We start from the raw sequence: 57349 nt of genomic DNA, 5'->3' as shown, positions 1-57349 counted from the left end.
AGTGCCAAGCCGTCATCATTGAGCGGTGTCAGTTCCCGGACCTTTCCTTCTGTGTCAATTCCAAACTCAATGGCAGGGTTGACTTCCAGCTGAATAAAGGCGAGTGCCGGCTGCCTGAATGGCAGAAATAGTGCTGACAGAAGGATCAGCAGGACTGCTGCAAGCAACGCCGCAGCGGCTACAGAATTTCGTACTGAGGAAAGTAGAAGCCGGCTTTCCGGACTAACGGGCAAGACCTGACTTTCTAATCCGATTTCCTGTCCCTCCGACTCCCCTTTAACAAATCGGCCGTCGGGAGTAAGGATGACCACATGATCTTTGTTTTGTTCGACAATGATCCCCTTGATCTTGTTCATTCGGGCATCCATCCTTTTAAATACTCCTGGAGAATCGGCAGGTCGCTGTTGCGGAGAATTACCATTGCGAGAATATATTTGCGATGGCGTTCAATCGTTTTCCTTGAAACACCCACCACTTGCTCGATTTTCTTGATTGGGAGCCGTTTTTTGCGCAGTGTTTCACTTTTCATTTCTTCTGAACTGCAGATAATCACAGCTATGTCCATTGCTGTCTTTCTGGCATCCGCATGTTTCGGGGAAACGTCGGAGAGTTCGCTGAAAGACAGCCCGAAGCCTGCAAGCAGTTCAGAGTAAATTTGGATTTCCTCGCGACGCTTGTCCGCTTCCTGCTGTTCGGAAAAATGGATGTAGGAGGCTGCATCTGCCGCTGCTGCGGCTTCTTCCTCCCCTTTGGCAATGTGTGCCGCCAGGCCGGCCCTCGATTCTTTTCGCAGATGGTCAATCAGCTTGCGCCTGATGACAAGATGGGCAAATGTCATAAAAGACGCATCCCTGGAACTGTCGTACTTCATGACGGCTTCATGAAAACCGCCTAAGGCGATACTATATTCATCATCATGTTCATCGATATACCGGTTGCACGCCAGAAACGCCGCTTTCTTCATGAACGGAGAGTAGGCACGCAGCAATCCGTCCAGCTCTTCGTCCGAACCGTTCTGGGCAAGAAGCACCCGTGCTTCCACATCCCCGGCCCTGCGTTTTTTTCGGTTCATGAAACCGTTGAACGTCGTTATCAGCACGATTCTGACCTCTCCCGCCATGATTTCGATAAATTGATTGTATCGGCATTTCCGGGATTAGGAAAGCGGTTAAATCGCGCCTGCTAACATCTTTCGCCCATTCCTTCAGATTTTAGGGGGTCGGAGAAAGTTCTGTTCAATAAAAAAAGACTGCCGCAGGTGGACAGTCTTTTTGGTTCACGCTTGCTTTTGCCGGTCGTTTTTCAGTCCGATCAGAACTCCGACCACTGCGATCAGCAGCAGCACAGACCAGAAGATTGCTTTCCAGATCGTAGAGTGAGGGAAATGCGGATCGATAATCTGAAGTTCCTCGTGGCCGAGTGTCAGGACAACGAGCTTCACCCCGACCCACCCGACGATCATGAACGCAGCACTCTCAAGTGCAGGATAGCGGTCCAGCAGGCGGACAAACCAAGTTGCCGCAAACCGCATGATGATCAGTCCGATCACACCGCCAAAGAACATCACGGCAAACTGTCCGCCGTTGATTCCCCCGACATCGAAGTCACCCAGTTCAGGCAAAGTGACAGCAATCGCTACGGCTGCCAGCATCGAATCGATGGCGAATGCGATATCCGCCAGCTCAACTTTCAGGACGGTCATCCAGAAGCCCGACTGTTTTTTCGGTTCTTTCAGTCCGTCCTCTTCTTCTCCGTGTTTTTTCCTCATGTCATAAAGATTCTTGGCGGAAATGAAGAGCAGGTAGGCAGCACCAAGCGCCTGGATTTGCCAGATGTCCACCAGGATCGTAATCATGAACAGTGCTGCAAAGCGGAAGACAAAAGCTCCGAGGAGCCCGTAGAACAGGGCCTTCTTCCTTTGCTGGTGAGGCAGATGCTTAACCATGACTGCCATGACGACCGCGTTGTCTGCAGCAAGCAGCCCCTCAAGGATGACGAGGACAACAAGCACCCATGCATATTCGAGTAAAATAGCTTCCAAATTCAACCCCTCCTTTTTTTGGAAAACAAAAAAGACCTTTACCCCGAAAAAGGGCAAAGGTCTTGCTAAGCCCTCATCCGGTAATTCCCGGAATCAGGCTATCATAACCGATGGCATAGCCATGTAATGACGATTATGAAATAGGTTTCCCTATAGCTACTCCCCTTTGACACTAAGTCAAAGATCATTCAGTTTTCCCAGAAGATATTGTATCACACCATTCATTCGGATGTCTCTGTTTTTCTCAGTTTTCTCGTCTTGCTGTCAAAAAGACTATAGACGACCGGTACGATGTAGAGGGTCAGGGCTGTCGAACTGATGAGTCCTCCGATGACCGCGATTCCCATAGGCCGGTTGATCTCCGTGCCCTCCCCTAGTCCGAAGGCAAGAGGAAGAAGTCCAAGAATAGTTGTGAGTGCTGTCATCAGAATCGGCCTCAACCGGTCCTTGACCGATACGACTATTGCGTCAAAGGAAGGCATGCCTTCGGCTTTTCGCTGATTAATGTAGTCGACGAGCACAATTCCGTTATTCACAACAATTCCGACCAGAATCAGAATCCCGATAACTGATGACACGCTGATCGGCGTATTAGTGAGGAACAGGCCGAGGGAAACCCCGATGATCATCAGCGGCACAGTGAACATGATAACCAGCGGGTACTTGAATGATTCAAACTGGGCAGCCATGACGATATAGACGAGGACAACCGCGAGAATGACTGCCATGAGCATATCATCGATTGCATCTTCGAACAGCTCACGGTCGCCGCTGTAGGCAATGTCGGTTTCTTCCGGCAGTTCCGCTTTTTCCAGTGTGCTCTCCACGTCCCTTGTCACCTCACCCAGTGTGCGGGAGGATTCATAGTGAACGGTGAAGCGCACCGCATTTGCCTGGTCGACACGGCGGATGGCAGCCGGACCCTCTGCAACTTTAATCTCTGCCAAGCTCTCAAGCGTGACAAAAGAACCGGACGGGGCACGAAGTTTTAACTGTCCCAAAGCTTCAACACTGTCCAGATGGCCGCCGGTTTTGACTTGGACGGCATGTACGTCGCCTTCTTCACCGACAATTTGTGTCGCCGCCACGCCACGGGTCATGTCGTTGACCGTGGATGCGATCTGTGCCGGTGCAAAACCGTTTGCTGATGCGGCAACAGTGTCGACCTCGATCAGGATTTCTTCTACACCTTCTGTCAGATCATTGGTGACATCCGTCACTCCTTTGATTTTTGACAGACGGTCCACTGCCTGTGCCGCTGCTGATTCCAGGCGGGACTTGTCCGTATCCGTCATGGTAAAGGTCAGTGTATTTGGCGAAGAACCGGCCGCTGTCTGCAGGCTGAAGGTGATTTCCGTGTCTTCTTCTGCGATTTTCTGAATGTCCGGCTGGACGTCATCGACAAACTCGAATACCGAACGATTCCGGTCGGCAAGCGGTTTGAGTTTTACATAAAGTTCTCCTTTGTCCGCTTCACCGGTCCCTTGCGCGAGCCCCTGCTGGGTACCGCCGGTGAGGCTGACATAGACGTCCACGTCTTCTTCTTTTTTCAGGCGCTCCTCTATTTGCCGGATTACTTCTCCGGTCGCTTGTGCAGAAGCCCCATCCGGAAGGTTGACCGCTATGCTGACGAATCCTTCATCTGTTGCCGGGAGAAACTCGGTCCCGACCCTGTATAGCCCGAAAGCGCCTGCTGCAAGAAGTAGTGTTGTCAATCCGAGTACGGCTTTGCGATGACGGAGTGACCAGATAATGGAACGTTCGAAATTCCGATAGGATTTCGAGCGCCTGCGTCTCGTCTCCAAGTCCCGCTTCGGCTTTTTCAGCATACGTGAAGCCATCATCGGAATGACGGTCAGCGCAACAAACAATGAAGCCAGTAAGCTGAAGGAAATTGTCATCGCAAATTCTGTAAAGATCCGGCCGATCAGTCCTGAAATAAAGATGACCGGCAGAAATACGGCAATCGTTGTCAGAGTGGAGGCTGTAATCGCTCCGCCCACTTCTTTTGTGCCGTCAATAGCAGCCAATCCCCTCTTTTTACCCATCGCCAAATGCCTTTCGATATTCTCGATGACAACGATCGAGTTATCTACGAGCATTCCGATTCCGAGTGCGAGTGCTCCCAGCGTCAGGATATTCAGCGCGAAGTCTGCAAAATACATCAGGACAAACGTGACGATGACGGAATATGGAATCGCCACCCCGACGATGACCGGGCTCCGCACCGATTTCAGGAACAGGAATAAGACGAGCATGGCGAAAATCCCGCCCAAAATCAGGGATTGTCCAATATTGCCGATGGCCAGCTGGATGTAATCCCCCTGGTCAAAAAGGATATCGGCAGTGACTCCCCCGAATTCAGGTTGCCCGAGAAGACGGTCCAGAGACTCTTTGAATGACGTGGAGACATCCGCTGTGTTTGCCCCCGATTCCTGCAGGACAGACATGATGACAGACGGTTCATCATTGGTTCTGGTTTCCATTCCTCCGTCATCTGAGGCCAGGCTGACTTCACCGATATCCGAAACCTTAATTTCCGTGCCGTCCATGGGGTTGACCGTCAATACAAGTTCCCCGATTTCCCCTGGTGAGGTAAGCGTACTGATGATGCGCGTCGTCAGCCGTTTGCCGTCCTCGGTCTCAACCGCCTCTCCCGGCATGGAAACATTATTGGCCTGGATTGACTGCACGACATCCTGCTGTGCGAGACCGTATTCCTCAAGCTTTTCGGAATCAAGGACAATCTGTACGTCCTCGATAAGCGAGGACGAGACGGTGACGCTGGCGACCCCTTCTGTCCTTCTCAGTTCCGTTTCCAGCTTTTCAGCAATTTCACGGATATCTCCTGTTTCTCCGTCCGATCGGAGAGACAGCTGAATTACCGGAAACTGTGACGGATCGAACTTCATGAACTGCGGTTTTCCGGAATCGTCAGGAACTGGGGTCTGGTCGATCCGCTGAAGAACATCCATCTGGACATCATCAATCTCTGTTGACCAGTCAAACTGGAGGAAGATGAGGTTCACGCCCTCCTGTGATGTCGACTGGATCGAATCCAGGCCGGGCAGCGTGGACAGGTTGTTCTCGAGCGGCTTGGTGACTTTTTCGCTCACTTCTTCCGGGCCTGCCCCCGGATAACTCGTCACTACGACCGCGACAGGCGGATTCAGTTCGGGTATGAGCGTCAGCGGAATCTTTATAAACGAAACAATTCCCAAAATGAGCACCAGGAGCATGGTAACGATCGTAAAGACCGGGCGCCTGATGGAAAAACCGCTAATCTTCATCCTTTTTTCCCCTTTTCAAAAAGCTATGTCCATCATACCGGAACGCAGGGCCGCCCTCAATATCCGTCCCTCCCGTGGTCCTTCATTACCACTCAAAAACTTGAAAGACGGCAACCTGTCCGGCCTCTTGATAAGAGTACCGGCCAGCTGCCGTCTGTTTAACATGGTTCTATTTTAAGAAGGATCAAAGCAGGCTGTATAGCTTAATGTCCGGGTGTTTATCCTGGAACCAGCGCAGGGCAAAGTCGTTTTCGAAAAGGAAGACGAGATTGTCGTAGCGGTCCTTGACGAGCATGGCGCGCGGCCCGGTCATGGATTCCTTCACTTCTCCTTCATTTTCAATCCAGCGGGCGACTTTTTGGCCGATATGCTGGATGACCACTTCGGAATTGTATTCGCTCTTCATGCGGTGTTCGAACACTTCAAACTGCAGCTGGCCGACCGCTCCGAGGATCACTTCCTCGGTATGAAGTGTCTTGTAGTACTGAATGGCGCCTTCCTGGACAAGCTGCAAAATCCCTTTGTGGAAGTGCTTTGATTTCATTACGTTCTTTGGGGACACTTTGACGAACAGTTCGGGAGTGAACAGCGGAAGCGGTTCAAACGCGAAATTCGCCTTGCCGCCCGTGATCGTGTCGCCGATCTGATAGTTACCGGTGTCATAGAGCCCGATAATGTCACCTGCCACCGCCATGTTGACCGTTTCCCGGTCATCCGCAAGGAATTGTGTGGACTGGCTGACCTTAAAAGTCTTCGGAATTCTCGGGACGGTCACCTGCATGCCCCGGTCGAATTCTCCGGAAACGATCCGGACAAATGCGATCCGGTCGCGGTGTGCAGGGTTCATGTTCGCCTGGATCTTGAAGATGAAGCCGGTGAACTCATCGTCGTACGGGCTGACACTGCCGCCGTCAGCCGTGTTCCGGGGCTGTGGTGCAGGCGCAAACTGCAGATAGGTCTCCAGGAATGTCTGAACACCGAAATTTGTCAGTGCGGAACCGAAGAACACAGGCGTGAGCTCGCCACGCCGTACACGCTCTTCATCAAAATCGTTTCCTGCCTCGTCCAACAGCATGACGTCTTCCAGAGCCTGCTGGAAATAGGACGAATCCTGGATTGGGTGAGGGGCGGCCAAATCACCCTCTTCACCTACTTCAAGATACCGGCCTTCTCCCTCTGCCCGCGCAAGTTCAACCCGGCGGTTGTGGCGGTCATAAATTCCCATGAATTCCTTGCCCATGCCGATCGGCCAGTTCATCGCATAAGACTCGATGCCGAGCACTTCCTCAAGCTCTTCCATGAGCTCGAGCGGCTCACGGCCCTGGCGGTCAAGTTTGTTGATGAAAGTGAAGATCGGAATCCCCCTCATCCGGCATACCTTGAACAGCTTGATTGTCTGCGGCTCGATGCCCTTTGCCGAGTCGACCATCATGACAGCCGAATCGACGGCCATGAGTGTACGGTAGGTGTCTTCACTGAAGTCTTCGTGGCCCGGCGTATCCAAAATATTGACCCGCTTGCCGTCGAAGTCGAACTGGAGTACTGATGAGGTGACGGAAATGCCCCGCTGCTTCTCGATTTCCATCCAGTCGGATGTGGCGAACTTTCCGGATTTTTTCCCCTTAACCGTACCTGCATCCCGTATTGCTCCACCAAAAAACAGTAGCTTCTCGGTCATCGTCGTCTTCCCGGCATCCGGGTGGGAAATAATCGCGAATGTCCTGCGCGACGCGATTTCTTGTTTTAATTGGTCTTCCATTTTTCAATTCTCCTCGTCTTTTTCAGCTTTTCCCATCATAGGTACCGGAAAAGCGAATTTCAAGCGGAAACGGCCGGAAAGGCGAACCTTTCCGGCCGGAGTCTTCACGTCAATGTCCGGGTCAGTCCCGGGCGCCTGCCTTGCGCCCGAATTTCTTCTCCGCTTCATCCAGCGCTATTTCCGCGTCGCTGTGCGGGTATTTGGTGTTTTCGATGATCTGGAAATCTTCATGGCCCTTACCTGCAAACAGAATGATGTCGCCTTCTCCGGCGACCTCTACCGCGTGCCGGACCGCCTTCTCCCGGTCACCGATGCATGCATAATTTTCATGCGTCATGCCTGCGGCAAGTTCGGATGTGATGGACTCATATTCCTCATAACGCGGATCATCCGTTGTGAGAATCACATAATCCGCAACTGAAGCTTTTTCCGCCATGATCGGCCGTTTTAACCGGTCCCGGTTGCCGCCCGTGCCGACAAGGAAGATGAGTTTGTTTTTCTTATATGGAAGGACTGAAGCGATCGCTTTTTCGATGGCATCCGGTGTATGCGCGTAGTCGATATAAATCGTGAGAGGAAGATCCGTCTCCACCCTTTCCATGCGCCCCTTTACAGCCGGAAGCCCGCCAAGTCCGGCAATGATCTCATCGAGCCCGAGTCCATATGCATACAGGGCGGCCGCGGCTGCCAACGCATTGTATACATTGAACCCGCCGATCAGATTCATCGTGATCAGCCGCTCCCCTTCGGGCGTATCCATCAGAAAGACGGTGCGGCCGGCTTCCAGCCGGATATCGCGTGCCCGGAACATCGCCTCCGAGTCCACAGCGTAAGTGAGTACAGGGTGCGGAGTCATCTGCCGGTACCGGTCAGACCAGGGATCATCCGCATTCAGGACAGCAAACTTCGGCTTGGATGTATCCTGGCCGAGCTGCGCGAACAGCAGCCCTTTCGCATACCCGTAATGCTCCATCGTCCCGTGGTAGTCCAGATGGTCGTGGGTCAGATTGGTAAATACAGCTATGTCGAATTCCGTGCCGGACAGCCGCCCTTCGACGAGACCGTGCGAAGAGACTTCCATTGTCATCGCCTCGCAGCCTTCTGCCGATGCCTGCCGGATCATGCGTTGTGTGGTGAGAGCATCCGTCGTCGTGTTGGCCGACTCGTATAACACACCATTCAGGTTAAAACCGATTGTGCCGGAGGAAGCGGACTTCCGGCCGCTGCTCCGGAGAATGCCGTCGATAATGTTGGCGACACTGGTCTTGCCGTTGGTTCCGGTGATGCCGATCATTTTTACGGACTTTGACGGGTGCCCGAAAAAGGCGGACGCAAGCAGCCCTTCCGCGCGTGCCGTGTCATCCGTGATGACGACTGCCGCTTTGTCCGGGTCAGCTTCGACCGGCTTTTCTGCAACAATGAGCCTTGCGCCGGCAGCAAGTGCCTGGGGCACATAGTCATGTCCGTCCACGGTGTATCCGTTGATGCAGATAAAAGCGCCACCCGGCTGTACTGCCCTGGAATCGGTCGTGATGTCAGTGATCTCAACCGGGAGCGTCCCGATCACCTCGCTGAAAGGGAGATGCGCCAGCAATTCTGTTGTTTCCATGTTGTTTCCTCCTCAGTCTTCCGCAAGCGGCGAAAGAATGTAAGCCCTCAGCAGGCCGGCCGCCGCCTCAAGGGAATCCGTATGCGTCCTTTCCAGTGCATGAGACGATTCGATGCCGGGTCCGAAAAGCGCATGCCGGACGTCAAAGCCCGCGCGGATTGCCGCCGAAGCATCCGAGCCGTAATAAGGGTAGATATCTAGCTTGTGCGGAATGCCAGCCTTTTTGCAGAGATTCGCCAGGTGACGGGTCAGGCCGTAATGGTACGGTCCGCTGGAATCTTTCACGCAGATCGACACGGTGTACTCGTCGGAAGACTGCCCGTCTCCGATTGCGCCCATGTCGAATGCAATGTACTCAACGGTGTTTTCCGGAACCGAAGCATTGCCTCCGAAGCCGATTTCTTCATTATTGGAGAGGTAAAGGTGCAGGGTATGCGGAAGCTGTATGTCGCTCTCCTTCAGCCTGGCCGAAAGCTCCAGCAATAGAGCCGTGCTGGCCTTGTCGTCAAGGTGGCGGGACTTGACGTAGCCGCCGACCCTTTCGAAACGCGGATCGAACGAAACAAAGTCTCCCACCTCGATGCCGAGCGACCGTGTTTCTTCCGCACTGCCGGTCCGCTCATCCAGCCGGACCTCGATGTTGTCGCTGCTCCGCTCCGCTTTGCCGGAATCCCGATACACATGAACAGTCGTCTGGTGCATCAAAATGGTCCCGCGGATTTTCCTGCCCTCCGCCGTATGGACGGTGCAGTACTCCCCTTCGGCGGCATTCCAGTTGAATCCGCCAATTTTATCCAGCTTCAGTCGACCGGAAGGCTTCACTTCCTTGACAATCGCGCCGAGCGTATCGACGTGTGCCGTGATCAGCCGGCTACTGGTATCATCTTCTCCGCGGAATGTGGCGATGACGGCACCTTTGTTTGTACGGGTCAGTTCCGCTCCGCTTTCGGCCAGATAGGCTTCCGCCAGCTTCATGGCATCGTTCGTATAACCGGAAGGACTCGGGGTATTGACGAGTTCTTCCAGAATCTTGATTGAATATTCAAGGTCAAAAGGTATGTTCATGTGAATGTATCCCCCCGACTGGAAAAGTCCAGCTTTCATTATACGCCTACATGAGATGTGCGTCACGATTCGCCGGCATCATTTCAGAAATCGTTTGATCAGCTTGAGCCGGTTGCCGTATGGCGGGAAAGCTACCCTGACCGGGAAGGCCGTTCCCCGCTTTAGAATCCCTTTTTCATGAGTGAAGGCGTCGAACCCGTACTTGCCGTGATAGCTGCCGATTCCGGACGGTCCGGCACCGCCGAATGGCAGTGCCGTATTGCCGACATGCGAAAGGGCATCATTGATGCAGCCGCCGCCGAACGGCAGCTCTGCAAGAAAATGTTCCGTCGCGGCCCGGTTCTCGGAAAACAGGTAAGCGGCAAGCGGTTTTGGACGCTCGCGAATCGAGCGGATCACCGCTGTCAGGCTTGAATAACCGTAGACCGGCAAAATCGGGCCAAAAATTTCTTCTTCCATCACCCGGCTTCCGGCAGGCGGACTGTCGACCACGGTCGGCTCCATGTAACGGGTATCCCGGTTCATCCGGCCGCCTGATAGAATTCGGCTGCGCTCGTCATCGAGCATCTCCCGAAGCCTGTCGAACTGGCGCTCGTCCACGATTCTGGCATAATCGGGTGATTGATCAGGATTCGTGCCATAAAAGTCTTTTATCGCCTTTGTCAACTCTTCTATAAACGTATCTTTCACGGTGTGATGAACGAGACAATAATCCGGCGCGACACAAGTTTGGCCGGCATTTGTGAATTTTGCCCAGGCAATCCGTTCCGCCGCTGTCCGGAGGTTCGCAGTCTGGTCGACGATGGCTGGGCTTTTGCCGCCAAGCTCAAGGACGACGGGCACGAGCCGCTCGGCTGCAGCCTTCATGACGATCGACCCGACTTTTGCACTTCCAGTGAAAAACATAAAGTCAAACGGCGAATGGATCAGTGCAGACGTCTCCTTCTTTCCGCCTTCCACGACTGTCACGAATTCCGGGGGAAAGGTCTCCGCAATCATTTCGCGGATGACAGCGGACACGTTCGGCGTGGTCTCCGATGGCTTCAGGACGGCCGTGTTTCCCCCCGCAATCGCAGCAGCAAGCGGTTCGATGACAAGCTGAAACGGGTAGTTGAACGGACCGATGATCAGCACGGTTCCCCATGGTTCCCGGATGACAAAACTTTTACCGGGCCGGAAATGAATCGGAGTCTTCTTCGGCTCCGGCTTCATCCATTCCTCAAGGCTGGACGCCATTTCCCGGATACTCGATAAGACAAAACCGATTTCCGTCATATAGGATTCAAATTCACTTTTGCCAAGATCCTTCGACAACGCATCCGAGATATCTTTTTCCCGTTTTCGGATCGCACCGTGCAGATCCATCAGCCGGTCTTTTCTGAATCCGGCCGTTTTCGTGGTGCCGGTCCAATAAAATTTCCGTTGCCGGGCGACCATTCTTCCGGCCTGTGCCTCCGTAAATGCCATCGCCAACCACTCCTTTCATTCTTTCTTCATCTTATCGCCGGCAAGCATGGATATCAAAACATAAACCGGGTCATCCTATACCTCTCCATAGGGTTGTCACTTTGTTAAATTTTTTTGAAGCTCATAAACGGCTGCCGACTCGGGCAACCTTTGGATACGGGCAGGAAAATGGTTACCTGTCCATCATGCATCCCGGCCTGCAAGCGGCGAATATCGCACCTTACAGTTTCATAGCTCCTCTTTCCCGGTTAGATAGAAAAATAGGTCTTCCGGCTTGTTTTGTTCCTCACTCTGTTTCGGAATCCGATTATGCGGGGTATAGAAGGTCAAACAACGAAAAGATCAAGGAGGAAATGACATGATGAAACAAGAACAATGGTGGGATCACATGTTTACAGGAAATCTTGAGATGGGACTGAACCGGGAGCGGATCACCGAGCTTGAAGAAGAAAATTTCCTTTATTTCTCTGAAGCAGAAGAATCCGTCCCGCAGGAGCAATAACTTAGTGACCATGCGATATTTGCCGTCAGCCGGTAAACATGCAGAACATACATAAGGACCGTCCATCGTGCATTCATACACGGAGGGCGGTCCTTATCCGTTTAACTGCTTTGAAACGCCATATATAGTCTGAAAAGTTTTATTTCGTCGATTGCGTTGACTTTACCCTCCTCCCCTTGTATTATTGTAAATGTGCTTGAGAGAACAACAAGCAACCATCCCAGATTGATTCCGTAGCTCAGCTGGGAGAGCGCTACCTTGACAGGGTAGAGGTCGCTGGTTCGAGCCCAGTCGGAATCATCACACACCGTCCGGTCCCTTTTTGGGAGCCGGACGTTTTTTTGTCCTTTGAAATCCAGAAACCTCTTTCCTTTGAACCTTTAATTATCACTCCCCTTCCCTATGAATGATTTCATGGCCTCCTCCCCCTCTCTAAAGATGGCGAACCTGCGGAATTTCCGTATAATAGTCATAGATAACCAGTCGCAAAATATATAGACCAGTGAGGAATCCAGAATGAATGACCAACTGACCCGGGAAGAAATGCAGCAGACGATCGCCCAACTAAAAAAGCGAGTCGGGGAACTGGAAAGCCTGATTAGCCAGATCATGGTTCCGATCATTCCCTCTATTATGCCGGATACGATCCTCGTGCCCTTCGCCGGAGAACTGACTCCCGAATTTTCACAGGATGTTGTATCCAAAGTGCTGAATCACGTCGCCACAACCGGCACACAGATCGCAATTCTCGACTTTACTGCTCTTTCCATCGAAAAGCCGGAAAGCCTATCAGTTTTCGGAAGAGCGATTGAAGAACTGTCGGCTTCTCTCAGCCTGATGGGTATTGAAGTGATTACTGTCGGCTTCACTCCGCATTTAGCACGCGAAGTGACCTTGTCCGGACTGCCATTCGTAAATAAGCTAAAGTCGTTTACGACATTCCGCTCCGCATTGCAGCATCTAATGAAGGAACGGGGCATGGAACTGACCGGTGCAGCCAAATAAGCCAAAAAGAACCCCTGCAGTTTTTCTGCAGGGGTTCTTCCATCAGGATGCTGTGGAGACTGTTTCCTTTTCTCCTCTGTTCTTTGTAATAAACTGGATCGCCAGCATGACGACAAACAGGGCAAACCCAAATACATCCGTCATCCCCTCAGGAATGATGAGCAGGGCACCGGCCGCAAGTGTGACGATCCGCTCAATCCAGTTCAATCTCTTGTACCAGTAGCCGACAAGGCCAGCGCTTAGGGCATACATTCCCGTCAATGCCGTAAGCGTGACCCAGGCAATCTCGAGCACGGATGCATCGATCATGAGCATCGCCGGATTGTAGACGAACATATAAGGGATGATAAACGCTGCAATGGCCAGCTTGGATGCATTGATCCCGGTACGTACCGGATCGCCTCCCGAGATGCCGGATGCCGCAAATGCCGCGAGTGCAACCGGCGGAGTGATGTCCGCAATGATGCCAAAGTAGAATACGAACAAGTGCGCCGACAGCGCCACGACAATCGGTACCGCGGCGCCGGACGGCTCATCGATCATCAGCAGGGCAATGACGGCCGGAGCCGCAATGGTCGAAGTGATGACATAGTTCGCAGTGGTCGGAGACCCCATACCCAGGACGATCGCTGCGAGCATGGTGAAGAATAGCGTCAGGAAGAGATGGCCGCCCGAAGCGGAAATCAAGCCGTTTGCCAGGCTGAGTCCGAGCCCTGTCTTGACGACAACACCCACAATAATACCAGCACAGGCTGTGGCTGCCGCGACTGCGAGTGCAGACCGCGCTCCGTCCACAAGTGCATGGATCATATCTTTGAAGTTGATACGGGTCTTTTTGTCAAACGCACTGACGACAATCGTCAGGACAATTCCCCAGAGTGCTGCCTGCATGGTCGGTATGCCGACTAGCAGGAAGACGATGATTCCGAGAATCGGGAGAAGCAAGTAAATCTTTTTAAACACTTCTTTCCGATTGGGCATCTGGTCGTCCGACAAGCCTTCGAGACCGACACGCTTGGCTTCGAAATGAGTCATGATCCAGATTCCCGCAAAGTACAGCAATGCAGGAATTGCAGCAGCCTTGGCGATTTCCCAATAGGTGATTCCGCCGATAAATTCGACCATCAGGAACGCAGCCGCCCCCATGATCGGCGGCATCAGCTGACCGCCGGTTGAAGCTGCCGCCTCGACTCCGCCTGCGAACTCCTTGCGATAGCCTAATTTCTTCATCATCGGAATCGTGTAGGAACCGGAGGTGACGACGTTTGCAACAGAACTTCCGGAAATGGTTCCCTGCAGGGCACTTGAGAATACCGCAACCTTAGCAGGACCCCCGGTCAGCTTCCCAGCAATCGACACAGCGAGGTCGTTGAAGTATTGGCCGACCCCTGTTTTGACCAGAAAAGCACCAAACAAGAGGAAGACGAAGATGAATGTGGCCGAGACACCGATTGGAGTGCCGAGAACCCCATCAGTAGTAAAGAACATCAGTTGTGACAAGGCGGTCAGATCCTGCCCGCGGTGAGCAAGGAAACCGGGCCAGTAAGGTCCTGTGAATGCATAAATGAGAAACGCCGAAGCGATGATCGTAATGGGCAGGCCCACCGCACGGCGGGCAGCCTCCAGCGTCAGCAGGACGGCAATGATGGCAACCGCCATATCCAGATCCGTCATTCGGCCGACCCGAAGTACGAGCTCTTTATACATTACTGGCCAATACAGTCCGACCCCGATGGAAAGCAAGGCAAGAAGAACGTCATAGAAAGGCACTTTATCTTTTTTGGCCATTTTCCTCCTGAATGGGAATAGCAGAAAAATCAGCGACAGCGCGAATCCGAGGTGGACGGAGCGCTGGATATAAGCCGTGTACTGCCCGAATATGGCTGTGTATAGCTGGAACAGCGAGAATGCGAGCAACCCGATGAAAACAATTTTTTTCAGAATCCCCTGCACATCACGCGTATTTGATTCGGGATCATATTTCTTCAGCAGCTCAAGTTGCTCTTCTTCCGATAACTGATCATGGAGGTTATCCTTCTTGATTTGATTGTCCGCCATTCATTTTCACTCCCTTCATTAATTCGAACAGCGACAGTTTACTTAACCCGAAACGATAGGACGATCCCCGCTCGAGCTGTTTCTTTAGGTTATAGACGCGACCGTCATACCGGAATTCCAAATCCGTATCGATATCCGCAACAAAGAGAACAAATGAGTCCAGGACACGGTTTTCGAATTCCAATGTGTATCGGCCGTCTTCAGCGGTGAAGGTCTCTCCTTCCTCCGCATGGCCCGGCATGCCGATTGCCAGATCCTCGTATTCCATCTTAAGAAGACGGATTTTGCCATCTTTGGTGACCTCATATGTTTCAATCACATCCGACAGGTGGATTGAGTGGGTATACCGGATGACGAACCGGTCACCGTCCGACTGCCGTATGTAGTGAATGGCCGGCGTTTCTGAGCGGGCCTCCGCGAAGACGAATGCATCAATCACCGGCATATACATGACAGCTGCCAGGACGGCTGCAATCACTGCAACGCCGATCGCTTTGCGCACTACGATCCCTCCCTGAAAGGCGCACATCGCCAAAAGAACAAAGTGAAGCGATGAAGCACGGCTTCATCGCTTCACTGCATGTCACGGCGAAATCAGTTGCCGTTTACTTCATCAAAGTATTTCTGCGCACCGGCGTGTACAGGAATACCGATGCCTTCAAGGCCTTTTTCGGCTTTGATGAGCTCACCTTTGGCATGTGTAATCTTGTCTGTGTTTTCGTAGATCGCTTTTGTGATGTCGTACACGACATCATCAGGGATGTCATTTTGGATGACGAGCATCGCGCCAACGGACACAGTCGGTACGTCTTCCGTTAGACCGTAGGTGCCGGACGGAATCGTATCTTTCGCATAGTACGGATATTTCTCGATCAGTTCATCCGCTTTGGCATCTTCCACCGGTACGATGTAGACCTGCGTCGTGGCGTTCAGGCCTTCAACGGCGCCTGTCGGTGTACCGGAAGTGATGAATGCCGCGTCGATCTGGCCGGACTGGAGGCTTTCTGTCGATTCACCGAAATCAAGGTTCTGCTCATCGATGTCATCCATCGTGAGACCATGGATTTCAAGAAGCTGCTCCGCGTTCGCATAAGTACCGGAACCCGGTGCGCCAACAGAAATTTTCTTGCCTTTCAGATCGTCATAAGACTTGATGCCGGATTTTTCTGTCGTGACAAGCTGGATTGTTTCCGGGTAAAGCGCGCCGAGCGCAGAAACATTGTCGATTGCCTGTCCGTCAAACATCAGCTCACCTTTGTTTGCATAGTAGGCGATATCCGTCTGGACAAATGCGATTTCAGCTGTGTCATCAGCAAGGGCTGTCATGTTGGCTGCAGAAGCCTGGGAGCTTTCCGCAGTTGTTTTGATGCCCGTCTCATCCGAGATAAACTCTGCGAACGAGCCGCCGAGCGGGTAGTAAGTGCCCTGCGTGCCGCCTGTCAGGATACTGAGGAATTTAATATCGCTGCTGCCTTGATCTCCTCCGCTTTCGCCGCTGTCGCCACTGTCGGCATTGTCGCCGCCCCCACAAGCCGCCAGCATAAAGAGCGAAATGATTCCGAGGATTGTCAAGAATCGGAATTTCTTTTTCATGGTTGGTCCTCCCCTTCTCTATTTAGTTAGTCATACTAGTTTTCATTCTACTGAGACTATTTTCGCATGTCAACGCTTTCTTGGAAACGCTTCAACGATTACTTCGCACCGTCCACATTGCTTTCCGGTGCCGTCTCTTCCGGAGGCAAGGCTTTGAACGTTTTCCCTTTTTCCTCAAGATCCCGGGTGCGGTGGGCAATTCGTGATGAGGCGCACGCTGCCACGCTCGCAACTAGATCGTCCAGGAACGTATGGACACCGATCCCTTTTTTCGTATCGAGGTGGTTAATGACCCCAATCTTGTTTTTGTCCAAGTGGCCAAATGTGGTCACCGCAATGCTGCCGTACGTATAAACCGCGCCGAGTGCGATTGTTTCATCAACGCCGAAGAGACCTTCGTCCGAATCGACGATCGACTGAAGGGGCTCGGACAACTGCTTTTTCTCTGCAAGTACATCCAGTTCGATGCCGACAAGCAGCGCATGCTGCACTTCCCTCTTTTCCAGAACGCTTTCCACGGATTCGATACAGTGGGCAAGCTTCAGGCCATCATTGTATGGTGCCTGCATCTCATAGACGATTTTGGCTATGGCCTCGATACTGACCCCGCGGCGTGTAAGTGCATCTTTTGCAGCTTTCGTAACGACGGAGGACGGGACTTTCCTGTTATGGTCAAACATGACAATCTCCCCTTTCTTTGTTGGACGCATGCACACATTATACCTGTAAATATTCAGTATGCTACAATTTAATCTATACGTTCCGTAAGGAGGACACGGCTTGAAAAAAGGACGCATCAACGAATTGACATTACAAAGCGAAGCTCTCGGAGAAGAGATGGAACTGCTTGTCTATCTTCCGGAGAACTACTCCGATCTTTACAAACACTCGGTGCTGATTGCATCGGACGGAAAAGACTATTTCCAATACGGCAGGATGACGAGGCTTCTGGAAAAGCTCTATGAAGAGGATGCAATCGAGCGGCTAATCGTCGTCGGCGTCCCCTACAAGAGTGTCAGCGAACGGAGAAGGATGTATCATCCGGATGGTGACCGGAACCGCGACTACATCCGATTTATCTCCCACGAGCTCGTGCCGTACATCGACTCGGAGTTCCCGACCTTCCAGATGGGTGCCGGCAGAGGCCTGATCGGCGACTCCCTTGCGGCAACGGTATCACTGATGACAGCCTGCAAATACCCGAACAGTTTCGGAAAAGTTGTCTGCCACTCTCCGTATGTGGACGATCAGGTCATGGAGGCTGTCGAATCAGTATCCGACCCTGCAGCCTTCGACATCTATCAGGTTATCGGAACCGGTGAAACGGAAGTCCCGACTACCACCGGTGAGATTGACGATTTTCTGAATCCCAACCGAAAATTAAGGAATTTAATCGAGAAAAAAGGGTTTTCGTCATTCTATGAAGAATTTGAGGGCAAGCACACCTGGAAGTACTGGCAGCGCGATCTCGAACGCGCCCTCAGGTTTGCTTTCGGAAAGTGAAGATTAACCAATCGGCGAACTTTCTGATATCCTTAAGGGAGAATATACAAAGGAGGTCTTCGCATGAAGTACGGAATTGTTGCATTCCCTTCCAAAGAATTGCAGGACAGGGCCAACACATACCGCAAGCGCTATGATGCACACTACGCCCTGATCCCGCCCCATATGACTATCTTGGGCCCTTTCACGCTTGAGGGGAAGGAAATGAAGGAGGCGGCCGACGAATTACTGGAGGTTGCATCCAAGCAAAAACCATTCGAGCTGAATGTGGTGAAAGCCAGCACGTTTGCTCCGATCACAAATGCAATTTATCTCAAGATCGAGCCGAATGATGATATCCTTGGTCTCCGCGAGGCCCTCAGCCTCGATTTCATCAAAAACACCGAAGATCATCAGTACGTCCCTCACATCACGATTGCCCAGAAGATGTCCGACGGAGAACATGACGACATCATCGGCCAAGTGAAGATGGATAACTTCCAGCACCGGGAAACGATTGATCGTGTCCATCTCCTTTACCAGCTCGAGGACGGTTCGTGGACTGTCTACGAAACCTTTACACTGTCGGGAGATGAGTGATCGATGGTCAGCCTGAAGCTCGCTTCGACTGAAACAGAGCGTGAGGATGCTTTCGCCGTCCGCAAGGCGGTGTTTGTCGAGGAACAGGGCGTTCCGATTCATATCGAGCTGGATGATTTGGATCAGGATGCCGTACATTTTATCGCCTACGACGGAGAGCATCCGATCGCTGCCGGCAGAATCCGGGACATCGGTGACGGTGTCGGTAAAGTCGAGCGGGTCTGCGTCCTCCCTGAATACCGGGGCCGGCACCTTGGCCAGCAGATGATGGTAATGCTGGAGGAGCATGCACGAAACGCCGGACTCGGCAAAATCCGGCTGAACGCACAAAATCATGCCGTCGCGTTCTACGAGAAGATCGGCTACGCCGTGACATCTCCGGAATTTATGGACGCCGGCATTCCCCATCGCGTAATGGAAAAAACGATCTAAAGTAAAAATCCTCGTCAGACACAATTGTCTGGCGAGGATTTTTTCTTACATCTCAGCCGTTTTTATCGATCATCCGCTGGATATCCCCTACATTCAGGGAATTGCCGTTTTTCAGGATGGATTCTGCAATCTGGTCTTCCAACTGTTTGGATACGTCTTTTTTCGCCAGTTTCCCGACTTTGCGGATAATTTTCCTGACTTGACGCTCATCCTGGAAATTGGCATGCTGGATTGCATTTGCCAGTGCAAACAGTTCATCCATCGAGACGCCGGTCTTATTCTCGATTTTCTTGAAAAGCGACTCGTTCATCCCGTCTCCTCCTTAGCAGTTATAGCTTTTGCCGACGATGATCAGCAGGATGAACAGGATGACGATCAGCACGAACATCGAACCGCCATAGGACTTTCCGCCGCCGTAGCCACCGCCACCGTAGCCGCCGCAGCCCCAGCCACCGCCAAAGCCGCCGCCGTGGCCGCCGCCGTAATTGTAACCGAACATTGCACTCCCCCCTTTCCTGTTCCTTGTAGAGTATGGCTGCAGATCGGTTGGTGGCAGGGCGCTTGCCCGGCTGTTTTTGAATACTAAAAAAGCCCATTGCCATCGGTTTGGCAACGGGACTGTGAATTTATGGACGGCCTTTGGAACGGAACAGTAGCGAAGCGATGAAACCAAACAGGATCGCGGCGCTGATCCCCGAACTTGTCACTTCGAACATGCCGGTGATGACGCCCACAAGGCCATGCTTTTCCGCTTCCTGGAGGGCGCCGTGCGTAAGGGAGTTTCCGAAAGACGTAATCGGGATCGTCGCGCCTGCTCCAGCAAAATCAATTAATGGCTCATAAAGCCCAAATCCGTCGAGTACCGCGCCCGAGACGACAAGCAGGCACAGCGTATGGCCGGGGGAAAGCTTTGCAACATCAAACAGCAATTGTCCGACCACGCAGATCAGCCCGCCTATGACAAACGCAATCAAAAAAGAAGCCGTCATCTGCTTCCCCCCTCTTCCATCACCAGTTCAATAGCATGACAGGTGCACGGGATGCTCTCCCCCTGCTGGAAGGAAAGCGGAGATAGGAGAGCCCCCGTCGCCATAAGGAGCACACGCCTGTATTCCCCTTGCATCATTCGATTATACACGTCAGAAAAATAGACAGCCGCGGAACAGCCCGCTCCGCTTGCACCAGCGAAGAAATCCGGATTCCCTCCATAGAATTCTTTTCCGGCATCCCTCCAGCGCTCCTCTTCGACTGCATATCCGGATTCCGAGGCCATTTTCCTGAACAGTTCCGTTCCGATCGCACCGAGGTCGCCGGTGATGATGACATCGAAGTCCTCAGGCTCCGCGCCTGCCGCCTCCAGATGCCTCCTGAACGTATCAAACGCCGCCGGCGCCATGGCTGCGCCCATATTCAGCGGGTCGGTCAGGCCATAGTCGACGACTCGGCCAATCGTAGCCTGACGGATTGACGGATAACCCGCCTCATGCGGGGTTACAGCAGCAATGCCGGCGGCCGTTACAGTCCATTGTGCATTCTGCGGCTTCTGGAATCCGTACTCGATCGGATATCTGAACTGCCGCTCAATGGCACTGTGATGGCTGGCTGCTCCTGCCAGTGTGAGTGATGAGGCACCTGATTCCGAAAGCAAAGCGGCATAGGCTAGAGCGGATGTTGAGGTTGCACAAGCCGAAAATAGCCCGATATAAGGCAAGCCTGTAGAGGCTGCCGCAAAATTGGAAGGGGTCATCTCATTTACAAGATCCCCGCATACGAGATAATCTGCATCGCTGACCGTCTTTTCTGCTTTGTTCAGGGCAAGGTCGCACGCATCCTCGATCAGTTGCCTGTGGGCCTGCTCGTTGGTTTTCTGGCCGCATAGATCGGAGTCGTACAGGCGGTCAAATTGCTGACTGAACGGACTGTTCTTCTTTTCAGCCGGACCTGCGACCACTGCAACCGCACGGATAGTCGGCCTGCTTTCAAACCGGATGACACCTCTTGCTACCATCCGACCACCCCGAACTTCACGAGGATCGTTTTAATGAGGGCAACCACAAATGCGGAAAAGACGCCAAACACGATGACCGATCCGGCCAGCTTGAACATGTTGCCGCCGACCCCGAGCACGTATCCCTCCGTGCGGTGTTCGATTGCTGCCGAAATCATTGCGTTCCCGAATCCGGTCACCGGCACGGCGGACCCGGCTCCGCCAAACTGTGCGATCCGCTTGTATTTTCCAAAACCGGTCAGCAGCATGGCGATGAAAATCATCGTGGCTACTGTCGGATTGCCTGCAGTGCGCTCCGTGAAGTCAAAGAAATACATATAGAAGTACATGATTCCCTGTCCGATGGCACAGATGATTCCGCCTGTCACGAATGCCTTCACCAGATTCACGGCCAAAGGAGGTTTGGGCGTGATCTGCTGTTCAAGCTGCGAGTATGCCTGGCGGTCCATCAGGTCTCTTCCTTTGAGAGAGATTTGATCGTTTCCACTTTTTTATGCAACTTTTCTTCCTCCTCGAGCTCGTCCAGCTTATCTGTTTCCCAAAAAATCTTCAGATCAGCCGACAAGGTGACAGTCTCTTCCGGGAACGCCTTTTCCATTTCTTTGGTGAGTTCTTCTTCAATCTTGGTCTTGGAGAACCGGCTAAGCGGTTTAACCTGTACGCCGACCAAAAGATCTTCCTCCACGAAAACCGCGACGGCCGAGACGATTCTGCCGTCCTCTTCTTTGAGCACTTTCTCGACCTTTTGGTTTTCCTCGGGCTCTCCGCCCGAAACGCGGATCTCTCCGGCACCGGAACCGCAGCCCGCAAGCAGCAGGCAGGTCCCCGCTATTGCAAACACCTGTTTCAAGGCGCCACCTCCCATTTAATACTCAGTATGTCCGCCACTGCTGATGCCTATGCAATCTGTGCGTTCGCCCGGTCACCTGTCTGGGTGGTGCATATGGTAGACAGAGACCAACAGGGAGGAGGTGTTCAGAAATGAGCTGTTGCGGAAAGAAAGATTTTGATTCCTCTTCCTTCGATCACTGCCTGTGCGACGTAGTCAAAGCCGTAAAGCACATCCAGGACGCCGGTACGGATGATTACTGCGATGACTGCCCGACCAGCTGTTTCACAAAGCCGCTCGGCGGTCTTGGCAACCCGACTGCGTTCAATACCCGGGTCATCAACCTGCTGACGAAAGACGGCACGCCGTTCAAGGTGTTTAAACCTGATTGCACAAAGTCCGGCACTTCAACCTATTCCTTCACTTGCTTCCGGGTTGAGAAAATCATTGGCGACTGCTGTGTCATGCTTCGCGCGGTCTTCAAGGATCCAAGCGCACCCCCTAATACAAACCCATGGAAAGCGACCGGGCTTTGCGTCACAGTCGATATCCGCTGCTTCTGCGGAATCATCTGTGTCGATGATGTATTTGTTGACTTGTGCCCGTACGACTGACCGCCGCCGCCTCGAGTGTCCCGCCGTCCGGAATCGTCCGGGCGGTGTTTTTGTATTCAAGGGAAATTAGACCAAGAAAAAAGCCGGCGGATGCAAAGTCCGCCAGCTTCAGGTTGTTCAGTTATTTATGTTCCATACGGGAACGGCTTGCCTTTCCACCAGATGGCATCCAGTTCATCGACGGATATTTCCATTTCGATTTTCTCTTCGCTGGTGCCCTTGACAGCGAATCTGCTTTCTTCAAGATTCAGGATTTCACCATTGACCACTGTACCGTCTTTTAAACGGAATTGGATCGGGCGGTACACCTCGCGCTGGAACGGGCGCGACAAGAAGCGCAGCTGGGTGAGGAGCTTGGCTGTTTCTTCGGGGCGCTTCGGGAGTTCATAGACTGACGTACTTTCATCTTCCCCGCCGTCATGAGCTTCCTCCTCTGCCGTCTCCCGGCTATAGACCGGCTCTGTGACAAAGTAAACAGGCGGTGCATCCACGAACAGCAATGGCCCTCCGTCTCGTTCTGCCATGGGCTCACATCCTTTTTCCCCATCGTATGCCGGGTGGTACCCAACTGTCACAACCGGGAAATGAACATCGTGGCAAGCCCCAGATAAATCACGATGCTGATGATATCGTTCAGTGTCGTGATAAACGGGCCGGATGCGACGGCCGGGTCGATTTTCAGACGGTGCATCAAAAGCGGAATAAAGGATCCGGCCAGCGTCGCCACAAAGATGGAACAGACGATCGCCACGCCGACCAGGAGCCCGAGAACAAGCTCATGCTTCCAAAAATAAATCAGCCCGACGACAAAGATGCCGCAGACCGTCCCCGAGATGAGGCCGGTCCCCGCTTCCCTAATCAGCAGCTTCACTCTGCTTTCTTTCTCGATGTCACCTGTCGCGATCCCCCTTACAGCGACAGCAAGCGCCTGTGTCCCGCTGTTTCCGGCCATTCCTGCGATCAGCGGGATGAAAACCGCAAGAAGTGCGACCTGGTCGAGGGTCTGTTCAAACCGGCCCATCAGATTAGCGGTCACCATTCCGAGAAAAGTCAGCATGATCAGCCAGGGCAAGCGCTTTTTGGCCGCCGCAATCGGATCCCTGTCGATGGTGTCCATATCCGACACACCCGCGAGTTTGGAGTAGTCGTCGGACGCCTCTTCTTCGAGGACGTCGATAATGTCATCGACCGTGATGATCCCGATAAGATGCTGCTGAAAATCAACTACCGGCATCGCGAGGAAGTCATAGTCCTTCATCGTACGGGCGACTTCCTCCTGGTCATCGCTGACCAATACACTGACAACCCGTTCATTCATAATATCCGAGACAATCGCATTTTCATCCGCGATGATCATATCCCTCAGCGACACGACGCCCGCCAGACGGTTCTCATCATCGGTGACGAAAATGTAATAGATGGTTTCCGCGTCAGGAGCCGCGTTCCTCAGGATGGTCATCGCGGAGCGGACCGTCGAATTTTTGGGGATCGTGACATATTCCGTCGTCATGATCGCGCCTGCCGTGTACTCCTCGTAATGCAGAAGGTCCTTGATCTCACCGGCGTCCTCGTCGTCCATCAGGGTCAGGTAAGTCAGGACCTTGGACTTATCCAGCTCATTCAGCACGTCAACCGCATTGTCTGCGTACATGCCGGCGAACATGTCCGCCGCATATCGGGTATCCATTTCGCTCAGGTATTCGTCAAATTCGTCGTCCGCAATCTCGGATACTTCGAAAATCTCCGCCAGTTCCTTTGGCGATAGAAATTCGTACATTTTCCGGCGAAGTTCGGGCCCGGCTTTTTCATAGTATTTTGCCTGGTCATACGGGTGGCCTGCGAGGAATTCCTCCCTGAATGCCTCGGGATCCCCTTCCTCCAATAATCGGGTGACCAGATCCTCGTCAATATAAGTCTCTTCCTGCTCATTCAGTGCTTCCGGCATGCCGGGCCCTCCTTTCGATCAATCCTTCCGCAAATCTATATGTGCCGTGTTGGAGAACGGCAGTATGGGGTAGACTCAAATAAAGTCGTTTTCTGAACATCAGTGCGGAATGAGGTGTTTTCATGTTGAAGTTAGATATATTCGGTGACCTTCACGGTTGCTACGAAGAATTTCTGGAGCTGTTTGAAAAACTCGGCTACCGCATGGCAAACGGACGCTGCATCCATCCGGAAGGCCGGTTGCCCGCCTTTGTCGGCGATGCGACGGACCGCGGCCCAAAGTCAGTTGAGATGCTGAAATTCCTATTTGAACTGCAAGATGCCGGCCAACTGATTTATTCCCCGGGAAATCATTGCAACAAACTTTACCGGTACATGCTCGGCAACAACGTCCAGCAAAAGCACGGTCTGGAAACTACAGTAGCAGAACTCGGAGCCCTCTCAGGAAAGGAGCGGGAGCATATCCGCAAGCGTTATATCCGCTTTTACGAATCGCTCCCGCTCTATCAGATGCTGGATGACGGAAAACTGATCATCGCCCATGCCGGGATCCGGGAGGACCTGATCGGCAGGAAAGAGGGCAGCCGGCTGCGAACTTTTGTCTTGTACGGGGACATTACCGGCGAAACCCTGCCAGACGGCCGCCCGCTAAGGCGAGACTGGGCAAAACACTACAAAGGCAGACCGTTTATTGTATATGGTCATACTCCCGTCGCGGAATGCCGCTTTACGAACAATACGGTCAATATTGATACCGGTTGCGTGTTCGGCGGAAAATTGAGCGCCCTCCGCTATCCTGAAAAAACGGTGGTGAGCGTTCCTTCCAGGCAACCGTTTCAGCCGGAGAAATTCAGCGAATTTACCTGTTAAAGTCGGCAGCTGCCGCCATGTCGTCCGGCACGCCGCTGACGATTTTAATAGGTATGCCGCTGAGCGGATGACTAAATGACAGCCCGGCACAATGGAGCGCCTGGCGTCCGATCCGTTCCGTGCTGCCACCGTATAACGTATCTCCTTCTATCGGATGACCGATATGGGCAAGGTGTACGCGAATCTGGTGGGTCCTGCCCGAATGGAGAATTACCGATAGCAGAGAAAATTCCCCGCCACGGGGCCCGGCTGTTTCCAACACCCGGACTTCTGTGGTGGCCCGCTGGCCGTCGGGACGCACCATCCGCTCGATGATGCTGTCTTCTTTTCGTCCGATCGGCTCATCGATAAAGAAATGGCAGTTGCTGAAACTGCCGCGCACAATCGCTTCATACCGCTTGTGAACGCCGCCCGCCTTCATCTTTTCTGACATGAGATGATGGATGTGGCGGTTTTTTGCGATGCAGACGATTCCAGAAGTCTCACGGTCTAGCCGTGTGACGATATGCACCGTCGCCGGTGTCCCTTCTGTCCTAAACCTTCCCGCAACATAGTTGGCAAGCGTGCCGGACGGCGCATCTCTTGAAGGGATGGTCGCCTGCCCGGCCGGCTTGTCCAGAATAAGCAATGACTCGTCCTCATAAAGCACCGAAAGATTGCCTTTCTCCGGGAAAAGCCCTTCTGACGGCTTTTCCGGCGGAAAAATGACAGTGACCACATCCCCGGCCCGAAGCGTATGCCGAACCGTCTTTTCCTTGCCATTAACCAATATTTCCCCGCCCCTATATTTGACGGCAGTCAGGGTTCTGCGCGAAATGCCGCTCTCCGCCAGGAAGTCCCGTAATCCGACACCGTCAGCCTTCGCAATGTAGGAAAGCCTGAATCGGTTATCAGCGGACATCGCTGTCAATGAAGGAGTCATGGACCCGCTTCCAGAACGGAAACGGCCGGAAGCGCGCAAAACGGACCCGTTCGTCCGCAACCCGGTAGCTGATCGTCTTGACATCTTTGTGGAGGAGGTGCAGATGGTCGACCGTCACCATAAAATCGGGCCCTTTCACCGGCTTCAGAACACAGGTGTGATGGGCCGGCAGGACGAGCGGCGAGCCGACTGTCCGGAACACCCGGTTGTTGATGGATGCCATTTCTGTCAACTGCATGGCGGGCAAGGCAGGATGGATGATCGCCCCGCCGAGCGATTTGTTGTAGGCTGTGCTGCCTGATGGCGTCGAGACGCAAAGCCCGTCACCCCGGAAACGTTCGAACGGCATTCCATTCAATTCAACGTCCATGACGAGTGTGACATCCGGTGATTTGACAGTCGACTCGTTCATCGCCAGATAAACAGCATCGTTCATATCATTGCGGTACTGTATGGCCACTTCCAAAAGCGGATACTCAATTACATCAAAGTCGTGCTTGGCAATTGAAATCACCAGCTTTTCGATTTCCGGCGGTTGCCAGTCGGCATAAAAGCCGAGATGACCGGTGTGCACACCGACAAATGCTGTGTCCGACAGCCGGTCGCGGTATCGGTGGAAGGCATGAAGAAGCGTCCCGTCTCCTCCGATCGTCAGGACGATTTCCGGTTCCTTTTCATCGTATACAAGGCCGAAGTCAGTCAAATACTGTTTGGCCCGTGCTGCCAGATCATTGGAAAGATCATCGCCCCGCGATTGAATCGAATACCTCATCGATCGCTGCCTCCTTTACCGGATTCCCCCAAATCGTCCCTCGCATATCCCTTGTAGGTGCTGAAATAACGTTGGGCTTCCTGGATTTCATCCCGGATTTTTGACATCTCTTCATCAAGCGAAAATGCCGCCTCTGCCGCGCTCTGGAGGCGCACTTTAATCTCCTCTGGGAAATCACCCTTATACTTGTAGTTCAGTGAATGCTCGATTGTCGCCCAGAAATTCATCGCGAGCGTCCGGATCTGGATTTCGACGAGAATTTTAATCTCGCCGTGAATAGTCTGAACCGGATATTCGACGATCATATGATAAGACCTGTAACCGCTCGGTTTGTTTTTCGAGATGTAGTCGCGCTCTTCTGTTACAGTCATGTCTTTGCGTTGTCTGATGCTTTCGACGACCACTCCGATATCATCGACAAACTGGCACATAATCCGCATGCCCGCAATGTCAGGAATCTCAGTGGCCAGCAACTTGGATGGTTCAAAAGGAATGCCTTTTTCCAATGCTTTGTCATAAATGCTAGCCAGCGGCTTGACCCGTCCCGTCACAAACTCGATCGGCGCGTGTTCAATCTCTGTAGCAAATTGTGCACGCATGCCTTTTAACTTAATCTTTAATTCATCGACCGCCTGTTTGTACGGTTCGAGAAAACGTTCCCATTGTCCCATTGATCAATCCCCCGTTCAATCAGCGCAATTCAGGCGCTCAGGATCTGGCTGAATGCCTTCTCGACCGCCGTCGAGAAAGCCTCGCCGTAATTGTCATTGCCTTCGATATTAAAGACCAGCATCTCCAGCTCATCTGCGAAGTTCACGAGCTCGAGCTGATGTTGCCCGGACAGGAGAACAGGAGTTTCACCGCTTTGCAGTGCTGTCGCCATCCCCGGCCAGATTTCTTCAGGAAAATGTACATGGACAAACCGCTCCCCGTCATCCAGCAAGTAAACGAACGTTCCGGAATCGGTATCCGTGATCATTCTTCCTGCAGGCTGCATTCCGGAGAGGTCAGTCCCTTCCCGGAGCGTAAATTCGGTTATATTGCCGGAAGCTCCGGCGCTCTGAACGATTGGCTGATTGGTCACGATGTCTTCGTCCTTTCTATGCATACAATTCATCTCACTTCAGTCTATCACAGCAGGCATTCTCACGCAGTTCCTATCTGGGCAAGAACTCCCGCAGGCCTGATGGAAATCGATTTATTTGTAGAACCGGAATCCGGTTGATAGAATGAGTCTACAATTACAGGCAATGGAGTTAGCAAAGGAGCATGCATCATGACCCGGAAACCCATCATTCCTTATGAAGAGATCGGCCCGGAGCTGCTGTCCGATCTCGTCGACACGTTCTACGGGAAAGTCGCCCGGCATCCGATGCTCTATCCCATTTTCCCAGATGATCTGACTGAAACCGCCCGAAAGCAGAAACAGTTTCTCACCCAGTTCCTGGGTGGACCCAATTTATATACCGAAGAACACGGACACCCGATGCTGCGGGCGCGGCACATGCCGTTCCCGATCACCTATGACCGCGCGCAGGCCTGGCTTGAGTGTATGGCTGAAGCGATGGACGAGGTTGGCATGGAAGGGAAGATCCGTGAAGACTTCTATAACCGGCTGATCCTGACCGCAAACCATATGGTTAACAGGACCGGGCCGGGTGAGGAGGGGTCCGTTTGAACTTCCTGCCGAATGCTTCGGAGATCCTGGACACGGAGAACTCGGCCAAACCGCTTGAACTGTATGTCTTCATCGATCCGACTGATGCGGACTGCTACGGGCTGGTCCCGGTTCTCCGCCGCCTTCAGGTGGAGTACGAACAGTACTTTACCTACCGCATCATTATGAAGACGTGCCTCTCACCACAGAAGAGCCTTGGCCAGGGGCCCCATGATACCCGCATCCCCCACCCTGCCCTGCCTGCCGTCGCCGTCAAGGCGGCCGAGTTTCAGGGCAAGCGGGCCGGATTCAAGTACCTGTCCAGGCTTCTTGACTACCGTTTTCTGAAAGAACGCGATGTCACGACACCGGAAGTCCTTCTTGAGATTGCTGATTTGATTGGTATCGATACAGCTGAGTTCGCACAGGACTTCCGCTCGGTCAATGCCGCAAAGTCTTTCCAATGTGATCTGTACATCTCGCGGGAGATGGAAGTCCACCAGGCTCCGAGCTTCGTCTTCTTTAATAACAACTTTGAGGACGAGGGTCTGATGGTGGACGGCATCCATGACTATGAAATCTATGTAAAGGTCCTGGAGGAGCTGCTCGGGGACCAGATGAAGAAGTCGGTCCCCCCGTCTCTCGACGAACTGTTCCGGCGTTTCGACTCTCTGACAACCGGTGAGATTGCCGCCATCTATAAGGTAAGCACGAGGACTGCTGAGCGGGAGCTGAAAAAACGCCTGCTCCAGCGCCGGATCGAATGTCTGCCTGTACGGGGTGCAACCCTTTGGCGCAGAAAAATGGACTTATAATGAATTCAGCCGGGATCCTGTTGGGTCCCGGTTTTATTGTCCGGTCCGTATGTTTCTAAAAAGACAAAAAGACACCCGCTCCGGGGGAGGAGCGGGTGCTTTTTCGTATTACACGAAGGGGATGGGGGAAATGTTCACGTTCAAACAAAAGGGGTGTTTGTTTTCGTGAAATATTTCACGCTCTTAACTTATCACGAAATAATTGATTGCGCAAGATTTCACATGAGAGTTCACAAGGTTGTCATATTGCGAGCGTTTTCAATTTAAATATCGTTATTGCAGCAAAAATGTTCTGAAAGCTCAGTAACGGAGCCCTCTGTTATTTAATTACGAAAGTCGTGTGTAGCATTATTATTGTTTGGGGTCCTTTCTTCTATAATTTTCCGAGTTTCCTCTGCGGGCTCTTGCTTACCAAAACTGCGCTTCGGTCACAGGAAGAGCTTTATCGTCTAATGCTCGCGCTTTTGGCCACAGACGCCGTTCTTCGCTTTGGCGTCTGCTGGTCCGCGGGTGCTGCCGACGCCAAAGTGAAGTTTGGTGTCGACGCTCAAAGGCGCAGGCGTTGAGCGGCATTAGCTGCGCTCCACTGACTGCGTCCTGCGGGGACTTCGGATCACGCTATTCCCCCGGGACGGAAAAGCATACCCGAATACGTTTCGCACGAAGGAAATGGCAGCATTTCGGGGAGTTTCAGGACCTCCGCTTCAATTCGATACGGGGATTCTCCGGAAAACAAAAAACTGCAGACAAAGGAGTAATCCACTCACTTTGTCTACAGTCTGTGTCCACCTTGGGTGGACTTCTGATTCTTTCGTTTTGCGTATAAATACTCCTGACAAAGAGGGAGGTCCTCATTTGTCTGCAGTCTCATTAATTCTATCGGGATGTCCGGTCAGCCGAGCAGTTTTTCGAGTTCGGCAAGTTTTTCACCGAATGCCCTGCAGGCTTCTTCAATTGGTTGGCTGGAGGTCATGTCTACCCCGGCCTGTTTCAGGACTTCGATCGGGTAATCCGAGGAGCCCGCTTTCAGGAAGCGGTTGATGTAGCGTTCAACAGCCGGCTCCCCTTCTTCCAGGATTTTGTTGCTGAGGGCGACCGCGGCGCTATAGCCGGTGGCGTACTGGTAGACATAATAATTGTAGTAGAAGTGCGGAATGCGTGCCCATTCCAAGCCGATTTCTTCATCTATGACAATGTCATCGCCAAAGTATTTCTTGTTGAGCTCATAATACACTTCCGTCAGTTTGTCGGCAGTCAGCGCAACTCCCTGCTGGTCAAGCTGATGGATGGCATGTTCGAATTCCGCAAACATCGTCTGGCGGAATACCGTGCCGCGGAAGCCTTCCAGCCAATAATTCAGCAGGTAGATTCTCTTTTGCTCATCATCCAGTGTTTTCAGGAGATGGTCGTTCAGAAGGGCTTCGTTGCAGGTCGAAGCGACCTCCGCGACAAAGATTGTGTAGTCGCCGTACACAAACGGCTGGTTCTTGCGCGTGTAGTAGCTGTGTACGCTGTGGCCGAATTCATGTGCAAGTGTGAACAGGTTGTTGACATTGTCCTGCCAGTTCATCAGGATATAAGGATTTGTCCCGTATGATCCGGAGGAATAGGCCCCTGACCGCTTGCCTTTGTTTTCGCGGACGTCTACCCAGCGGTTTTCCAAGCCTTCCTTCAGTATGTCCGCATAATCTTCCCCGAGCGGCGCCAGCCCTTCGAGCATCATCTGTTTGGCATTCTCATATGGCACTTTCATGTCGGTATCCTTGACTAGCGGCGTATAGAGGTCCCACATATGCAACTGGTCCAGGCCAAGCACTTTCTTCCTAAGCGAAACATACTTGTGCAGCAGATGGAGGTTGTCGTTGACCGTCGAAACGAGATTGTCATAGACAGCTTCCGGGATATGATTGTTCGAAAGCGCCGCTTCCCGTGCGGAAGCATAGTTACGGATGCGTGCATTGACATTGTTCGACTTGATTTCTCCGGACAGTGTGGAAGCAAAGGTGTTTCGGAACTTCCCGTAGGTGCCGTACATTGCGCGGAATGCGGCTTCGCGGACGGAAGGGTCGCTGCTCTCAAGGAATGTCGTATAGCGGCCATGTGTGAGCTTGACCTCATTCCCTTGTTCATCTTTGATCTCGGGGAACTCAAGGTCGGCATTGTTCAGCATGCCGAACGTCTCGGAGGAAGCGTTCGCGACCTCTGAGAACTGCGCAAGTAACGCCTCCTGCTCTGCAGGAAGAATGTGAGGGCGCTGGCGGTTCACTTCCTCAAGAGCATGCCGGTATACCCTCAGGCCTTCTTCTTCTTCAATGAAGCGGTTCAATTCCTTTTCGTCAATTGAAAGCAATTCAGGAACGAAATAAGACAGGCTCGTGGAGACCCTGACATACAGCGCCTTTGCCCGGCTGTCCATCGCCTGGTACGTGCTGTTTGCCGTGTCCTGGTCGTAGCGCATATGTGAATAGCTGTACAGACGCTGCAGCCGCTCGGAAATTTCGTCACGGTATTGAAGCGCCGCAAGCAGCTCCCTGGACCCATTGCCGAGTGTCCCGCGAAATGTATCCGCTTTCTCGGAAAGCACTTCAATTGCCTTGTATTCTTCATCCCATAGCTCATCGGATGCAAAGATATCTTCAAGCCGCCATGTTTCTTCAACCGCGACTTGGTCCCTTGTCAGCACATCGTTTTTTGGTTCGGTCGTCATTAGATTGCCCCTTCCTTCGATAGCCAAAATAAACTCATGAACATTTTCTCAATATTCACTATGGCTTGCAAGGAATTCCTTCCAAAGATAACTAAGGGAGCTTTCGGGCAGTTCATGGCAGTCAAGGATGTCCCGGAGCTCCCTGACGCCTGTTGCTTCAAGAAATTGCAAGTAGGCCGACACAGCCGCAGCCCCGTCCCCTCTTTGGGACGGTACGTACTTCAGGAACTCACTGATCAAATCGGAATTTGCGGATTTCCCACTTTCTGCACCGAAGGCAAAAAAGACGAACTGCCCCTGCCACTCCGTGTCGTGCTCTTTGAAAGCATCCGCACCGGAAGTCGGAACACCGATCAGGGGAGACAGCTGATCGGCATGGATCCGGTTCTCATAACAGGCCCGAAGCAATGGATCGCGAATCCCTTTTCGGTTGGACAGAACCCGCCGCTTCAGATAGGACTTGCGTCTTGATGAATACATTCTCATATAGGACATGAAGGTGCTCTCATCGAGGGGAGAGGGGACAGCAAACGGAAATCCTTGCAATGTATATGGGATGGCGACCATCTTGCCCAAAAATGTATTGCCGCTGATGTGTATCGGATGGACAAAGTAATAGAAATGCCTTGTTACCGGATCATAGGTCATCAGGAAGTTGCCGTTTTTTGCGTCACGGCGGATGAACAGTTGTAAGAACTCGGGGATGGACAGGGTCCTGATTGGCTGTCCCGTCGAACTCCAGCTTTCAGGTGCAGAAGGAATCCAGTGAGGAATGATTCCTGCCTCCTCATATCCCTTCGTCCGGCTGCGGACAATGGCCGGGGAGATCCGGCTGCATTGAAATTCGATGGCATGCGCCCTGCCGTCATATTCGACAAGCAGGTCGGGACGCTGGCCAATTGGCGTGAGCGCAGTCTCCATGCCGGTCCTGAGCCCGAGCCCCGTGAACATCTCATAAAGCTGCTGTTTGCCCGCCAGATGGGCAGGCGTCTCCCCTTCTGAAAACATCCGCCTGCAATCGCTTCTCGCGGCATGGGCAAAATGAGGAATCCTGACATCCCCAATTTTCAGCCACATTTTACTGCGGCATTGCGGACAGCGGAAGTGGTGTGTGTTTTTCATCTGGTGGAGCGATTCCCTCGTCATGTCCTGGGTAATGATAAATTGCACCTCGTTTTCCAAGATGGCCGCCAACATATTCTGACTATTCCCCCTTTCTTTTCGCCATTGTAAGCCCGCACAGCTGATCCGGCAACTTCGCCAAGACCCGCCTGAACTGTCATTTTCCAATCTTGGCATTTAAAATCCGCCCAAAATCAAATTTTGCCTTCTTTAAATGCCCCAAAATAAAAAGATGCGGTTCTTAGTCCGCATCCTCGCATTTCCTATTTGCAATTTTTCGCCGAAAGAAAAAGCTGCACGGTAGTCCGTACAGCCCGGGAATCAGAAGTGTTCAGCGATTATGCCGAAGACATCTTCGGCGATAATTGTCTTTCCGTATTCCTCAATCCGGTGAATCGTAACATTCGTCCGCTGCAGATATTCCGTCAGCACGCTGACTACGTCGTCGAGGTCCTCCTCATCGCCAGCCAGGCCGTCAAAGCCTACGTGGAGGTAGTAGCTGTCCTCAAACAAGTGGAGCGAAGTCCTCAGTGCCTCTTCTTTCAGAATCTGCGAAAGCGGAATCAGGTCATCAAACTCACCGACAAGGAAAGTTGCGTCCTCCCAGTCGTCCTCTTCCTGCCGGAAACCCGGGACGTACTGGTCGAGGTTCTGGAGGTCGGCGTAAGAGGATTCATCCTCCTGGAACATCCGTCTTCCCTCCTGGCCGAATGGCGGCTCCAGCTGTTTCCCATCACGGGTCACCTGGGCACGGGTCACTGTCACTTCGAGTCCCTTATCCATTGCGTGGACCTGGATCCAAAGCGGCCCTTCAATGGTGAAGTCGGCTTCCTCGTCGACTTCTTCCATCATCTCCCAGAACAACTCTTCACTGCGGTCTCGATTATACCAGATCTCGTCACGTGTAAAGCCGCGCTCTTCGATATCAATATACGAAATGAAAAACTTTACAGTATTTTCATTGATGCGTTCGATTTCCATGTTTACACCTCTCCCTTCCGACGGTATTCTCCGTAAACCGGGTGTGACAATGCATTCCGCCGATGGCAAGTGTCCTGCTGTCAGTATATGCCGTCACCGTCAAATCTGGAAAGGCGTGTCCAGTCGGAACGGCTGCTTGTAGTATTAGCATTGTATGGGACAGGATGCAGGAAAGCAAGAGAAAAAAACGAAAAAGACTGACAGGTCATGCGGAACATCCCTGTCAGTCATGTTTGTCCTCAGTTGACCATCCGTTGCGCTTCGAGGAGCTGATATGCCCTTACCTTGCGCGGAAGGAATCGCCTGATCTCATCCTCGTTATAACCGACCTGCAGTCGTTTGTCGTCCAGGATGATCGGCCTTCTGAGAAGGCCCGGGTGTTCCTGGATCAGTTCGTAAAGCTCATGGAGAGGCAGGCTCTCCAAATCGACGTCGAGCTTCTGGAAGATTTTCGAACGGGTCGAGATGATCTCGTCCGTCCCGTCCTCCGTCATGCGAAGAATCTGCTTGATTTCATCGATTGTCAGGGATTCGGAAAAAATATTCCGTTCCGTATATGGGATTTCATGTTCTTCCAGCCATGCTTTCGCTTTCCGGCAAGAAGTACAGCTGGGAGATGTAAATAGGGTCACGCTCATCCACAAACACGTCCTTTCAAGAGTAGGAAGTTGGAGTCTCGTTGAATTTATCTGATTAAAATCATTCTAATTATTAATGTGATGTCTTTATTATACACCATTTTTGACCTTAGCGATACACCGTTTTGAAAAAAGTTTTCAATTAGCCACAAACCTTCACTTCTTCGCTACATTTGTTGAAGGAATCGAGCAGATGTTTGCTTCAGAGCTGTTATACCCATTCCGGAATAGGCACAAACACAGATGAACAATTCATTCTCAATTAATCTTCACTGACTGAAAATAAGAGACTCAGCGGGACCTGCCTTTCCATCCTATTTATTAGTACGTCCCGGCAAGAAATAAGTTCCGCTTTATTTGTACTATTTCCCATTTGGATGGAGGTTAAACGAAAAATGGCACACACCGGAAAAAAATTGGTGTGTGCCCTTGAGGCTCATGGCGTGTAGTCCACGCCTTCCGAATAGTTGTTCGTCGCGTTCCAAAGGAGGAACTCATCAATCCCTGCATCATTGAGGGCTTTGATCTGCGCCTCCACTTCCGCCTTTCCGTATCGCTTATAATTCCCGCTGCCCAGATAGCTGGCAGTGAAGTCCTGCAGCCAAGGGCGTGATACCGGCGGATTTTCGAGTGCTGCCAACTTTTCGTTCTCGACCTTCGCATACTCGGCTACCAGACGATATGGTTCAAGGTCCGGCTTAGAAATGCCGAAATATGAAGTCCAGTGGCTCGGATAGATCATCGAAGAGATCACATCCACGTTTTCCGAGATTTTCGAGAAGTTCTGGCCGATGCCCGGGGCCTCAGGCAAGGTGGCTGAGTAACCGAAGATGTCTACGGAGACTTCCACATCGTACGGCTTAAGCTGCTCTCTCGCATAGGCGACAAAATCCGTGACAGCCTGGACCCGCCTCTGAATCGGGTCCAACTCCGAATTCTCGTAATCTCCGAAGCTGTATTGCAGGCTATCCGCCCTTGTCTCAAATCCTTCCGGGAAGCGAACGTAGTCAAACTGAATCTCTTTGAACCCCATCTTGGCCGCTTCGATTGCAATCTCCACATTGTAGTCCCAGACTTCCTTCATGAACGGGCTCACAAACGCTTCTTTCCTGCCATTTTTCCAGACCTTGCCCCCGCTTGTGTAGGAGAGATCGGGACGCTTTTCGGCTAGTGCGGTGTCTTTGAATACGACAACCCTGGCTATCGGATAGATCTGCTTTTCCTCAAGCTTTTCCAGCATGGCTCTCGGATCTTTTATGTATGGTTGGCCGATTCCCATCTCCCGGAGAGGGGAGTCATCTGCCGGTTCATAGGTCAGATATCCATGGTCCTCTTTGATGTCGATGACCATGGCGTTCAGGTCCGATTGATCGATGAGATTCACGAGCCGTCCGAACTTTTCCCCTCCGGCTGAATGCCCGGTTACATAAAGTCCTCTTACTGCATCGGGATATTCAAAATGAAGTCCGGAATCAAACCTGTACAGCTTTGACGAAGCCACCATGTCGGCATCGATTTTCCCATATTCATAGGAGAGCCCTTTGAAATCTTCTGCGGGGCTCTCCGCTGCCACTGACGGAGCGGCTGCCATTGAAACCGCAAGAGCCAGTGCGCCTACCCATTTTAGTTTCATGCAAAAAACTCCCTTTTCTCTTTATGTGTCTCTTATTCTATCAGCTCTGTTATCCGGAAGGAAGGAATTTCAAGAACATTCGTGACAGGTCAGTTGCATCTTCTCCGGACCGAATATATAATAGTGGAAAATCGATGATCAGCTTTGATGGAGAAGAGTAAGCGGGGCCCCGCCGCACAGAGAGCCTGTGGATGGTGAGAACAGGACGGCCACCCCGCCGAATGGACTCCTGAGCCGGACCGGCGAATGGTTGTAGCCGGTCCCGTGCGCCCGCGTTAAGGGTTAGAGCGGCCTTCGGGCAATGCGGGTGGTACCGCGGCTGATTGAACATCATCCGTCCCTTTTTATCGGGATGGCATGGTGATTTTTTTATTTCAGGAGGTTTTTACGGATGAAACGGATTTTTTCAGGTGTGCAGCCGACGGGAACCGTCACACTCGGCAACTACATCGGCGCATTCCGCCAGTTCACGGAACTTCAGCATGAGTATGACTGCGTCTTCAGCATTGTCGACCAGCATGCGATCACAATGCCTCAGGATCCCGATGACCTTAGTGAGGCGATCCGCCGGCTTGCGGCAACCTATATCGCGGCAGGCATCGACCCCGAAAAGGCCACGCTGTTCATCCAGTCAGAGGTCCCGGCACATGCCCAGGCAGGATGGATCATGCAGTGCATTTCCTATATCGGGGAACTCGAGCGCATGACTCAGTTCAAAGACAAGTCAGAAGGGCGGGAGGCGGTCTCCTCTGCCCTTCTCACCTACCCACCTCTGATGGCGGCGGATATCCTGCTCTATGACTCGGACATCGTGCCGGTCGGCGACGACCAGAAGCAGCACGTGGAACTGACGCGCGATCTGGCTGAGCGCTTCAACAAGCGTTACGGGGATACGCTCACTGTTCCGGATATCCGGCTGCCGCAGCACGGGGCCCGCATCAAGTCCCTGCAAGACCCGCTCAAGAAGATGAGCAAATCCGACACCAACAAAAAAGCACTCATCTCCCTTCTCGATGAGCCGAAACAGATCGAGAAAAAGATCAAGAGCGCTGTAACCGATTCAGACGGCAAAGTCGCCTATGACGCGGAGAACAAACCAGGTGTGAGCAATCTGCTCAATATCGAAGCTTCACTTACAGGCCATTCTGTAGAAGAGCTTGTCCATAAATATGAAGGCAGCGGCTACGGTGCATTCAAGACCGGTGTCGCCGAAGCCGTCATCGGCCACCTCACACCGATCCAGGAGCGCTACAATGAGCTGATCGGCTCCCGGGAACTGGACCGGATTCTTGACGAAGGTGCTGAAAAAGCCAATGCAATCGCTTCGGCTACTCTTTCCCGGATGGAATCCGCGATGGGGCTGGGCCGAAAACGCAGAAAATAAGGACGATCAGCGACAGCACCATCAGCTTGAAATCCGGAGTGGACAGTATATAGCGGAACACGGTTTCCCACGAATGCCCCAATGCCCGGTAATTCAGGAACAGCACGAGGTGTGACATCGTAATGACGCAGAGTCCGTACGATACGAGGAACAGGAAGATACGGTTCATCGGATGCGTCCTTTCCTTTAGGGTTTGTACACCATATGAAAAAGCGGATCCCTTCTTTCGGAGGGATCCGCTTTTTGTGTGCATTCGAATGAGAATTAGCGTTGCGATTTCGGGTTAAGGGCGTCTTTCAGGCCTTCCCCGATAAAGTTTATTGAAAGAATTGTAAACGTAACCGCCAATGCCGGTGGCATCCACATCCATGGCTTGCCTTGGAGGACATCCGGTTCATTCGCAAACGCAAGCATATTTCCCCAACTTGGAGTTTCTTCCGGAACCCCGAAGCCAAGGTAACTCAGACCGGTCTCCGCCACAATCAGGCTCGCAAAGAGTAATGTCGCCTGAACGATGATGGTAGACAGGACGTTCGGTAGCAGATGTTTAATGATTATCTTTGCGGGTGACGTTCCGATCGAGATGGCTGCAAGGACGTATTCATTTTCCTTCTCCGCGAGCACCTTCGACCGGACAATCCGCGCGACCCCACCCCAGCTGAGCAGCCCAATGACAAGAATCAGCACCCAAAGGCCATCAACGATACCGAAAAGGATTGTGTTCAGGACAATGACGAAGACAAGGAATGGAAAGTTCAGGACAAAATCGGTAAAGCGCATGAGCAGACTGTCAACCGCCCCACCGAAAAATCCTGCAACTGATCCAACAACCGTCCCGAGAATGACGACTATTGCGGTAGCACTTGCTCCGACTAACAGGGAGATTCTCCCTCCATAGAGGAGTCTGGTCATGACATCTCGGCCGCTTTTATCTGTTCCCAACAGATGCTCGCCGTTAGGCGGGATACTCATTTTGCTAATATTGACTTTTGTAATATCCGGAATTGGCGACAGGTACGGAGCCAGGAATGGTGCCAGCAAAGTGAGGATGATCACCAGGATCAGGAACACGGAGCTGGCCATCGCCATTTTGTTTCTCAAAAACTTCCTCCTGGCAATTGCCCAAGGAGATAAGCTTTTTTCAGGACGCTTGACCGCCCCTGTTGCTGCATTGGTTGTCATGATGTTGCTTCCTCCTTAACCTAAGCGAATCCGTGGATCGACAATTCCGTAGAGAACATCAGCGATCAGGTTGCCGACCAGTACCATTGCAGACAGCATCATCGTGATGGCCATGACAGTCGGGTAATCGCGATTAGTTACGGAGTCAAGGAACAGAAGGCCGATCCCCGGGTAGGTGAAGATTTTTTCGGTGATGATCGCCCCGCTGACAAGTGCCGCGATATCAAATCCAAGAAATGTGATAAGTGGAATAATAGAGTTTCTCAAAATATGGACATTATAGATTTTTTTGATCGGCGTGCCCTTTGCCATCGCCGTACGGACAAAGTCCTTCCTGGAATTCTCAATTAGATCATTACGAAGAAACTGTGTATAGGAGGCAGTACTAAACATTCCGAGAACAAATGCTGGCAGCATGACATGATGAATTTTGCTCATCCAGTATTCGATTGTGCCCTTATCAATCTCGATATCAACCGATCCAGCAAACGGGAACCAATTCAATTGAAAGGCGAAGAAATAAATGGCAAAAACACCTGCAACAAACGAAGGGATTGCAATACCCGCGTAATTAAATCCGAAAATCAGATTATCCCCGAGCGTATACGGTTTTCTTCCCGAATACATCCCCATCGCAAATGCCAGAACATACGTGATCAATAATGAGGTCAATGACAAGAAGAGCGTATTCGGCAATTTCTCTCCAATTAGTTCGGATACCGGGATTTTGTAACGTGTCGACTTCCCGAAGTCTCCTTGCATAAAGTCTGTCACCCATCGAAAATACTGAATATGAACAGGATCATTGTAACCTAATTTTTCTCTCATCTCTGCAATATATTCAGGATTTGTGTTTAACGGATCAATCTCGCCGCTCAATGAATCTCCTGGCATAGCCTTCGCAAGGAAGAACACCACTATTGATACAAGGAATAGCATTGGAATCATGCCAAGTATTCGGCGCAACGCATATTTAAGCATACGGTACTCCCCTTCTTCTGTCTCTCTTCGTTGTTTCTCTCAAACACGGTAAGAGATATTTTAATTGTCTTAAATACGTCTTACCGTGTTTAAGAGCATAAAAATATCAGCGGCGGACGGGCATCCCGCCCGCCGCTGACAGGTCAATAAATCACTCGTTCAGGTACCATTCAGCCGGGCTGTTGTGTCCAGAGACATCCAACTCGAAACCGCCAACTTTGTCGGATTTCGCATAGATCTCATCAAGTTCTGCAATGAAGATCATCGGAACGTCCTCAGTGACTTTCTTCTGCCATTCAGCATAAATTTGTTTCCGCTTTTCTTTGTCATCGCCGACCTCTTCGACGCTCAGCGCCTTTTCAAGGAGGGCATCAGATTCTGGATTGTTGTAACGCGGGTAGTTCCAGATTTCATCAGCTTTCCAAAGACCTGATGGATCTGGATCAGTACCAGTGCCCCAGCCACCAAAGAATGTTTCAATGGAGGAATCGTCCTTTTCAACCATGTCATAGTACAGATTTACTTCGACCATTTCCAGCTTGGATTTGAGACCGACTTCTTCCCAGTATTGAGTGAGAGCTTTTGCACGTGACTCAAATGTTGGGTTGCCTGTTGCATAGTGAGAGAATTTAACTTCAAATTTCTCGCCATTCGGGTCTTCACGGAAGCCGTCGCCATCTTTATCAACGTAACCAGCTTCGTCCAGAAGTTCTTTAGCCTTTTCAGGATCATAGTCGTAGACTTCTACTTCACTGTCATCTGCTGCAATCCAATGTGCAGATGGAACCGGCTTATTTACAGGCTTGCCGTAGCCGAAGAAGAAGGCGTCAATCCATTCTTCACGGTTGATTGCGTGAGCCATTGCTTTTCGCAGATTCACATCTTGGTATTTTGGAACCTCTTCAACGATTTCACGCTTATCGGCGTCATATTTGCCAAGCTTGAAGCCAACATAATAGTAAGATAGTCCAGGTGCTGTAACAATTTCGACATTGTCCAATTTCTCTACTTCCGGACCAGATACCGGCTGGATGGCGATCATGTCGACATCACCGTTCTGCAGAGCTCCCACTGTCGCAGTGTTGTCAATGATCCGAACGATAATTTTATCCAGATTGACATCACCGTTCCAATAGTCTTCGTTTTTAACGAGTTCAACAGATTCACCAGGAACAATATTTTCAACCTTAAATGGTCCGAGGCCGACCGGCTTCGTACGAACAACATCTGATGCAGACATCTCTGCAACCGGGATGCCTTCAAATGCTTTTTCAGGCATCGGGTACGACCAGAGGTTAACCAGGTTGTTAACGCGTGGCTCATCAAAAGTGATTTCAATCGTGTAATCATCAATGACATTCAAACCGGAAATGCTATCCGCTTTCCCATCACGGTACTCAGGAGCGCCTTGTACAGTTTGAACGTTGGTGTATCGTGTGCCGTCATAGTCGGGATCAGCCAGTGTTTCAAGAGCAAATACCCAGTCATTTACAGTGAGCTCTTCACCGTTGTGCCATTTGACGCCTTCCTTGAACTTGAAGGTAAAGTGCTGGTTATCTTCAGTCTCCCAAGTAGCAATGTGCGGAATCGGCTCAAGGTTTTCGTCATACTCGATCAGGCTCTCATCGAACAGCTCAATGATTTCCGCATCTGTTGCAATTCCGTAGAATGCCCAGTTGTAAAGGCCTTCCGGAACAGCATCGAGTGCGTATGTGAGCGTTCCGCCCTGTTGGGGCTCGCCGGCTTGTTCTTCGGTTGCTTTTTCTCCGTCTTTGCTTTCGCCCGAATCAGAATCGGACGCATCGTCGCTGCCGCCGCCGCCACAAGCCGCAAGGAACGCGGAAAGGACGAGGATCATGGCGAACAGCCAGAGCATGGATTTGCGTTTCATGCTTCATTCCCCCCCATTTTCATGGATATTTTGTGATCAGTACAGTACACACGCAACGTGATGCCCCGGTCTCACCTCCTTTAATGGAGGCTTTTCCTGCGAACAGATTTCCTGTGCCATCGGGCAGCGCGTATGGAACGGGCAGCCCGTCGGCGGGTTCGCGGGACTCGGCACATCCCCCTGCAGCACAATCCGCTCTTTCCGCAACTTCGGATCTGGTTCAGGAATTGCGGAGATCAGCGCCTGCGTATAAGGGTGCAGCGGCTCACTGTAAAGATCTTTATTTGAAGCAACCTCGACGAGATTGCCCAAATACATGACTCCGATCGTATCGCTCATGTGCTTGACGACGCTGAGGTCGTGGGCGATGAACAGATACGTGAGGTCGAACTCTTCCTGAAGATCTTTTAGTAGGTTCAGGACTTGGGACTGGACGGAAACGTCCAGTGCGGAAACCGGCTCATCGGCAATGATGAGTTTCGGGTTGAGGGCCAGTGCCCGGGCGATGCCGATTCTCTGGCGCTGGCCGCCGGAGAATTCATGGGCATATTTGTAATAGGCTGCTTCCGGAAGGCCGACCCGGACCAGCAGGGACTTGACGAATTCTTCAAGCTCTTTTTTGTCACGACTCTCAAAGTTCTTGATCGGTTCAGATATGATGTCGCCGACCATCTGCATTGGATTGAGAGATGCGTATGGATCCTGGAAAACCATTTGGAAATCCTGGCGGGCTTTCCGGAGCTTGGATCCGCTGATTCTCGTGATATCTTCACCGTCGAAGATGATTTGGCCTCCCGTCGGCTTGATCAGGCGGAGAATTGTCCGTCCGGTCGTGGATTTCCCGCAGCCGGACTCTCCGACGAGGCCCATCGTTTCCCCCTTTTTTATGGTAAAGGAGATGTCGTCTACAGCTTTTACATTACCGACGACGCGCTTGAAAAAGCCGCCGTGGATCGGATAATATGTTTTAAGGTTTTTGACCTCAAGGAGGTTTTCGCGCTCTTGCCGCGGTTTCCCTTTTTCTGCAAATTCTTTTGTTGTCATCGTGCACCTACTCTTTCTTCTTTCGGCCAGCTTTCTTCATACAGCAGGCAGGCCACTTCATGCCCGCCTTTAGTATCCTCTAGACGAGGCGTGATCTGCATGCACTCCGGCATCACTTTCGGGCATCGGTTCGCAAACCTGCACCCTACTTCCGGCATGTCCTTGACAGACGGGACGAGACCTTCGATCGTAGCCAGGCGCTCCTTTTCCTCTTCCATTTTCGGGATGGCTTCCATAAGAAGCTGAGTGTAAGGATGCTGAGGGTTTTCGAACAGATCCTCAACAGTCGCCCTTTCCACGATTTTCCCCGCATACATGACGAGTACGACATCACAGATTTCCGCCACAACACCGAGGTCGTGAGTGATGAGCATGATTGACATGTCATTTACTTCCTGGATATTTTTTAGCAGATCCAAGATCTGTGCTTGGACAGTCACGTCCAATGCTGTTGTCGGTTCGTCCGCGATCAGCAGCTTCGGCTGGCAGGCAATCGCCATGGCGATCATCACACGTTGCCGCATACCACCGGAAAGCTGGTGCGGGTATTCATCGACAATACTTTCAGCACGCGGAATTCCTACATTTTTCAGTAATGTAACCGCTTTCGCGCGTGCTTCGTTCTTGGTAATACTTTGGTGATTCAGAAGCACCTCGGAAATTTGGTAGCCGATCGTGAATACCGGGTTGAGGGAAGTCATCGGTTCTTGGAAAATCATGGATATATCCTTCCCGCGGATGTTGTTCATCTTTTTTTCGTTGTATCCGACGATATCCGTGCCTTCAAACAGAATCTCCCCTCCACGGACTTTGCCGATTCCTTTAGGAAGCAGATGCATGATGGAAAGGGACATAACGCTTTTCCCGCATCCAGATTCCCCGACAATGCCGACAATCTGTTTGCGATCGACAGTAAAGGATACCCCTTCAACAGCGTTATAATATTTTTTATCAATCTTAAAGCCGGTTTGGAGATTGCGTACCTCAAGAAGAGGTGTCTGCGCAGGTGTTTTTGGTTTGGATGTCATGGGTACACCTCAAGTTTTCTATTTTTCTGTTATTTTTGCTCTTGCTAAATTTTATTACAAATAGATTACATCCGCAAGCTGTTTTTTGAATTTCCTGTAACCATTATACAATTCAAACAGTTCATTTTCTTGGAAAACTCAATAATAGCAAGGGTTTCGACTAATCGCTCAACATAGTTATACTCAGATAATTTTTGTGTTCACTCCTATTTTACTATTATATTCTCTTTCTATTTCTCGCAAAAAGCCCCAATCTCACTTTAAGAGATCGGGGCTTTACGACTAAATTATCATTCAGCTTTTTTGAAAAGAAGAGAAACGTTATGACCTCCGAAGCCGAGAGAGTTGCTCATGGCATATCGGATGACCTGCTTTCTCGCACCCTCCGTGACGTAATCAAGATCACATTCCGGATCGGCCGTCTTATAATTCGTAGTCGGCGGAAGGATTCCTTCGTGCAGGGCAAGTGCAGTGAACACCGCTTCTATCCCACCCGCTGCGCCGAGCAAGTGGCCTGTCATCGATTTCGTGGAGCTCATGGCCAAATTGTAGGCATGCTCTCCGAACACCGATTTGACAGCCTGAGTTTCAAATTGGTCATTGTAGGGCGTGCTTGTGCCGTGGGCATTGATGTAGCCGACCTCTTCGGGGCTGATGCCGGCTTTTGAGATGGCCTGGCTCATCGCCCGGGCCGCGCCTTCGCCTTCAGGTGCAGGCGCTGTGATATGGTGTGCGTCTCCTGTCGAGCCATACCCGATGACCTCCGCATAAATTTTTGCTCCCCGCGCCTTTGCACGTTCGTATTCCTCAAGAATCAGAATGCCTGCTCCCTCTCCAATGACAAAACCGTCGCGGTCCGCGTCAAACGGGCGGGATGCCGTCTCCGGATCCGGGTTTGTCGAAAGTGCGGTATTGGCACAGAATCCCGCTACAGCCATCGTTGTAATCGGCGCTTCCGCCCCTCCAGTGATCATCATGTCCGCATCACCGCGAAGAATCGCTTCGAATGCATCTCCGATCGAATTGGCACCGGATGCGCAGGCTGTCACGGTGCAGGAGTTGATGCCTTTCGCATTGGTGTAGATTGAAACCTGTCCGGCAGCCATGTCCGGGATCATCATCGGCACGAAGAACGGACTTACCCGGCGGTAGCCCCTCTCCTGGAACGTTTTGAACTGCTGTTCATGGGTCTCCATACCGCCGATTCCCGAGCCGATCCATACACCGGTCCGCAGCGCATCTTCTTCTTCAAGACGGCGCGGGAGCCCTGCATCCTCCATTGCCTCTAAGGCCGCTGCAAGCGCATAATGGGTGAAACGGTCCATCTTTCGCGCTTCCTTTTTCGGAACGTACTGTTCGATGTCAAAATCTTTCACTTCAGCTGCTACCTTGGCAGGGAACTGCTCCCTGTCCAGCCGTGTCATCAGGCCGATGCCCGATTTCCCTTCCTTGATACCCTCCCAGGTTGTCTTGGTGTCATTGCCGAGCGGGCTGACCGCTCCGACTCCTGTAACTACGACTCGCCGCTTGTTCATCTGTGTTTCCCTTCCTTCTGTGTGAATGGTTTAATATCTGTGATGTCCTGCCTTTCAGGACTGGATGTGTTTCTCAGCGGCCCCATCGGATGGCCAGCGCGCCCCAGGTGAGGCCACCGCCAAATCCGACAAGGACGATCACGTCATCGTCATTTATATTCCCTTCACTGACTTCATCGCAAAGGGCGATCGGGATGGAGGCGGAGGAGGTGTTGCCGTAATTGTGAATCCGTTTCGACATTTTCTCTGGCGGAAGACCGAGACGCTCGCGTGCCGCCTCCATGATCCGGATATTGGCCTGGTGCGGAATCAGGTAATCGGCATCTTCCTTCGAAAGACCTGCCTTATTCAAGACAGAGACAGCCGAGTCGCCCATCTGACGGACAGCGAACTTGAATACTTCCCTGCCGTTCATCTTGATATATTCGTCTTGGTAGAGGTGTTTTCCACCTGATCCATCTGCACCAAGTTCAAATGACAGGATTCCGCGGCCTTCGCCGACCTTACCGATGACAGCAGCGCCTGCACCATCGCCAAACAGGACGGCGGTGTTACGGTCTTCCCAATCGGTGATCTTCGAAAGCTTTTCCACGCCGACAACCAAAATATAATCATAGCAACCATTTTGGACAAACTGCTGCGCGGTCACGACACTGTACATAAATCCCGCGCATGCGGCGGACTGGTCCATCGCACCCGCATTTTTCGCACCCAGACGCTCCTGGATCTGTGTGGCAACGCTCGGAAATGGCCGGTCCGGAGTGACGGTCGCCACGATGATGAGTCCGAGCTGCTCAGCAGTGATTCCTGCATCATTCAGTGCAGCTTCTGCTGCGCGGAATGCAAGCTCCGATGTATCCTCACTGTCCGAAGCGATTCGCCGTTCCTCGATACCTGTTCTCGTGCGGATCCATTCGTCGGATGTATCCAGGCGTTTCTCCAGATCTCCATTTGTGACCACCTGTTCCGGGACATATTTCCCGATTCCGATCATCCCAACGCCCATATTGCAACCCCTTTTCTTATCATCTTCTATTAATACCTGGTCTTAATTTAACACACATGAACGTTCTTTGACAACTTGCCTGCCGCATCTCTTTTTGGAGAAATATGCGGAATGGCCGCTTTTGCAATGTGGGTCCACTATGTTATGATGAATTCGGATATTTCCGCTCAGAGGTGAAACCTAATGCAATTTATCTTTACGTTCATCTGGTCGTTTCTTCTCTTCACGACCCTGAATTATGTGGTCAGCTCCGTCAACGCCGTGCCTTTCGATTTTGGCCTCGGAGCCATCGTTTCCGTCGTAGCCGCGGTCATCCTCTTCATCATGTCGGCCATCCTGCCGGAAGAGCCGCTGCCGGACTACGAGTGAAACAAAAAACCGTTCCCTGTGATGGGGAACGGTTTTCTTTATTTTGTGGATGCTTCATGTCTGTTCGATGCTGATCTTTCCGTCTTTAAGCACTGCCCGGATCGTATCGCCTTCCCGGAATCCGCCCTGGATCAGACCGTGCGCAACTGCCGTCTCGACATGGCGCTGGATAAAACGCTTGAGCGGACGCGCGCCGAACTCGGCGTCTGTTCCTTCTTCAACGATCCATTCAGCAATTCCATCGCCATACTCGAGACGGATTCCCTGTGTGGCGACCCGCTCTGCGAGGTCGCTCATCATCTTCCGGGCGATTTTCAGGAAATCATCACTTTTCAGGGAGTTGAAGATGACAATATCATCCATCCGGTTGATCAGTTCCGGCTTAAAGTGTTTTTTCAGCTCCGCCATCACAACGTCTTCAATCGCATGGTCCTCAATCCCCTCCATTTGGAGAAGCAGGGAGGAACCGATATTCGACGTCATGATGATAATGGTGTTGGAGAAGTCGACGTTCCTTCCCTGACTGTCCGTTATCCGTCCGTCGTCAAGCGCCTGGAGGAGAATGTTTGAAACATCCGGATGAGCTTTCTCGATTTCGTCAAGAAGCACAACGGCATATGGGTTTCTCCTGACAGCTTCCGTCAGCTGGCCGCCTTCTTCGAATCCGACATATCCTGGAGGGGCACCGACAAGGCGCGAGACGGAGTGCTTCTCCATGTACTCTGACATATCGATCCGGATAAAGTGGTCCTCCGAATCAAACAGCGTTGCCGCAATCGTCTTGGCAAGCTCTGTTTTGCCGACACCGGTCGGGCCGAGGAACAGGAAAGAGCCGATTGGGCGATGCGGATCCTTGATGCCCGCCCTGGCACGCCAGATGGCTTCGGTTACAAGCCGGACCGCGTCTTCCTGCCCGATTACCCGCTTTTCGAGCGTTTCATGGAGCCTGAGCAGCTTTTCCCGCTCCCCTTCCACGAGTTTCGAGACCGGTATGCCCGTCCAGCGGGCTACGATATCGGCGATTTCCTCCTCTGTCACTTCCTCGCGGAGAAGGCGGTTCTCGGAAGCCGTGAGCGGGGCCTCCAGCTCTTGCAGTTCCTTCTCCGCCTGAGGGATGCGGCCATGGCGCAGTTCCGCCGCCCGGTTCAGGTCATAGCGGTTTTCCGCGTCTTCGAGTTCGCGGCGGTACCGGTCGAGCTCTTCCCGCTTCGCCTGGACCGCACGAATGACCTCTTTCTCTCTTTCCCATTGCTCTCGCATGTCCTCTGTCGAAGTCCTGAGTTCGTTCAACTCTGCACGGATATCTTCCAGGCGCGCCTGGCTCCGGTCATCCTTTTCCATCACCAGCGCCTGCTCTTCGATTTCCAGCTGCATAATTCGCCGGGTCACTTCGTCAAGCTCTTGCGGCATCGAATCGATTTCGGTCCGGATCATCGCACTCGCCTCGTCGACAAGGTCGATCGCCTTGTCAGGCAGGAACCGCTCCGTAATATAACGGTCGGAAAGCGAAGCCGCAGCCACCAGTGCCCGGTCATGGATTCTCACGCCATGATGAAGTTCAAAGCGCTCCTTCAGGCCCCGGAGAATCGAAATGGTATCTTCCACGTCCGGTTCCTGGACAAGCACCTGCTGGAAACGGCGCTCAAGTGCTGCATCCTTCTCGATGTAGAGCCGATACTCATCGAGCGTTGTCGCGCCGATCAGGTGGAGTTCACCGCGTGCCAGCATCGGTTTCAGCATGTTGCCGGCATCCATCGAGCCTTCCGTCCGGCCTGCACCGACAATCGTATGAAGCTCGTCGATAAACAGGATGATCTCCCCGTCGCTTTCCTTGACCTGCTTCAGAACTGCTTTCATCCGCTCCTCGAATTCACCGCGATATTTGGCGCCGGCAATCAGGGAACTCATATCCAGCTCATATAGCTGGCGGCCCTTGAGCCCTTCCGGTACGTCCTTTTTCACGATGCGCTGGGCAAGCCCCTCCACGATCGCCGTTTTCCCTACACCAGGCTCCCCGATAAGAACAGGGTTATTTTTTGTCTTCCGGGAAAGGATCCTGACCACATCACGAATTTCCTGGTCCCGTCCGATGATCGGGTCCATTTTCCCGGCCTTTACTTCATCGACGAGATTGCGTCCATATCTTTCAAGCGGACTGCGCTGATCTTCCTCTTGCATGTTCATTTGCATTTTTTGCTTCACCCCGCACCTTACATTGACTTTAATTGACTTTGACCTAATTTGACTATACTCATTATAATGTTTTCCCTTTTCGAGGTAAAGTGAAACGGCCGCCTGAACACAGAAAAAGCCGCACCGGCTATAACTGGCCAGTGCGGCGGATTGTTGCTGTTTATTGATTATCGAACGCCCAAAGCAATTTTCGCGTAGCGCGACATCATGTCTTTTGACCATGGCGGGCTCCAGACGATGTTGACCTCTGTTTCCTTGACCTCAGGAAGTTCGGCCAATTCACGCTTGATGTTATCGACGATCATCGGGCCCATCGGGCAACCCATTGATGTAAGTGTCATCGTCACATCCACCTTGCCGGCCTCATCCATATCCACGTCATAGACAAGTCCAAGGTTCACGATATCGATGCCTAGCTCGGGGTCGATCACGTTCTCCAGCGCGCCCATAAGGCTGTCTTTCATCTCCTGATCCATCATGATTCCCCTTCCGTTCTTTGCTGCCTCCATCATATCAGACCGCAGCATCATCATTCAAATGAGTTGCAAGCCAGTCCGCGCATTCCAACATGCCTGTCCTGGAGACGGCATGTCCGGCCTGGCGTTCAAAGCGGTATTTCAGTTTTTCCGGCTCATCCTGATAATCTTCCCGGATTGCTTCTACGAAATTCTTCGTCGGCTTGAATGGTACGGTTTCATCCTGTTCGCCGTGCCAGAAATAAACCGGCCTTCCGTCAAGTGCCCTGCGATCCTTGGTCATATCGAATGTTGCGAGCGTGTCGAGAAGCTTGCGCCGTTCTTCCGCTGTCAGCGGGATTTCAAAACCTCTCGACTCGTACTGGGCCATCTGTGCTTTGGCGAGATTGACGTAACCCGGTGTCCCCATCATGACCGCAGCACATTCAACCCATCCGTAGGCCTTCAGGCAGCCGAGCGTCTCGATGCCGCCCATCGATGTACCTGCAAGTCCGATTTTTCCGGCATCCGGGAATCGGCGAACAATCTCTTCCTTGAGTGTACCAACTTCTTCTATGGTCGTCAGGACGATTTCCCAGAACCGAAGGCTCAATTGGACCTCATCGAGCCCTTCCTCCCTTTCACCATGAAGATGAGCTTCTGGAAGGATGACACGGAGTCCCCGTTTGGCCATATTGTATGCGTAATGCAAATTGTGTTCTTTGGCACTTGTAAATCCGTGGAGGAAAATGGCGATCGGGGAGGATTCCCCGCCCGTTTCGGGGTATATATGCAAGAGCGGAATGCCCGCCCATCGCTCTTCTCTGATGTTCATGTGCAGCACTTCCTATTTTTTCTTTTCATCGTATCAGATAGAACGGGAAAACAAAAACGGAACGCGGCATCTGCTCTCACCAGAGGCTATTTTTGACTTGGCCTCCCCGTGGGGTCTAAACTCAGTCTTAAGGGGGTTATCGAACATGAAACAGCATCTGATCGTACTCGACCTGGACGGCACATTGCTGACCGATGAAAAGGTCATTACTGAAAAAACCGAGCAGACTCTTAAGGCTGCCAGAGAGGCCGGCCACCAGGTCATGATTGCAACGGGACGTCCTTACCGCGCCAGTGAGCCTTACTACAGGCAACTGGATCTGGAGGTTCCAATCGTCAACTTCAACGGGGCTTTTGTCCATCACCCGAAGGACCGGAGCTGGAAAACGTTCCATGAACCGATCAGCCTGCCTGTCGTAAGCGATGTTGTCGAAGCACTGCAGGATTTCAGTGTGCATAATGTCGTTGCAGAAGTGATGGATGACGTCTATATTCACCGCCATGACGAAAAACTTCTGAACATATTCACGATGGGAGATCCGTCGGTGACGATCGGCGACCTTCGCTCGTATTTGAACGACAATCCGACGAGTCTGCTGATCCACCCCGAATTGGAGGACCAGGAAAACATTCGCCGGCACCTGGCGGAAGTCCATGCGGAAGTCATCGACCACCGCCGATGGGGAGCACCATGGCATGTCATTGAAGTGATCCGGCACGGCCTCAATAAGGCAGTCGGAATTTCAAAAGTCTCCGAATGGCTGAATATTCCACAGGAGCGGATCATCGCTTTTGGAGATGAGGACAATGACTATGAAATGATCGAGTATGCCGGCACGGGCGTTGCAATGGGCAATGCCATCAATGGGCTAAAGTCCATTGCAGATGAAGTGACCGGAACGAACAATGAGGACGGCATCGCCACTGTCCTCGAGGAGCGCCTGAATCTGAAACTGGAAAGCAAGATTTAAGGAGGAAGAATGATGAAACTGTTCACAGACAGCGGATCCGATCTGCCGATGTCATTCTTTGAAGGGCATGATGTGACCCTCCTTCCGCTCCGCGTGGAAATCGGCGGAGACACATATGATGACATATCCGAAATTGATTCTTCCACCATATTCAGGAGAATCCGGAACGGAGAGCGCCCCAAAACATCCCAAGTATCACCGGAACTGTTCACGAAAAAGTGGGAAGAGCTTGCCAAGTCCGGTGAAGACGGCCTGTACATCGCTTTCTCCTCCGAACTTTCCGGTACATACAGCACAAGCGTCGTCATCCGGGACCAGGTGCTGGAAGACCATCCGGGACTTGATCTGGTCGTTATCGATACGAAAGGCGCTTCGCTCGGCCAGGGATTGCTCGTTCAGGCAGCCGTTCAGATGCGTAATGCCGGCAAGAGCCGTGATGAAATTGCGGAAGCCATCCGTATTTTAGCGGACCGGGTCGTCCACCTGTTCACCGTGGAAGACCTTGATTACCTGGCCAAGGGTGGCAGACTGTCCAAGGCAAGCGCGTTTATCGGCGGTTTACTGAACATCAAGCCGCTTCTGCATGTAGAAGATGGCAAACTCGTGCCAATCGAAAAATATCGGGGGCGCAAAAAGGTGTTCCAGCGCATGATTAGTCTCATGGAAGAACGCGGCGACAGCTTTTCCGGCCAGCATGTGGCCATCAGCCACGGTGATGACGAAGAAGCGGCGCTTGTCCTGAAAAGGATGATTGAGGAAACTATCGGGCCCGAGTCGGTCGGTATCTATCAGATTGGCTCCGCGATCGGTGCGCATGCCGGGCCGGGTACGATCGCCCTGTTTTTCTTCGGTCCCGATCCGGAATAAAATCCAGAAAGGATGATAGCATGAAAATCGTCGTCATCGGAGCGGTCGCCGGAGGGGCGACCGTTTCTTCTCAAATCCGCCGCTTTTTGCCGGATGCCCATATCACGCTGATCGGAAAAGATACGGAACTCGGATTTGCCACATGCGGGATGCCCTATGTGCTTGGCGGGTTGATCGACAGCCCGGATGACCTCGTCCATGCCACTCCGGAAGGTTTCGAAGAAAAAAAGTCCATTGATGTGCGCCTCCTTCACGAAGCCACAAAGATCGACCGGGCCGCTAAAAAAGTACACATCTGCAATATGGAAACTGGCAAAACGGAAATTCTGCCGTACGACAAGCTCATCCTTTCTCCCGGTGGGCGGGCTCGCAAACCATCCGTGCCGGGAAAACCCGGCATTCCGCTGTTTACGCTCCGCCACTTTGGCGATCTGGGGCAGTTCGGGACCTTCCTTGACGAACAGCAGCCGGCCTCCTGTGTGGTCATCGGCGGCGGGTTCATCGGTGTGGAACTCGCCGAAAACTTCCGTCACCGGGGCATCCAGACCGCCCTGATCGAGCATAATGACCATGTCATGCCGATCGGAGATGAGGACATGTCTGAACTGCTCGCAGAAGAAATGAAGCGTAATGGCGTCACTCTCCACCTTGGGCGAGAGCTTAAAATGATCGAGGGCAGGACTGTCACGCTCGATGACGGCACTGAAATGGAAGCGGACTTCATTGCGACCGCCGTCGGCCTTGAGCCGAATACCTTTCTTGCCAAGGAGGCCGGGCTTGAGATCGGGCCGACCGGGGGAATCGCAACTGATACGTTCATGAGGACGAGCGATCCGGACATCTACGCAATCGGAGACGCGGCGGAGGGCCGGGACTGGTTTACCGGCAAGCCGAAACGCGTTCCGCTTTCCTGGCCTGCACACCGTGCCGCTTTCATCGTTGCCAACCATCTGGCGGGCGGCGACACGGAAATGGACGGGCTGCTCGGCACATCAATCACAAAACTGTTTGACCTCACTGCAGGAATGACCGGCATGACTGAGAAGATGCTTAAAAAAGAAGGCTTGAATTATGAAACTGTTGTCCACAAAAGCCGGTCGAACGCCGGCTACTACCCCGACAGCGGCAAGCTAGTCCTGAAAGTCCACTATGATCCGGACACGCGTGCCATCTACGGCGCGCAGGCAGTCGGTGAAAAAGGGGCTGACAAACGAATCGATGTGATTGCAACTGCAATCCGCGGCGGCCTCACCGTCGATGACTTGTCCGCCATTGAAACAGCGTATGCCCCTCCTTACGGATCGCCTAAAGACCCCATCAATATGATCGGGTATCGGGCGATGAGATCAGGAAAATAATAAAAACGAGACCGCCTTCCAAATCGGATGGCGGTCTCGTTCATTAAATTATGCTTTTGGCTTCCCTGCTTTCCCGTCTTGGGCCCGCTGTTTCCCTTTTCTCCAGACCATGTAAATGAATCCGATGAACGTGGTGTAGACGAGGATTGCGGCAATGATATAAGGAATATTGAGGCCGGTGTCTTCTTCGACGATGAACAGGTCGGCGGTTTCCCTGTCAAGGACAAGCCGGTATTCACCGCTGTCCGCCTGGCTGACCAGGTTATTGTCGATCAGCGCCCGCAGCCTTTTCCCTTCCCCGATATCCTCTTCTGTCAGGTCGACACGCTGTGTTTCACTTGTGTTGTTGACTACGATGACCCATGTCTCTTCTTGATTGGATCGCTCATATGCAAGCAGGCCATCCTCGTTGTGCAAGAGCTTGAAATCGCCTGTGCGCAGCGCTTCGGATTGGTTCCGGATGCTGTTCACATCGGCAATGTATTCCTTCAGTTCCTCATCGGTCTTGAAGTTGTGGAGCGGGTGCGTTCCGGGGGCTTCCTTGCCCGTTACCGCAATTTCGGAGCCGTAAGTCATCACCGGCACGCCTGGCAGCGTAAAGAGTGCGGTTGCTGCAACCTTCCAACGCGTCGGGGGGAACATGTTCCTGTCCACCATTTCAGTCGTGAACCTGACGGTGTTCAGGTCGTCGAAAGCCAGCATGGTCGGAGGGTCCGTCAGTTCAAGTTTGTTGATACCGGAAGAATCAGGGTCCATTTCGGCGAATGCCGACCGGAGCGCTTCCATGACATCCTGATCATAACTCATATCGAACTCAGCTTCGGACGGTGCATCCGAGAATACCGTCAGCTCAGGGGATGCTTTTTTAAGCTCAGCGATCATCCTGTCAATAAACGCTGTGTCGGCATCGCCGAAGTTTGTCAGCCGGATGCCATCGACCCCTGTCTTATCTGCAAACGAAACGGCCGCGTCAATCAGCGCGTCCTGCACGTCTTGATTGCCGAGGTCCCAGTTAATTGATTCACCGTCTTCAGAAAGAACGGCCCATCCCTCCTGATCTGCCCACTCATGATCCGGACTGACATCGCCCAGCGGGAAGTCCGCAAAGACTGCCATATCGGCTTTGTGATAAGCCAAAATCATATCCATCAGCTCGTCGTCCGTCCCGAAGCGGTCTTCAATGGTGCTGTAGCTGAGAACGGCACTGCCGTCATAAGTGGCCGTCTCAAAAATAGGGCCAATCGAAACAGCCGTGAATCCCATGTCTTGGATATACTTCAACTTATCCTGGAGGCCGGCAAAGTCACCACCGTTAAACCCGGAGTTATCGGTCGGGTTGGCCCCTTGGTCATTTTTTGTCGACCCGTTGTAGAACCGGTCGACGAGGGTATCATAAATGCTTTCATCCAGGGCCGTCCGATCCTCCGCAGAGACTGCCGGCAGCGCGGCGGACCCGAACAATAAAGCCGCACCGATTGCGGCAACTGTTTTCTTGAACACGTTATCGTCACTCCTTGTTCCATCAACCGTTATTTTATCATTCCATACAAGACCCGGCGACCCGTTTGGAAAACCGGAAGATGAAAACCCGTTGAAATAGGGCAAAAATGTGAAATCGGCGATATTGGGTGGGGGCTGGCTGAAGATCATCAACGGTTTACTCGAGATGATCAACAGTCTACATGAATCCGAATTTCATCATGACAAATAGAAAAGCCGGAAACCGGTCCGAAGACCCGTTTCCGGCTTTTTGTCCGATCAGAAAAAGTCCATGCCGACTGGCAGGCTCAAACCGATGAACATCGTCGCCAGGAAGCTGATGAAGAACAGCACCCAGAAGACGGTGGTCGGCTTGTCATTGTTCTGGCGGACAAGCACCATCTCCATGAATCCGACTGTCAAAATGCCAAGCAGGAACTTGACCCCGTACATGGCCGCATCAGCGCTGGACCAAGCGAAGAACAGGAAAGCCCCGCTTACAATGACCAGGATGTAGAAGAGACGGAGAATCATATGAACGATCTTGCGTCCCTTGCTCCCTTTCGCCATGACCGTTGCCACCAGGAAAAGAATGACCGCAACGACCCAGGTGAAGATGTGCAGATGTGTCGTATCCGTAAAGACGCCCAACTATTCCACCTCATTTTCTATGATTGCCCTCTTATCCTACCATAAGCCGGCATCGGCAATCACGCGGGAGGGTCAGGCAAATGTATTCGACAGGGTCCCGATTCCCTCGATCGATACCTTTACCGTGTCGCCCGGCTTGATGAAAGACGGCGGATTCATCCCTTTGCCGACCCCAGAAGGCGTCCCGGTCAGGATGACGTCGCCAGGTTCGAGCGTGACGTAAAGGGAGACCTGTGCGATCAATTCATCAATCGGGAAGATCATATCTTTCGTGTTGCCGTTCTGGCGGACTTTCCCGTTGACTTTCGTCACGAGCGACAGGTTCTGAGGTTCCGGAATCTCATCTTTTGTGACAAGGTACGGTCCCATCGGACACGATTTGTCTAGGCTTTTCCCGAGAAAGAATTGCACGTGTGCTGCCTGTACGTCACGCGCGGTGATGTCATTGGCGATTGTGTATCCAAAAATGTGATCGTAGGCAAGCGCCTTCTGGATATTCCGCCCGCCCTTTCCGATGACAATCGCCAGTTCGCCTTCGTAGTCCAGGCTTTCCGTGATATTTTCATGGGCCGGCAATTCCTCTTCATCCGCCGCAATGGCCGTCGGTGCCTTTGTAAAGACGACCAGTTTTTCCGGCGGGCGGTCACCGCCCATCTCGGTGACGTGGTCAGCGTAGTTCTTTCCGATACAGATGACGTTTTTCGGCGTTCGGGGAATCGGCGCTGTCCATTCGATTTCGCCGAATCCGCGTTTATAGGATTCGGGATCGCCGGAGGCTTCCGCGCGCTCGACCAGCCGGCGGATCCCTTCAACGAACTCATGGCCTTCCGCGATGCCGTCGATGATATGCGTCGGGAAAGATTCCCCTTCACCCAGTTCTTCACGGATTGCCGCCAGGTCCCAAACGGCCTCCTCCTTTTTCACTTTGGGGCCGAAGCGCAGTTTCCCTTCAAACCGGAACGATAACAGTTTCATCTTGACGCCATCCTTTCTATTCTGGGTTGGTTGTACTTCATTAGTTACGACAGATCTCCGCGGAATCCTTTATATTTCGTCATTTCCCGTAAGTCAGCCTGCGCCAGATGTGTTCGAACGGCCCCAGCCTGAATTTCTGGAAATATAAGTCGGCGAGAATACACTGGATTGCGAAGATGGCCACAGCCAGCCAGGTCCCGAGTGACACCGGCAACTTGCCGTAATATCCGAGTCCATATGAATAGAAGATCAGGGTTGCGATAATCGACTGCGTGAGATACACGGTAAGCGACATCCGTCCCGCGGATGCGACCGGATGGAACACTTTCCGGACGAGCCCCGACTGCAGGAACAGAAGGATGAATCCGACATAACCGACTGTCAGGATCGGCCCGCCGAACGAATCCTGCAACATCTGTGAAGTGTAGCGCAGATCGGTGAAATACGGCAGCGACTTAAGTGCCAGCCCGGCAGCCGTGAACAAAATCGCCGGCAGAATCCACTTTTTCCATTTGTCAGAAGCTTTTTCGATCAAGCGGGATTTGCCTGCAGCTGCTCCGAACATGAAAAGCGGCAGAATCATGAACAGCGCCATCGGAATCGAAGCCATATTCATGAACATCCAGTCAGCGGCTCGCTGCGCAGTCACTTCCCCAAAGGTTCCGCCGCCGTATGCTTCAATGGACCTGTTGACGTTGGTAATGTCGACATAGGCTCCCATGATTCCTTCC

At 52.2% G+C, this 57349-nt stretch carries 58 protein-coding genes, 1 tRNA gene and 1 other annotated feature (2 of these 60 cut by a window edge); of the genes, 15 read left to right on the top strand and 44 right to left on the bottom strand.

The features are described from left to right. The 8 genes from KHA84_RS04595 to KHA84_RS04560 form a co-directional block, all read right to left on the bottom strand. Positions 1-356 carry the 5' portion of an anti-sigma-I factor RsgI family protein gene (locus tag KHA84_RS04595; RefSeq protein WP_213422347.1) on the bottom strand. 892 nt of this gene lie to the left of the window's left edge, so only the first 356 of its 1248 coding nucleotides appear in the window; the start codon lies at positions 354-356; its stop codon lies beyond the left edge, outside the window. Beyond that, a complete protein-coding gene (gene sigI, locus KHA84_RS04590) occupies positions 353-1099 on the bottom strand; it encodes an RNA polymerase sigma-I factor (protein ID WP_213422346.1) in 747 nt (248 codons plus the stop codon). The genes KHA84_RS04595 and sigI overlap by 4 nt, the downstream gene beginning before the upstream one ends. A gap of 177 nt (positions 1100-1276) precedes the next feature. Further along, complete coding sequence (locus tag KHA84_RS04585) at positions 1277-2041, bottom strand: TerC family protein (protein WP_213422345.1); 765 nt, start codon at positions 2039-2041, stop codon at positions 1277-1279. Between the two features lie 221 nt (positions 2042-2262). Next, entirely contained in the window at positions 2263-5331 is a 3069-nt protein-coding gene (locus KHA84_RS04580) for an efflux RND transporter permease subunit (RefSeq protein ID WP_213422344.1), read from the bottom strand. Between the two features lie 184 nt (positions 5332-5515). Then, on the bottom strand, positions 5516-7090 hold the full coding sequence (locus KHA84_RS04575; protein WP_213422343.1) for a peptide chain release factor 3: 1575 nt from the start codon (positions 7088-7090) through the stop codon (positions 5516-5518). A 121-nt stretch (positions 7091-7211) separates the two neighbouring features. Further along, positions 7212-8699: a UDP-N-acetylmuramoyl-L-alanyl-D-glutamate--2,6-diaminopimelate ligase gene (locus KHA84_RS04570; RefSeq protein WP_213422342.1), complete on the bottom strand. Its 1488-nt coding sequence runs from the start codon at positions 8697-8699 to the stop codon at positions 7212-7214. 12 nt (positions 8700-8711) lie between these two features. Then, positions 8712-9764, bottom strand: coding sequence for a M42 family metallopeptidase (locus tag KHA84_RS04565; RefSeq protein ID WP_213422341.1), 1053 nt, complete (start codon positions 9762-9764; stop codon positions 8712-8714). Positions 9765-9842: 78 nt separating this feature from the next. Beyond that, positions 9843-11231 carry an aldehyde dehydrogenase gene (locus KHA84_RS04560; RefSeq protein WP_213422340.1) on the bottom strand — a complete coding sequence of 463 codons (1389 nt, stop codon included), beginning with the start codon at positions 11229-11231 and terminating at the stop codon, positions 9843-9845. A gap of 358 nt (positions 11232-11589) precedes the next feature. On the opposite strand from KHA84_RS04560, the gene KHA84_RS04555 reads away from it, so the two are divergent. From KHA84_RS04555 to KHA84_RS04545, 3 genes are all read left to right on the top strand, one after another. Continuing rightward, positions 11590-11733: a hypothetical protein gene (locus KHA84_RS04555; protein WP_176765069.1), complete on the top strand. Its 144-nt coding sequence runs from the start codon at positions 11590-11592 to the stop codon at positions 11731-11733. Positions 11734-11960: 227 nt separating this feature from the next. Next, positions 11961-12033 (top strand) — tRNA-Val (locus tag KHA84_RS04550). Positions 12034-12249: 216 nt separating this feature from the next. Beyond that, positions 12250-12738, top strand: coding sequence for an STAS domain-containing protein (locus KHA84_RS04545; protein ID WP_213422339.1), 489 nt, complete (start codon positions 12250-12252; stop codon positions 12736-12738). A gap of 42 nt (positions 12739-12780) precedes the next feature. Here KHA84_RS04545 and KHA84_RS04540 read toward each other — a convergent pair whose 3' ends face one another. The 4 genes from KHA84_RS04540 to KHA84_RS04525 form a co-directional block, all read right to left on the bottom strand. Beyond that, positions 12781-14796: a TRAP transporter permease gene (locus tag KHA84_RS04540; RefSeq protein ID WP_213422338.1), complete on the bottom strand. Its 2016-nt coding sequence runs from the start codon at positions 14794-14796 to the stop codon at positions 12781-12783. Further along, entirely contained in the window at positions 14768-15298 is a 531-nt protein-coding gene (locus KHA84_RS04535) for a DUF1850 domain-containing protein (protein ID WP_336511083.1), read from the bottom strand. Before KHA84_RS04535 ends, KHA84_RS04540 begins: the two co-directional genes overlap by 29 nt. A gap of 92 nt (positions 15299-15390) precedes the next feature. Continuing rightward, entirely contained in the window at positions 15391-16389 is a 999-nt protein-coding gene (locus KHA84_RS04530) for a TAXI family TRAP transporter solute-binding subunit (protein ID WP_213422337.1), read from the bottom strand. A gap of 98 nt (positions 16390-16487) precedes the next feature. Next, positions 16488-17069 carry a phosphatidylglycerophosphatase A family protein gene (locus KHA84_RS04525; protein WP_213422336.1) on the bottom strand — a complete coding sequence of 194 codons (582 nt, stop codon included), beginning with the start codon at positions 17067-17069 and terminating at the stop codon, positions 16488-16490. Between the two features lie 100 nt (positions 17070-17169). On the opposite strand from KHA84_RS04525, the gene KHA84_RS04520 reads away from it, so the two are divergent. The 3 genes from KHA84_RS04520 (at position 17170) to KHA84_RS04510 (ending at position 18903) form a co-directional block, all read left to right on the top strand. Further along, positions 17170-17892, top strand: a complete 723-nt coding sequence (locus KHA84_RS04520; RefSeq protein WP_213422335.1) for an alpha/beta hydrolase — start codon at positions 17170-17172, stop codon at positions 17890-17892. A gap of 63 nt (positions 17893-17955) precedes the next feature. After that, positions 17956-18471, top strand: a complete 516-nt coding sequence (locus KHA84_RS04515; protein WP_213422334.1) for a 2'-5' RNA ligase family protein — start codon at positions 17956-17958, stop codon at positions 18469-18471. Positions 18472-18474: 3 nt separating this feature from the next. Further along, on the top strand, positions 18475-18903 hold the full coding sequence (locus tag KHA84_RS04510) for a GNAT family N-acetyltransferase (protein ID WP_213422333.1): 429 nt from the start codon (positions 18475-18477) through the stop codon (positions 18901-18903). A gap of 52 nt (positions 18904-18955) precedes the next feature. Here KHA84_RS04510 and KHA84_RS04505 read toward each other — a convergent pair whose 3' ends face one another. The 6 genes from KHA84_RS04505 to KHA84_RS04480 form a co-directional block, all read right to left on the bottom strand. After that, the gene (locus KHA84_RS04505; RefSeq protein ID WP_092095985.1) at positions 18956-19213 is read right to left on the bottom strand and encodes a stage VI sporulation protein F; all 258 of its coding nucleotides are present in this window, start codon (positions 19211-19213) and stop codon (positions 18956-18958) included. A gap of 12 nt (positions 19214-19225) precedes the next feature. Beyond that, on the bottom strand, positions 19226-19402 hold the full coding sequence (gene yjcZ / locus KHA84_RS04500) for a sporulation protein YjcZ (RefSeq protein WP_213422332.1): 177 nt from the start codon (positions 19400-19402) through the stop codon (positions 19226-19228). A 127-nt stretch (positions 19403-19529) separates the two neighbouring features. Then, complete coding sequence (gene spoVAE, locus KHA84_RS04495) at positions 19530-19892, bottom strand: stage V sporulation protein AE (RefSeq protein WP_213422331.1); 363 nt, start codon at positions 19890-19892, stop codon at positions 19530-19532. Next, entirely contained in the window at positions 19889-20911 is a 1023-nt protein-coding gene (locus KHA84_RS04490; protein WP_213422330.1) for a beta-ketoacyl-[acyl-carrier-protein] synthase family protein, read from the bottom strand. The genes spoVAE and KHA84_RS04490 overlap by 4 nt, the downstream gene beginning before the upstream one ends. Next, positions 20905-21360 (bottom strand): stage V sporulation protein AC, encoded by a 456-nt coding sequence (spoVAC, locus tag KHA84_RS04485; RefSeq protein ID WP_213422329.1) that lies wholly within the window; start codon positions 21358-21360, stop codon positions 20905-20907. Before spoVAC ends, KHA84_RS04490 begins: the two co-directional genes overlap by 7 nt. After that, positions 21360-21761, bottom strand: coding sequence for a hypothetical protein (locus KHA84_RS04480; RefSeq protein ID WP_213422328.1), 402 nt, complete (start codon positions 21759-21761; stop codon positions 21360-21362). The genes spoVAC and KHA84_RS04480 overlap by 1 nt, the downstream gene beginning before the upstream one ends. A gap of 131 nt (positions 21762-21892) precedes the next feature. On the opposite strand from KHA84_RS04480, the gene KHA84_RS04475 reads away from it, so the two are divergent. After that, on the top strand, positions 21893-22354 hold the full coding sequence (locus KHA84_RS04475; RefSeq protein WP_213422327.1) for a CotY/CotZ family spore coat protein: 462 nt from the start codon (positions 21893-21895) through the stop codon (positions 22352-22354). A 125-nt stretch (positions 22355-22479) separates the two neighbouring features. Here KHA84_RS04475 and KHA84_RS04470 read toward each other — a convergent pair whose 3' ends face one another. Together KHA84_RS04470 and mgtE are read right to left on the bottom strand one after the other, a co-directional pair. After that, positions 22480-22878, bottom strand: a complete 399-nt coding sequence (locus tag KHA84_RS04470; RefSeq protein ID WP_213422326.1) for a hypothetical protein — start codon at positions 22876-22878, stop codon at positions 22480-22482. A 47-nt stretch (positions 22879-22925) separates the two neighbouring features. Beyond that, positions 22926-24299, bottom strand: coding sequence for a magnesium transporter (gene mgtE / locus KHA84_RS04465; RefSeq protein WP_213422325.1), 1374 nt, complete (start codon positions 24297-24299; stop codon positions 22926-22928). Between the two features lie 125 nt (positions 24300-24424). Here mgtE and prpE point away from each other — a divergent pair, with 125 nt between their 5' ends. Continuing rightward, a complete protein-coding gene (gene prpE, locus KHA84_RS04460; RefSeq protein ID WP_213422419.1) occupies positions 24425-25168 on the top strand; it encodes a bis(5'-nucleosyl)-tetraphosphatase PrpE in 744 nt (247 codons plus the stop codon). Here prpE and KHA84_RS04455 read toward each other — a convergent pair. Genes KHA84_RS04455 through KHA84_RS04440 form a run of 4 tightly spaced genes read right to left on the bottom strand, consistent with a single transcriptional unit; the run spans position 25158 to position 27946 of the window. After that, entirely contained in the window at positions 25158-26090 is a 933-nt protein-coding gene (locus tag KHA84_RS04455) for an RluA family pseudouridine synthase (protein WP_213422324.1), read from the bottom strand. The genes prpE and KHA84_RS04455 overlap by 11 nt on opposite strands. Continuing rightward, positions 26059-26862 carry an NAD kinase gene (locus KHA84_RS04450; RefSeq protein ID WP_213422323.1) on the bottom strand — a complete coding sequence of 268 codons (804 nt, stop codon included), beginning with the start codon at positions 26860-26862 and terminating at the stop codon, positions 26059-26061. Before KHA84_RS04450 ends, KHA84_RS04455 begins: the two co-directional genes overlap by 32 nt. After that, complete coding sequence (yjbM, locus tag KHA84_RS04445; RefSeq protein WP_213422322.1) at positions 26859-27533, bottom strand: GTP diphosphokinase; 675 nt, start codon at positions 27531-27533, stop codon at positions 26859-26861. The genes KHA84_RS04450 and yjbM overlap by 4 nt, the downstream gene beginning before the upstream one ends. Positions 27534-27562: 29 nt before the next feature. Beyond that, entirely contained in the window at positions 27563-27946 is a 384-nt protein-coding gene (locus tag KHA84_RS04440; protein ID WP_213422321.1) for a UPF0738 family protein, read from the bottom strand. 192 nt (positions 27947-28138) lie between these two features. On the opposite strand from KHA84_RS04440, the gene KHA84_RS04435 reads away from it, so the two are divergent. After that, a complete protein-coding gene (locus KHA84_RS04435; protein WP_213422320.1) occupies positions 28139-28540 on the top strand; it encodes a globin domain-containing protein in 402 nt (133 codons plus the stop codon). After that, positions 28537-29334 carry a DsbA family protein gene (locus KHA84_RS04430; RefSeq protein WP_213422319.1) on the top strand — a complete coding sequence of 266 codons (798 nt, stop codon included), beginning with the start codon at positions 28537-28539 and terminating at the stop codon, positions 29332-29334. Before KHA84_RS04435 ends, KHA84_RS04430 begins: the two co-directional genes overlap by 4 nt. Before the next feature lie 892 nt (positions 29335-30226). On the opposite strand, the gene pepF is transcribed toward KHA84_RS04430, so the two are convergent. The 5 genes from pepF to KHA84_RS04405 all read right to left on the bottom strand — a co-directional run bounded on the left by pepF (position 30227) and on the right by KHA84_RS04405 (position 36415). Continuing rightward, entirely contained in the window at positions 30227-32041 is a 1815-nt protein-coding gene (gene pepF / locus KHA84_RS04425) for an oligoendopeptidase F (RefSeq protein WP_213422318.1), read from the bottom strand. 48 nt (positions 32042-32089) lie between these two features. Continuing rightward, complete coding sequence (locus tag KHA84_RS04420; RefSeq protein WP_213422317.1) at positions 32090-33238, bottom strand: competence protein CoiA; 1149 nt, start codon at positions 33236-33238, stop codon at positions 32090-32092. 246 nt (positions 33239-33484) lie between these two features. Beyond that, positions 33485-34144 carry an adaptor protein MecA gene (gene mecA, locus KHA84_RS04415; protein WP_213422316.1) on the bottom strand — a complete coding sequence of 220 codons (660 nt, stop codon included), beginning with the start codon at positions 34142-34144 and terminating at the stop codon, positions 33485-33487. Between the two features lie 239 nt (positions 34145-34383). Then, positions 34384-34782: a transcriptional regulator SpxA gene (spxA, locus tag KHA84_RS04410; RefSeq protein ID WP_008296836.1), complete on the bottom strand. Its 399-nt coding sequence runs from the start codon at positions 34780-34782 to the stop codon at positions 34384-34386. 436 nt (positions 34783-35218) lie between these two features. Beyond that, positions 35219-36415: a putative glycoside hydrolase gene (locus tag KHA84_RS04405; RefSeq protein WP_213422315.1), complete on the bottom strand. Its 1197-nt coding sequence runs from the start codon at positions 36413-36415 to the stop codon at positions 35219-35221. Positions 36416-36550: 135 nt separating this feature from the next. Then, positions 36551-36760 (top strand) — a binding site (T-box leader). A 46-nt stretch (positions 36761-36806) separates the two neighbouring features. On the opposite strand from KHA84_RS04405, the gene trpS reads away from it, so the two are divergent. Continuing rightward, positions 36807-37799 carry a tryptophan--tRNA ligase gene (trpS, locus tag KHA84_RS04400; protein ID WP_213422314.1) on the top strand — a complete coding sequence of 331 codons (993 nt, stop codon included), beginning with the start codon at positions 36807-36809 and terminating at the stop codon, positions 37797-37799. Here the strand turns inward: trpS and KHA84_RS04395 are convergent. The 8 genes from KHA84_RS04395 to KHA84_RS04360 all read right to left on the bottom strand — a co-directional run bounded on the left by KHA84_RS04395 (position 37744) and on the right by KHA84_RS04360 (position 46466). Next, positions 37744-37968 (bottom strand): hypothetical protein, encoded by a 225-nt coding sequence (locus KHA84_RS04395; RefSeq protein WP_213422313.1) that lies wholly within the window; start codon positions 37966-37968, stop codon positions 37744-37746. The two genes, trpS and KHA84_RS04395, sit on opposite strands and share 56 nt — an antisense overlap. Positions 37969-38063: 95 nt before the next feature. Next, a complete protein-coding gene (opp4C, locus tag KHA84_RS04390; RefSeq protein ID WP_213422312.1) occupies positions 38064-38981 on the bottom strand; it encodes an oligopeptide ABC transporter permease in 918 nt (305 codons plus the stop codon). Between the two features lie 15 nt (positions 38982-38996). Then, the gene (gene opp4B, locus KHA84_RS04385) at positions 38997-39962 is read right to left on the bottom strand and encodes an oligopeptide ABC transporter permease (RefSeq protein WP_213422311.1); all 966 of its coding nucleotides are present in this window, start codon (positions 39960-39962) and stop codon (positions 38997-38999) included. A gap of 151 nt (positions 39963-40113) precedes the next feature. Beyond that, positions 40114-41853 (bottom strand): oligopeptide ABC transporter substrate-binding protein, encoded by a 1740-nt coding sequence (opp4A, locus tag KHA84_RS04380; protein WP_213422310.1) that lies wholly within the window; start codon positions 41851-41853, stop codon positions 40114-40116. 36 nt (positions 41854-41889) lie between these two features. Beyond that, positions 41890-42897 carry an ABC transporter ATP-binding protein gene (locus tag KHA84_RS04375; protein WP_213422309.1) on the bottom strand — a complete coding sequence of 336 codons (1008 nt, stop codon included), beginning with the start codon at positions 42895-42897 and terminating at the stop codon, positions 41890-41892. Next, complete coding sequence (locus KHA84_RS04370; protein WP_213422308.1) at positions 42894-43925, bottom strand: ABC transporter ATP-binding protein; 1032 nt, start codon at positions 43923-43925, stop codon at positions 42894-42896. The genes KHA84_RS04375 and KHA84_RS04370 overlap by 4 nt, the downstream gene beginning before the upstream one ends. A 290-nt stretch (positions 43926-44215) precedes the next feature. Beyond that, entirely contained in the window at positions 44216-45460 is a 1245-nt protein-coding gene (gene fabF, locus KHA84_RS04365; RefSeq protein WP_213422307.1) for a beta-ketoacyl-ACP synthase II, read from the bottom strand. A gap of 73 nt (positions 45461-45533) precedes the next feature. Beyond that, positions 45534-46466, bottom strand: a complete 933-nt coding sequence (locus KHA84_RS04360) for a beta-ketoacyl-ACP synthase III (RefSeq protein ID WP_213422306.1) — start codon at positions 46464-46466, stop codon at positions 45534-45536. 183 nt (positions 46467-46649) lie between these two features. Here KHA84_RS04360 and KHA84_RS04355 point away from each other — a divergent pair, with 183 nt between their 5' ends. After that, positions 46650-46835, top strand: coding sequence for a YjzD family protein (locus tag KHA84_RS04355; protein WP_213422305.1), 186 nt, complete (start codon positions 46650-46652; stop codon positions 46833-46835). A gap of 54 nt (positions 46836-46889) precedes the next feature. On the opposite strand, the gene KHA84_RS04350 is transcribed toward KHA84_RS04355, so the two are convergent. The 3 genes from KHA84_RS04350 to KHA84_RS04340 all read right to left on the bottom strand — a co-directional run bounded on the left by KHA84_RS04350 (position 46890) and on the right by KHA84_RS04340 (position 50318). Next, positions 46890-49025 (bottom strand): ATP-dependent Clp protease ATP-binding subunit, encoded by a 2136-nt coding sequence (locus KHA84_RS04350; protein WP_419465578.1) that lies wholly within the window; start codon positions 49023-49025, stop codon positions 46890-46892. Between the two features lie 170 nt (positions 49026-49195). Then, positions 49196-49504 (bottom strand): metal-sulfur cluster assembly factor, encoded by a 309-nt coding sequence (locus KHA84_RS04345; RefSeq protein ID WP_213422417.1) that lies wholly within the window; start codon positions 49502-49504, stop codon positions 49196-49198. Between the two features lie 37 nt (positions 49505-49541). After that, positions 49542-50318, bottom strand: coding sequence for a prolyl oligopeptidase family serine peptidase (locus KHA84_RS04340; RefSeq protein ID WP_213422304.1), 777 nt, complete (start codon positions 50316-50318; stop codon positions 49542-49544). Positions 50319-50463: 145 nt separating this feature from the next. On the opposite strand from KHA84_RS04340, the gene KHA84_RS04335 reads away from it, so the two are divergent. The 3 genes from KHA84_RS04335 to KHA84_RS04325 are packed head-to-tail and all read left to right on the top strand — an operon-like array spanning position 50464 to position 53513. Further along, complete coding sequence (locus KHA84_RS04335; RefSeq protein ID WP_213422303.1) at positions 50464-51288, top strand: Cof-type HAD-IIB family hydrolase; 825 nt, start codon at positions 50464-50466, stop codon at positions 51286-51288. A 12-nt stretch (positions 51289-51300) separates the two neighbouring features. Beyond that, on the top strand, positions 51301-52155 hold the full coding sequence (locus tag KHA84_RS04330) for a DegV family protein (RefSeq protein ID WP_213422302.1): 855 nt from the start codon (positions 51301-51303) through the stop codon (positions 52153-52155). A 20-nt stretch (positions 52156-52175) separates the two neighbouring features. After that, the gene (locus KHA84_RS04325) at positions 52176-53513 is read left to right on the top strand and encodes a CoA-disulfide reductase (protein ID WP_213422301.1); all 1338 of its coding nucleotides are present in this window, start codon (positions 52176-52178) and stop codon (positions 53511-53513) included. A 48-nt stretch (positions 53514-53561) separates the two neighbouring features. Here KHA84_RS04325 and KHA84_RS04320 read toward each other — a convergent pair whose 3' ends face one another. The 4 genes from KHA84_RS04320 to KHA84_RS04305 all read right to left on the bottom strand — a co-directional run. After that, entirely contained in the window at positions 53562-55013 is a 1452-nt protein-coding gene (locus tag KHA84_RS04320; RefSeq protein ID WP_336511079.1) for an alpha-amylase family glycosyl hydrolase, read from the bottom strand. A 258-nt stretch (positions 55014-55271) separates the two neighbouring features. Beyond that, a complete protein-coding gene (locus KHA84_RS04315) occupies positions 55272-55643 on the bottom strand; it encodes a YisL family protein (protein ID WP_213422299.1) in 372 nt (123 codons plus the stop codon). A 72-nt stretch (positions 55644-55715) separates the two neighbouring features. Continuing rightward, entirely contained in the window at positions 55716-56618 is a 903-nt protein-coding gene (locus KHA84_RS04310) for a fumarylacetoacetate hydrolase family protein (protein ID WP_213422298.1), read from the bottom strand. A gap of 79 nt (positions 56619-56697) precedes the next feature. After that, positions 56698-57349, bottom strand: the 3' portion of a protein-coding gene (locus KHA84_RS04305; RefSeq protein WP_213422297.1) for a DUF418 domain-containing protein. Its footprint extends 509 nt past the window's final position; only the last 652 of its 1161 coding nucleotides appear in the window; its start codon lies off the right edge, out of view; it ends in the stop codon at positions 56698-56700.

The sequence above is a fragment of the Bhargavaea massiliensis genome (genome assembly GCF_018390575.1).
Lineage (GTDB): Bacteria > Bacillota > Bacilli > Bacillales_A > Planococcaceae > Bhargavaea > Bhargavaea massiliensis.
The sequence above is the reverse complement of the archived record's forward strand: the minus strand, read 5'-3'. Positions and strand labels throughout refer to the sequence as shown.

Bases quoted from the DNA above. Each gene is read 5' to 3' on its own strand.
- KHA84_RS04395 (WP_213422313.1), bottom strand. From the start codon at position 37,968: ATGAACCGTATCTTCCTGTTCCTCGTATCGTACGGACTCTGCGTCATT.
- KHA84_RS04580 (WP_213422344.1), bottom strand. From the start codon at position 5,331: ATGAAGATTAGCGGTTTTTCCATCAGGCGCCCGGTCTTTACGATCGTT.
- KHA84_RS04570 (WP_213422342.1), bottom strand. From the start codon at position 8,699: ATGGAAACAACAGAATTGCTGGCGCATCTCCCTTTCAGCGAGGTGATC.
- KHA84_RS04455 (WP_213422324.1), bottom strand. From the start codon at position 26,090: ATGACTCCTTCATTGACAGCGATGTCCGCTGATAACCGATTCAGGCTT.
- KHA84_RS04510 (WP_213422333.1), top strand. From the start codon at position 18,475: ATGGTCAGCCTGAAGCTCGCTTCGACTGAAACAGAGCGTGAGGATGCT.
- KHA84_RS04575 (WP_213422343.1), bottom strand. From the start codon at position 7,090: ATGGAAGACCAATTAAAACAAGAAATCGCGTCGCGCAGGACATTCGCG.
- KHA84_RS04370 (WP_213422308.1), bottom strand. From the start codon at position 43,925: ATGACATCCAAACCAAAAACACCTGCGCAGACACCTCTTCTTGAGGTA.
- opp4B (WP_213422311.1), bottom strand. From the start codon at position 39,962: ATGCTTAAATATGCGTTGCGCCGAATACTTGGCATGATTCCAATGCTA.
- mgtE (WP_213422325.1), bottom strand. From the start codon at position 24,299: ATGCCGGAAGCACTGAATGAGCAGGAAGAGACTTATATTGACGAGGAT.
- KHA84_RS04360 (WP_213422306.1), bottom strand. From the start codon at position 46,466: ATGGGCGTTGGGATGATCGGAATCGGGAAATATGTCCCGGAACAGGTG.
- KHA84_RS04540 (WP_213422338.1), bottom strand. From the start codon at position 14,796: ATGGCGGACAATCAAATCAAGAAGGATAACCTCCATGATCAGTTATCG.
- mecA (WP_213422316.1), bottom strand. From the start codon at position 34,144: ATGGAAATCGAACGCATCAATGAAAATACTGTAAAGTTTTTCATTTCG.
- KHA84_RS04330 (WP_213422302.1), top strand. From the start codon at position 51,301: ATGAAACTGTTCACAGACAGCGGATCCGATCTGCCGATGTCATTCTTT.
- trpS (WP_213422314.1), top strand. From the start codon at position 36,807: ATGAAACGGATTTTTTCAGGTGTGCAGCCGACGGGAACCGTCACACTC.
- spxA (WP_008296836.1), bottom strand. From the start codon at position 34,782: ATGAGCGTGACCCTATTTACATCTCCCAGCTGTACTTCTTGCCGGAAA.
- KHA84_RS04560 (WP_213422340.1), bottom strand. From the start codon at position 11,231: ATGGCATTTACGGAGGCACAGGCCGGAAGAATGGTCGCCCGGCAACGG.
- spoVAE (WP_213422331.1), bottom strand. From the start codon at position 19,892: ATGACGGCTTCTTTTTTGATTGCGTTTGTCATAGGCGGGCTGATCTGC.
- KHA84_RS04335 (WP_213422303.1), top strand. From the start codon at position 50,464: ATGAAACAGCATCTGATCGTACTCGACCTGGACGGCACATTGCTGACC.
- KHA84_RS04475 (WP_213422327.1), top strand. From the start codon at position 21,893: ATGAGCTGTTGCGGAAAGAAAGATTTTGATTCCTCTTCCTTCGATCAC.
- KHA84_RS04470 (WP_213422326.1), bottom strand. From the start codon at position 22,878: ATGGCAGAACGAGACGGAGGGCCATTGCTGTTCGTGGATGCACCGCCT.
- KHA84_RS04505 (WP_092095985.1), bottom strand. From the start codon at position 19,213: ATGAACGAGTCGCTTTTCAAGAAAATCGAGAATAAGACCGGCGTCTCG.
- spoVAC (WP_213422329.1), bottom strand. From the start codon at position 21,360: ATGGACCGCCAGGCATACTCGCAGCTTGAACAGCAGATCACGCCCAAA.
- KHA84_RS04555 (WP_176765069.1), top strand. From the start codon at position 11,590: ATGATGAAACAAGAACAATGGTGGGATCACATGTTTACAGGAAATCTT.
- KHA84_RS04420 (WP_213422317.1), bottom strand. From the start codon at position 33,238: ATGTTGGCGGCCATCTTGGAAAACGAGGTGCAATTTATCATTACCCAG.
- yjcZ (WP_213422332.1), bottom strand. From the start codon at position 19,402: ATGTTCGGTTACAATTACGGCGGCGGCCACGGCGGCGGCTTTGGCGGT.
- KHA84_RS04405 (WP_213422315.1), bottom strand. From the start codon at position 36,415: ATGAAACTAAAATGGGTAGGCGCACTGGCTCTTGCGGTTTCAATGGCA.
- opp4A (WP_213422310.1), bottom strand. From the start codon at position 41,853: ATGAAACGCAAATCCATGCTCTGGCTGTTCGCCATGATCCTCGTCCTT.
- pepF (WP_213422318.1), bottom strand. From the start codon at position 32,041: ATGACGACCGAACCAAAAAACGATGTGCTGACAAGGGACCAAGTCGCG.
- KHA84_RS04525 (WP_213422336.1), bottom strand. From the start codon at position 17,069: ATGTTTGACCATAACAGGAAAGTCCCGTCCTCCGTCGTTACGAAAGCT.
- KHA84_RS04325 (WP_213422301.1), top strand. From the start codon at position 52,176: ATGAAAATCGTCGTCATCGGAGCGGTCGCCGGAGGGGCGACCGTTTCT.
- KHA84_RS04450 (WP_213422323.1), bottom strand. From the start codon at position 26,862: ATGAGGTATTCGATTCAATCGCGGGGCGATGATCTTTCCAATGATCTG.
- KHA84_RS04340 (WP_213422304.1), bottom strand. From the start codon at position 50,318: ATGAACATCAGAGAAGAGCGATGGGCGGGCATTCCGCTCTTGCATATA.
- KHA84_RS04490 (WP_213422330.1), bottom strand. From the start codon at position 20,911: ATGGTAGCAAGAGGTGTCATCCGGTTTGAAAGCAGGCCGACTATCCGT.
- opp4C (WP_213422312.1), bottom strand. From the start codon at position 38,981: ATGACAACCAATGCAGCAACAGGGGCGGTCAAGCGTCCTGAAAAAAGC.
- KHA84_RS04515 (WP_213422334.1), top strand. From the start codon at position 17,956: ATGAAGTACGGAATTGTTGCATTCCCTTCCAAAGAATTGCAGGACAGG.
- yjbM (WP_213422322.1), bottom strand. From the start codon at position 27,533: ATGGGACAATGGGAACGTTTTCTCGAACCGTACAAACAGGCGGTCGAT.
- KHA84_RS04545 (WP_213422339.1), top strand. From the start codon at position 12,250: ATGAATGACCAACTGACCCGGGAAGAAATGCAGCAGACGATCGCCCAA.
- KHA84_RS04345 (WP_213422417.1), bottom strand. From the start codon at position 49,504: ATGGATCAGGAGATGAAAGACAGCCTTATGGGCGCGCTGGAGAACGTG.
- KHA84_RS04350 (WP_419465578.1), bottom strand. From the start codon at position 49,025: ATGCAAATGAACATGCAAGAGGAAGATCAGCGCAGTCCGCTTGAAAGA.
- KHA84_RS04565 (WP_213422341.1), bottom strand. From the start codon at position 9,764: ATGAACATACCTTTTGACCTTGAATATTCAATCAAGATTCTGGAAGAA.
- fabF (WP_213422307.1), bottom strand. From the start codon at position 45,460: ATGAACAAGCGGCGAGTCGTAGTTACAGGAGTCGGAGCGGTCAGCCCG.
- KHA84_RS04310 (WP_213422298.1), bottom strand. From the start codon at position 56,618: ATGAAACTGTTATCGTTCCGGTTTGAAGGGAAACTGCGCTTCGGCCCC.
- KHA84_RS04375 (WP_213422309.1), bottom strand. From the start codon at position 42,897: ATGACAACAAAAGAATTTGCAGAAAAAGGGAAACCGCGGCAAGAGCGC.
- KHA84_RS04435 (WP_213422320.1), top strand. From the start codon at position 28,139: ATGACCCGGAAACCCATCATTCCTTATGAAGAGATCGGCCCGGAGCTG.
- KHA84_RS04355 (WP_213422305.1), top strand. From the start codon at position 46,650: ATGCAATTTATCTTTACGTTCATCTGGTCGTTTCTTCTCTTCACGACC.
- KHA84_RS04530 (WP_213422337.1), bottom strand. From the start codon at position 16,389: ATGAAAAAGAAATTCCGATTCTTGACAATCCTCGGAATCATTTCGCTC.